This window comes from Pantoea sp. ARC270 (assembly GCF_003236725.1).
Classification (GTDB): Bacteria; Pseudomonadota; Gammaproteobacteria; order Enterobacterales; family Enterobacteriaceae; genus Pantoea; species Pantoea anthophila.
On record NZ_PUGA01000018.1, the window covers coordinates 1 to 57,340 of the forward strand.

Consider the following 57,340-nt stretch of genomic DNA (forward strand, 5'->3'; position numbering starts at 1 on the left):
GGCCGCCTTTTTTGCGTCTTACGCATTACTTCAGCAGGGTAAAGGCAGTGGTGACGTGCTTCACGCCACTGACGCGGCTGGCGATATCGGCCGCCGCCTGCGCTTCCTGTTGCGTCACCAGACCCAGCAGGAACACTTCGCCATTCTCGGTGGTCACCTTCACGTTAGAGGATTTCACCTGATCGCTGCCCAGCAGCTGCGAGCGGATCTTGGTGGTGATCCAGGTGTCTGACGAGGTGGTGCCGAGCGTCACTTTCTGACCAATGCGGATCTCGTTATAGACCTCGGTGGCGCCATCCACGCCCATGGTGATCTGTTTGGCACGATTGGCGATCTCCTGCGACGGCGCCTGACCGGTCAGCAGCACTTTGCCCTGATAGGCGGTGGCGATGACGCGGGCATCGGTTTTGATCTGCTGATCTTTCGCCAGCGCATTGGTGACGCGCAGCTCCAGCGTGCCGTCATCCACCTGCGTGCCGACCGTACGCGGGTCGGTGGCGGTTTTGGTGGCAACCGCTGCGCCACCGGCAACCACGGCGACACAGCCCTGCAGCAGCATGGCGGTTAACAGAATAGCGATAGCGTTCAATGCTTTCATTCGTGCTCCTTCGGTCATTCCTGATGGGGAAAGAGGGTGTTATCGATCAGATCGCATAAGCAGTTAACGGTGAGCATATGCATCTCCTGAATCCGGGCACTGCGGTGTGAGGGAATGCGGATTTCCACATCCTGCGGGCCCAGCAGTCCGGCAAGCTCACCGCCATCATACCCGGTAAGTGCAACGATCGTCATATCGCGTGTTACCGCGGCTTCAACGGCCTTCACAATGTCGCGGGTGTTGCCACGGGTTGAGATGGCCAGCAGCACATCGCCTGCGTGGCCCAGCGCGCGCACCTGCTTGGCATAAATTTCATCGTGCAGGCGATCGTTACCAATCGCGGTCAGCATCACGTTGTCTGCACTTAACGCCAGCGCCGGCAGGCTGGGGCGCTCGGTTTCGAAACGGTTGATCATGCTGGCGGCGAAGTGCTGAGCATTGGCGGATGAGGCGCCGTTGCCGCAGCTCAGGATCTTATTGCCGTTCAGCAGAGATTGCACCAGCGTCATGGCCGCACGGGAGATGGCATCGGGCAGCGCCTCAGCGGCAGCAATCTGGGTCTGAATACTTTCAGTAAAACACGCTTTAATTCTTTCCTGCACACAACCACCTGGTTCTAAACGTCTGCATTAAAGGCATCCGGCAGCCACTCGAGCGCCGTGCCGGTAATGGCGATGATGTCGAAACGGCAATTCACTGTTGCAAAACTGCCGCCGCGTTGCGCCAGCCAGAGAGCGGCAGCGCGCAGCAGCTTCTGCTGTTTGCTGCGGGTGATGCTGGCGAGTGCGCCACCGTAGCGCGCATCGCGGCGGTAACGAACTTCGACAAACACCCAACAGTGCCCGTCACGCATTATCAGGTCAAGTTCACCCCCGCGAAAGTGAACATTGCTGGCGACCCATTTCAGGCCCGCCTGCTCCAGATAGCGCCGGGCATCTTCTTCATACCGGGCGCCAGTCTGACGGCGGGTCAGTTGGCCGGTGCGATTTCGCCCCGACGATACTGGTTCCATGTCAACTTCCTGTTGATCACACAATCCGTGTTGGCGCTGAGCTTACCGGTGTTGCCATCCAGCGTATAACCCGGTGACTGACGCATCTGGTTAAAGTGATTGGCCAGCGTCCAGGCATCCATCCCCATGGCATAGAGGCGCACCAGCGAGTAGTCATTGTTGAATGACTTCGAGGTCTGCTGCATCAGGCCCGGATTGCTGCCGGAGAGCAGAGGAATATCGCTGAACTGCAGGCCATCCATCTCCAGACGGAAATCGGGACCGGCACCCGCCTGCGCGCTGCGCGAGCTGGCATAGAGCGAAATGTTGCTGCGGCTGCCGGTGCGCATGGCGATCATCGGCTTAATCAGCTGCAGCTCATCCTGGGTGGAAACGATATAGACCGCATCAACGCCTCCGCCGCTGCTGGTGCTGACGGCCTCTGGCGTGCTCTGCTGCGGTGCCGGAATGGTCAGGCCGGCAATGGACACACCCTGCTGCTGCTGGGCAGGGGCCGCATTCACCGGCGTGCCTGACAGGCTGATGCCCGCGCCACTGTTGATGCCCTGCTTCAGCTCTGCGGTCGAGCCAAAGCGCTGCTGCATCACGGTACCGCCACCCAGCGTCTGCCACTCCTGCGCGAAAGCATTGGTGACGCGATCGCCCAGACCGCTGCGCGGAACCAGCAACAGCGGCTCGCGTTTGCCCTGATCCCAGATATGGTGCGCGGCATCGCGCGCTTCGTCTTCAGGAGAAAGCGCAAAGTAGCAAATATTCGGATGGTTCTGGATCGTTTCCGGCTCGTTAAGCGCCAGAACATTGAGTGGCGTCTGACTGTTAGCCACTTTCTCCACGTTGCTCTTCAGCAGTGGCCCCACCACGAGGGTGGCGCCATCCTGCTGGGCCTGCTGCATCACCTGCTCAATCGGCTGGCTGCTGGTGTCATAGACCTTAATCTGAGCGTTGCTGGCTGGTTCGGCAGTGGCGGCAGGCTGAGACTGAGGCTGCGCCTGCGGGGTGGCTTCAGCCGCCTGCTGTTGCGGCGCGCTGATCGGGTCGGAAGCCGAGCCGGCGACGGCTGCCGGTTGCGTGCTGGCCGTGCCATCCGTCGCGGCGGGCTGTGCGGCCGCCGGTTGGGCCGCAGGGGCGGAGACGCCATTCTTCGCGTCAGTAAAGCCTTTCTGAATCGCATTCGCGAAGACCTGCGCCTGACCATTCATGGGCAGCAGCAGCGCGATAATGCTGGTTGAGGCTTTGGTGTAGTTCTGCATCTGGCTCAGCTGCGTCGGCAGCGTTTTGGCCGCCGGATTCTGCGGATAGCGGGTCTGCCAGTCTTTGATGCCCGACTTAAGCATCCCGGCATCCTGGGTGTTAGCCCGCCAGACGGCAAGCAGGTCGAGCCAGCCCTGCAGCACGTTTTCATCGGCGTTAATGACCAGGTTGCTGGCCTCCTGCGGCGACATCTGCGTCAGCGCCTGCCAGGTAGCATCGATGTTAGCCTGATGGTCGCTGCCGGTCAGCAGCGGCTCCTGCGCAATGTAGGTGCGCAACAGGGAGAGAGAAGGGCGACCCTGTGCACTGGCGATCTGCAGGCTGTAAAAACGCGCCAGCTGATCCTTCGATAATGCACCGGTTTTCACGTCAGCCAGCAGTGGCTCAGCCTCTTTGATCTTCTGCTGGGCAATCAGCAGCTGCGCTTTCAGCAGCAGCGATTCCTGCTGCTGCGTCTCAGAGAGCTGCTGCGGCAGCTGACTCAGTTGCTGGGTCGCTTCAGGATACTTTCCTTCCTTCAACAGGGCGCGGATTGCGAGTAATTGCCAGTCGGTCTTGCTATCATCGCTGCTTTGCTGCGCCTGCTGCAGATAGTAAGCGGAGCTGGCTGTGGCAGGCCCCTGAATATTGACGGTTGAGGTTTGCGGCCCCTGACCGCTACACGCGGCTAAAATCAGCCCAGCAAGAATGACAGGCAGAAAGCGTCCTGCTTTATGACGAACGACTTTTGAAGGAAGCATACTGTATCCAGTGATGTTTTTTTCAAGATGCTCAATATTAAATCGGCAATTCGGATGAAACAATGAAACAACTCGATCGGGCAGAGATTTCTGCCAGCACGCTCTACATCGTTCCAACCCCGATTGGTAATTTGGGTGATATCACCCAGCGGGCGCTGACGGTGCTTTCGAGCGTCGATCTGGTCGCTGCGGAAGATACACGTCATACCGGGCTGTTGCTACAACATTTCGCCATCAATGCGCGACTCTTCGCACTTCACGATCACAACGAACAGCACAAGGCTGAACTGCTGATTGCGAAGCTGGAGGAGGGTCAAAGCATAGCCTTAGTTTCGGATGCTGGCACGCCGCTGATCAACGATCCGGGCTACCATCTGGTGCGCCGCTGCCGCGAAGCGGGCATCCGGGTGGTGCCGCTGCCAGGCGCCTGTGCCGCCATTGCGGCGTTAAGTGCCGCCGGGCTACCGTCCGATCGTTTCTGTTACGAAGGGTTTCTGCCGGCCAAAACCAAGGGGCGTTGTGACGCTCTGCGTGCGCTGGTGCAGGAGCCGCGTACGCTGATTTTCTATGAGTCCACCCACCGTCTGATCGACAGCCTGCAGGATATGGTGAGTGAGCTGGGCGGGGATCGCTATGTGGTGCTGGCGCGTGAGCTGACCAAAACCTGGGAGTCGATCCACGGTGCGCCGGTGGCCGACCTGCTGGCGTGGGTAAAAGAAGATGAGAATCGCCGCAAAGGCGAGATGGTGCTGATCGTTGAAGGCCACAAGGCCGATGACGAGGACGCGCTTCCGGCGGATGCGCTGCGAACGCTGGCGCTGCTGCAGAAAGAGCTGCCGTTAAAGCGGGCGGCTGCGCTGGCGGCTGAGATCCACGGCGTAAAGAAAAATGCGCTTTATAAGTATGCGCTGGAGCAGCAAGAGGCGTGACAAATGCGGGCGAATGCCCTATTATCCCGCGCCGAAGCTGACCAGACAGTCGCCGCTTTGTCGTCGTCCTCACTTGTGGGGAGACGGGCAGAGGGGAGGAAAGTCCGGGCTCCATAGGGCAGGGTGCCAGGTAACGCCTGGGAGGCGCAAGCCTACGACCAGTGCAACAGAGAGCAAACCGCCGATGGCCCAGAAATGGGATCAGGTAAGGGTGAAAGGGTGCGGTAAGAGCGCACCGCGCGACTGGCAACAGTTCGTGGCACGGTAAACTCCACCCGGAGCAAGGCCAAATAGGGGTTCACAAGGTACGGCCCGTACTGAACCCGGGTAGGCTGCTTGAGCCAGTGAGCGATTGCTGGCCTAGATGAATGACTGTCCACGACAGAACCCGGCTTAACGGTCAGCTTCGACTTCTTACTAAAAAACCCCGCTCCGGCGGGGTTTTTGCTTTCAGGCGACGTGCATTCGGTGATGAATGACTGTCCACGACGCTTTTCATGAAAGGAGCGCGGCTTAACGGTCAGCTTCGACGTCTTACTACAAAACCCCGCTCCGGCGGGGTTTTTGCTTTCTGGCGCTGTCGGTCAGCCCCGGCTAGCGCTCGCCCTCCATACCCGCTTCACCGGACTGACTGAGCGGGGCCTGTTCAGTCAGCGGGCGATAGACCAGCGCGATTTATCGGTTACCCGAGGCTGCGGGCCTGATCTTCAGCAGTGGATTGCAGATTGGGATGCCGGTGGTGACGTTGCTGCTGGCGCTGAACCTGACGCTGGGCTTACTTAACCGCCTGACACCGCAACTCTCTATCTTTGTTATTGGCTTTCCCATCTCCATCACCCTGGGATTGGGGGCGCTGCTGCTGATGATGTATAACCTGCCGACCCTGTTTCAGGATCAGATGAATGAGATCTTCAGCGCGGTGAACAGCATTCTGGTGGGGTTTCGCTGAGGGCGCGGGAAGCCGCCGGGGTGAGACTCAGCCCCGCGCCACGGCGAGGGGCTGATGCCGCTCAATCGCGACCGTGCGGCTCATCCCAGTCAAACGCCGGGCCGAGAGAGATAACGCCGTGCGGGTTGATGGTTTTATGACTGCAGTAGTAGTGATGACGAATATGCGGCAGACTGACCGTCTCCGCGATGCCCGGCATCTGATAGATGTCGCGCAGGAAACCGCTGAGATTCCGGAAATCGCCAATCCGGTGACGATCGCATTTGAAATGCGTGACATAAACCGGATCAAAACGCACCAGCGTGGTCCACAACCGCAGATCCGCTTCGGTCAGCTGATCGCCGGTCAGATAGCGGTGCTGGCCCAGAATCTGCTCCAGGCGCGACAGCGAGTGGAACAGGGCGGTGACGGCCTCGTCATAGGCGCTCTGTGAGGTCGCAAACCCCGCTTTGTAGACGCCGTTGTTCACCGTATCGTAGATCCAGCCGTTCAGCTCATCAATCTTCTCACGCAGGGCAACCGGGTAGTAATCCCCGGCGCGCGCACCCACCGCATCAAACGCACTGTTGAACATGCGAATGATATCGGCAGACTCGTTGCTGACGATGGTGTTCTGCTGCTTGTCCCACAGCACCGGCACTGTGACGCGACCGCTGTAGTGCGGATCGGCGTGCAGATAGAGCTGATAGAGGAAGTCATTCTGATAGAGTTTGTCGCCGGTTGCCTCCGGAAACGTATCGTCAAACGTCCAGCCATTCTCCAGCATCAGTGGATGCACCACCGAGACGTCGATCAGGTTATCCAGTCCCTTCAGCTGACGCATCAGCAGCGTGCGGTGCGCCCAGGGGCAGGCCAGCGAGACATAGAGATGATAGCGGTCGCGTTCGGCGGTAAACCCCGTCTTGCCTGTCGGGCCTGCGCTGCCATCGGCGGTCACCCAGTTACGGAAGGCGGACTCTGAGCGCTTAAAGCGTCCGCCGGTCGATTTGGTGTCGTACCAGGTGTCATGCCAGACACCGTCAATTAACTGTCCCATAATGGCTCCAAAGCAAACAGGGCGGGGAAATGTCCCCGCCCTGCTAAGTATATGTGGCATTACACGTTATGTGAGATTAGTGCGCAATCGCCTGCGGTTTTCTTTTGCTGATCAGGCGATCAATGCTGTATGCGCCCGGACCCACCAGACCCAGCACTAGGAAACCCCCGGCGATAGAGAGATTCTTCATGAACATCAGCTGGTTCACGCCTTCGGCAAAGTTACTGTGAAACAGGAACGCGGTCAGGATGGTGAAGCCGGCAGTGAACAGCGCGGTAAAACGGGTCAGGAAACCAAACAGGATAGCCAGACCGCCGCCAAACTCCAGCAGGATAACCAGCGGCAGCATAAAGCCGGGCACGCCCATCGCTTCCATATATTGCTGGGTGCCTGCATAACCGGTGATTTTGCCCCAGCCCGCGGTAATGAACAGGATTGGCATCAGGATGCGAGCCAGCAACAGACCAGTATCTTCGAATTTTTTCATCATTTACTCCAGCGTTATCAGTAGTGCAGGGCAGGCTGCCCGCAGGGTTTGTGCCCGCTGAAAGCAGTGATGCTTTTCATTGGGTTGATAGCTGGAGATGATAATCGCGGCGTGAAAAGGTTGTAAGCAGGAAAAACTGTCAGTGTTTTTCAGAAAAACTGATGAAGAAAGCCGGTCTTTTCAGGACCGGCTTTTCAGAGAGTTAACGCGGGGGCAGGGCGGACTTAATCATGCGCCAGGTACTCCAGGCACCAAATCCTCGCTTGGCCCAGCGCAGCAGCCGGTTGGGACTGCGAATCGAGTAGACGGCCAGCGCACTGCTGCCAATCGCCAGATAGCGACGTAAGCTCAGGAACGTGAACCAGCCACGATCGTACTGGGCGGTACTTTCCAGCCAGTCGCGCCGCGCCGCGCTTAAATCCAGCCGCTGCTGCTGCACGTGCTTAAGCAGTTCATGGATGCGTTCTTCACGCTCGCGGCGGCTCATCAGCGCTGCTCCTCAAGCAAATTACGGTCAGTCTCCAGCTCTTTACGCGTGTGGCGTAACAGCGTGGACTGACGGGATTTGTGAAGGGTCCAGAGTCCGAAGATAACCGCCAGCAGGAACAGAGTGCCGGTGGTGATCCCGATGGCCATCAGGCGATACTGCGCATCCACTGCCCAGATAATCAGCACCATCAGGCTCATCAGACCAAAGGCCGTGAACAGCATCGTCAGGCCCACCATCAACAGCAGCTGTATCAGGTTGGCTTTCTCATGCTCCAGTTCCACCACTGCCAGACGAACGCGCGTCTCGACCATGCCAACCAGCGTGGTGACAATACGCTGGCCGATGTTAATGACCCCTTTAGCCGGGCCGTGGTTCTGCTGTGAATCAGCCATAATCAGCGACGCGAAATGAGCATGCCCAGTGCGACGCCAATCGCTGCACCGATACCCACACCATGCCAGGGATTTTCACGCACGTAGCCTTCCGCCTTCTGCGCCGCTTCACGGGTTGTCGCCGCAAGGCGTTCGCCTGATTCACCCAGGCGCTCACGTGAGCTGTCCAGCGCCACACGCGCTTTATTACGAAGCTTATCCAGCTCCCCTTTCGATTTTTCAGTGCTGCTGCTCAGCACCTCTTCCAGGGTATCAGCCAGATTTTTCAGTTCAGCACGCAGATGTTCCGATGATGTGTCTTTAGACATAAAATACTCCTTTAACATCAGTAGATTAATTCCGATTAATAGGGCTCCGCCTGTAACTTTTTCAGCTCCCGGCGCGCTTCATCCAGTTTTTGTTGTCGCTTCGCAATCTTCTCCCTGTCGTGGCCCTCATCACGCTCTTCCCTGAGTTCGTGCTCGCGCTCAGCCACTTTCTGCTTCTGCGCGTTAATTCTTTCCAGATGGGCGGCTTCCAGCTTTTTGTCGCTGCAGTCCGCCTGGACTTCGGTCAGCGCCCGCTCAAGGCCGTTGACCCGGCGCAGATTGTTATGCTTCTGCGCCATCTCAATTTCGTGCTTAATGTCCTGCTCTTTCTGCTCGCACAGCGATTCGGCGGCCAGCAGTGAGCCAGACAGCGAAAAGAGGGCGACGCCCAGTAATAGGTGATATTTCATCCGTTTGGGTACCTTCCTTTGCGACCTGATTGTTCAGCAGCGGGATCAGATGTGGATCGCGGATGCTGAGAATCGACTCTCCGTTAAGCATAGACACGCAACGTAAAAAGTTCAAAGAAGACCGGGAGATAGAGAGGCTGTCAGGCCGCCACGCGATGCCGCGACGGCCTGAAAAGCAGGGACGGGGCGTATCAGGCCAGGGAAAGATGCTGAGCGTGATCGTGCTGCGCCACGATAAAGCCCTGTGGCAGCAGGCGGCGTAACACCTTTTGTGCCGCCAGACTCTGTTCTTCGCTGTCAAAGTGAATAATCAGTGCATCGCCCGCCGGGGTAATGCTTTTAATACGGATACCCTGCGCGCTGAGCTGCTGATAGAGATAAAAGCCATCGGGCAGAGTCGCGCCCGCATGGGAAACCCGGATCTGCACCACCGTCTCGTGCTGCATCAGGGCGGGAACCACGCAAAGCGCGATCAGCGCCAGCGCGCCCGCCATCAACCACGGCATCCACCGTTTTGGAATCGCCTGCAACGCTTTCATCACTCGGCTTTCCCGTTCTGATTCGCCTGACGTTTACGCCATAAAACGACCAGCGAACCTACCAGCCCGAAGACCAGCAGCGCCAGCGGCAGCATCATCAGGAAGAACATCATCTCATCTTCATAGCGCCGGAAAATCGGTGTTTTACCCAGAGCAAAGCCGATAACGGTCAGAATCACCACCCAGAGCAGCGCGCTGACCCAGTTGAAAAACTGAAAGCGGGCGTTGCTCAGACCGGACAGGCCGGCGATGGTAGGCAGCAGGGTGCGCACAAAGGCGATAAAGCGGCCAATCAGCAGGGCAGAGAGGCCGTGGCGGTGAAACAGGCTGTGCGCGCGCAGGTGGTACTGGGCGGGCAGATGGGAGAGCCATTTCTGTACCGTGGGGGTATTGCCGAGCCAGCGACCCTGGATATAGCTCACCCAGCAGCCCAGACTGGCCCCGGTGGTTAAAACCAGAATCGTTAAGGGGAAACTCATGGTGCCTTTGGCAATCAGCACGCCGACCAGAATCAGCAGACTGTCACCCGGCAGAAACGCGGCAGGAAGCAGGCCATTTTCCAGAAACAGAATCATGAACAGCACGCCGTAAATGGCCCATACCAGCGTGGGGTCGGAAAGGGTCTCGTAATCCTGTTGCCACAGGGCATGCAGCAACGCTTGCAGAATATCCATCAATCATTCCTGAACATCATTGTTAAACATGTCCCACAGGGACTTAAACGCAGACCGGCATGTCGTTATAAATTTTAGGAGCGCAGCCTGGGCGGGATTTTCCGGATCCTTCCAGAATTGATTGTTAAATCAGCGATTTTATAACCCCCTGTCTCAAAGGGTAATAAAAGGGCGATAACTGTAACAAAAATCACCTGTCTGAGACAGGAAAACTCGCTGACGAACAGGAGTTTTACCTTGTGAAACGGCGTGTAAAAAGGAGCTTTACATGACCTGACACTATTGCAGATTAACTGACCCTCACCGGCGCGTTCAGGCTGTTTAGCGGGCGTGGCTGGAGCCGTCAGGAAGGATGACCGGATTCTCACCGAACATGTATCGGTCGACATTAAATTCAAAATCATCCGCCGTCGCGTTAAACAGCATCTGTTTAGTATTTTCCAGATGTTGCCACATCGCCAGTTTGCTGGCGGCGGGATCTTTACGCATCAGGGCTTTGAGGATCTGATCGTGGTCGTCGCACCAGCTGAGAATGCTGCGCTGGTCGATGTGTTCGTGAAGTTTCAGCCAGTAGGGATTGTGCTGACGATGCAGCCACATTTTTTCAACGATGGCGGCTAACGCGCTGTTCTGCGTGGACTGGGCGATGCGGACATGAAACTGCATATCCCACTCTGAATCGCGGAAGTGATCTTCCTTACGGGCATTCCCCTGAATCGCCATCAGGTCGATGATGTCCTGTCGCGTCACCTGCGTGGCGGCAAACTCCGCCACGTTACTCTCAATCAGCTGACGTGCCTGCAGCAGTTCAAACGGACCGAACGTCGCGAACTCCAGCTGGCTGCTGGTCGGCGCGATGCGATTCTGCTGCTGGCTGGCAATGACGTGGATGCCCGACCCTTTACGGACCTCCACATAGCCTTCCACTTCCAGCATGATGATCGCTTCGCGCACCACGGTGCGGCTCACTTCCATCTCTTCGGCAATCAGACGTTCAGCGGGCAGCTTGTCACCGACCGGGTAGATCCCGGTTTCAATACGGCTTTTCAGCTCGCTGGCCAGCTTCTGGTAGAGTCGACGGGATTCGGTGAGGTCCATGGCACAGTCCTGATAGCAAAACAGATAAGTTGTTATACCACTTCAGGCGGCGGGAGGAAATGGGCTGGCGTATGCCAGCCCGGTGGGTTAGCTGCGAACGGCATTCGCAGGCGGCAGGGCGGCCTCAGCGCTCAGTTCGGCAACCGGTTTGTTTTTCAGTACGGTCCAGATCACCACCGCACCCAGCAGGTCGAACACCGCCAGCGCGGCAAACAGCGGGCTGAAGCCCAGCGTATCAGCCAGTGCGCCGACCACCAGCGCAAACATCGTACTGGCGGTCCAGGCTGCCATGCCGGTCAGGCCATTGGCCGTGGCAACCTCATTGCGGCCAAAAACGTCAGAGGAGAGGGTGATCAGCGCACCGGAAAGCGCCTGATGAGCAAACCCGCCCACACAGAGCAGCGCGATGGCGACATAGGGGCTGGTGAACAGGCCGATGGTGCCAGGCGCAATCATCAGGACCGCGCCCATCGTCACCACCAGCTTGCGGGAGACGATCAGGTTGACGCCAAACCAGCGCTGGAACAGCGGCGGCAGGTAGCCACCCAGAATGCAGCCGAAGTCCGCAAACAGCATCGGCATCCAGGCAAACATCGCAATCTCTTTGAGGTTAAAACCGTAAACCTTGAACATAAACAGCGGGATCCAGGCGTTAAAGGTGCCCCACGCCGGTTCGGCCAGAAAACGTGGCAGAGCAATCCCCCAGAACTGGCGGTTGCGGATAATCTCCAGCGCCGACATTTTGCGGGTGTTGCCGGTCTGATGCTGCGCCTCCTGACCGGAGATAATGTAATGGCGCTCCTCCTCACTCAGTTTCTTCTGCTGTTTCGGGTGTTTATAAAACAGCAGCCAGCACAGCGCCCAGACCATGCTCAGCACGCCGGTGATGATAAAGGCCATCTGCCAGCTGTGCGCCATGATGGCCCAGACCACCAGCGGCGGAGCCAGCATCGCGCCGATGGAGGAGCCGACGTTGAAGTAGCCGACCGCCACCGAACGCTCTTTGGCCGGAAACCATTCGCTGCTCGCCTTCAGGCCCGCCGGGATCATCGCGGCCTCAGCCGCCCCGACGGCACCGCGCGCCAGAGCAAAGCCGCCCCAGCTGCCCGCCATCGCCGTGGCCGCGCAGAAGATCGCCCACAATACGGCAAACACCGCATAGCCAATTTTGGTGCCGAGCAGATCGAGCACATAGCCTGCCACCGGCTGCATCAGTGTGTAGCAGGCCGAATAGGCCGCCACGATATAGGAGTACTGTTGCGTGGTGATATGCAGCTCGGTCTGTAGTGTCGGTGCCGCCACCGCAATCGTGTTGCGGGTCAGATAGCCCAGTACCGTGCCGAGCGTCACCAGCCCAATCATGTACCAGCGTAACCCTTTGATCTTACGCATCCTCTACCTCTTCCAGTTCTGTATGCGGTCATGCCGCTGTTGTTATCTGGAGCGGGACAGCACGTGATACTGCTCGGCTCACGCCCGCAGGTTCTGTGTCAGCAACCCCGTTTTTACCCTGCCATGTGTGGGTCGCCTGCGACCTCACGATGGGGCCAGAGCCTAACTTGTTATACAACTTTAAAAGTTGAGAGCCATCACAAAAACCCTTTCTGCGCTGTGGGATACTGGAAACCTGACAGATGACAGCCATTTAGCGCGCTGTGGGCGACAGAAATGTCCATGACGGCGGTGAGTGGCCGCGGTTTATGTGAGCAGGATCGCAAATAATTCCGTCACGGACCATAATTGGTATGATAACTTTGAGCCATACGTGGTTCAGCTGATGAGGATGTCTCTATGTCGCGTTTTATGACCGAGGATTTTTTACTGGATAGTGAATTCGCCCGTCGTCTCTACCACGACTATGCGAAGGATCAGCCGATTTTCGACTATCACTGCCACTTACCGCCGCAGCAGATTGCCGAAAATTATCGCTTTGCCAACCTTTATGACATCTGGCTGAAGGGCGATCACTATAAGTGGCGGGCGATGCGCGCCAACGGTGTGGCTGAGGCGTTCTGTACCGGGAACGCCAGCGATCGTGAGAAGTTTGATGCGTGGGCACGGACCGTACCGCACACCATCGGTAATCCGCTCTATCACTGGACGCACCTGGAGCTACGTCGTCCTTTCGGCATCACCGATACCCTGCTGTCTGAAAAAACCGCCGACAGCATCTGGCATCGCTGCAACGAGCTGCTGGCGCAGGACGCCTTTACCGCGCGTGGCATCATGCAGCAGATGAAGGTGAAAATGGTCGGCACCACGGACGATCCGCTGGATGACCTGCGCCATCATCGCGCCCTGGCAGAAGATGCCAGCTTCAGCGTGAAGGTGCTGCCGAGCTGGCGGCCGGACAAAGCCTTTAACATTGAAGCCGAAACCTTCCTGCCGTGGATCGGAGCGCTGGAGCAGCTGACCGACATCAGCGTGCAGCGTTTTGATGACCTGCGTCGGGCGCTGCATCAGCGGCTGGATCACTTTGCGGCGCACGGCTGTAAGGTGTCCGATCACGCACTGGATGTAGTCTGTTATGCCGACGCCGATGACGTCACGCTGGATAACATTCTGGCGCGCCGCCGCAGCGGCACCACGCCTACGCCACACGAGACGGCCCAGTTCAAAACCGCAGTGCTGGTCTGGCTGGGCAGCGAATATGCCCGTCGCGGCTGGGTGCAGCAGTATCACATTGGCGCGCTGCGCAACACGAACCCGCGTCAGTATCAGCTGCTGGGGCCGGACGTCGGCTTTGACTCGATCAACGATCAGCCGCTGGCCGAACCGCTGGCACGCCTGCTGGGCGCACAGAACCTCAATAACGCGCTGCCGAAAACCATTCTTTACTGCCTGAACCCGCGCGACAACGAAGTGCTGGCTACGATGGCGGGCAACTTCCAGGGCGAAGGAGAGGCGGGCAAAATGCAGTTCGGCTCCGCCTGGTGGTTCAACGACCAGCTGGATGGCATGCAGCGCCAGCTGACCCAGCTGTCGCAGATCGGACTGCTGAGTCGCTTTGTCGGGATGCTGACCGACAGCCGCAGCTTCCTCTCCTACACACGCCACGAATATTTCCGCCGCCTGCTGTGTCAGATGATCGGTCGCTGGGTAGACCAGGGTGAGGCGCCGGGCGATGAAGCCCTGTTAGGGCAGATGGTGCAGAACATCTGCTTTAACAACGCCCGCGATTACTTCGGCATTGAGCTGGGAGCCTGATGATGCAGAGGCTGAACCGCCGCGACTTTCCGGGCGCGCGCTATCGTGACCGGGTGATCCAGTTTGGCGAAGGCAATTTCCTGCGCGCCTTTATCGACTGGCAGATCGACTGGCTGAACGAGCATCAGGGCACCGATGCCGGGATCGTGGTGGTGCGGCCTCGTAACCGGGACGTCAGCGATACGCTGAATCAGCAGGAGGGACTCTACACCACGCTGATTCGCGGGCTGAACGCGCAGGGTGAGCCGGTCAGCGAAACCCGTCTCATCCGCAGTCTGAACCGTGAGATCCACCCTTATCAGCAGTTCGGCGACTTTATGGCGCTGGCGCAAAATCCTGACCTGCGCATGGTTTTCTCGAACACCACCGAGGCGGGTATCGCCTTTGCGGAGGCGGACCAGCTCACCGACCAGCCCGCCAGCAGCTTCCCGGGAAAACTGACGCAGCTGCTGTGGGCGCGCTACTCCCACTTCAGTGGGGCCAGCGACCGCGGCTGGCTGGTGGTGCCGTGCGAGCTGATTGACCACAACGGCGACACGCTGCGTGAGCAGGTGCTGCGCTACGCCGATCACTGGCATCTGCCGACCGAATTTAAAAGCTGGGTGCATCAGCACTGCGCTTTCTATAACACCCTCGTCGACCGCATCGTCACCGGGTTCCCGGCGGAGAGTGCGCAGCTGCAAAGCGAACTGGGCTATGAAGATCGCTATCTGGTGGCGGGCGAAGTCTACTACCAGTTTGTGATTCAGGGACCGTCGGCGCTGTTCAGTGAACTGAAGCTGGAGGCGCTGTCGCCGCAGGTGCGGCATGTGGACAACATCGCGCCCTATAAAGCGCAGAAGGTGGCGATCCTGAATGGTGCCCATACCGCGATGGTGCCGGTGGCGTTTCTGGCCGGTCTGGAGAGCGTGGGCGAGGCGATGGCCGATCCGGCTATTGCCGGGTTTGTGGCGTCGTTACTGCGCGAGGATGTCATCCCAACACTGGATCTGCCTGCTGCGGAGCTTCATGCCTTTGCCGATGCGGTTCTGCGCCGTTTCCGTAATCCCTTTATTCGCCATGCGCTGCTGTCGATTGCCCTGAACAGCATGACCAAATTCCGCACCCGTCTGCTGACGCCGCTGCTTACCGCACATCAGCAAACCGGGCAGTGGCCGGTGCACATTACCTTTGCGCTGGCGGCGCTGATCGCCTTTTATCGCGGCAGGCTCGCCGGAAAAGCGTGGCCGCTGCAGGATGATCCCCACTGGTTACAGCGCTATGCCGATGCCTGGCAGGCGCAGGAGAGCGGGGCGATGTCGCTGCAGCAGCTGGTGGAGAACGTGCTCAGTGATGCGCAGCACTGGGGCGAAGATTTAACCCGTCAGCCCGGGCTGGCTGAGACGGTTACCCGGCACCTGCAAAACATTACCGTCCACGGCGTTCGTGAGGCGCTGAGTCAACTGAGGTCACGCGATGCAAGACGCAATTAAAATCGATCCCCGCGACAATGTTGCCGTGGCGTTACGTGACTTAGCCGCGGGCGCGACGGTTGAGCTGCCACCACAGCGTGTGGTGCTGCATCAGGCCGTCGGGCGCGGGCATAAATTTGCCCTGCAGCCTGTCGGGCAGAATGAGTTGGTAATCAAATATGGCCTGCCGATTGGCCATGCCACGCAGCCGGTGGCGGCCGGAGAGCTGATCCACTCGCAGAATGCCCGCACCAATCTCAGCGATCTGGACCACTATGCATATCAGCCCGACGTCGTGACGCTGCCGCCGCAGCGTGGCGATCGCGAGGTGCAGATCTACCGGCGCGCCAGTGGCGAGGTCGGCATCCGCAACGAGCTCTGGATCCTGCCCACCGTCGGCTGCGTCAACGGCATTGCGCGTCAGATCCTGCAGCGTTTCCTGCAGGAGACGCAGCAGGCGGAAGATATTGATGGCGCGTTCCTGTTCAGCCACACCTTTGGCTGTTCGCAGCTGGGACAGGATCACGACAACACCCGCACCATGCTGCAAAACATGGTGCGGCATCCCAACGCGGGCGCGGTGCTGGTGATTGGTCTGGGGTGTGAGAACAATCAGGTCGATGTCTTCCGTGACACCCTCGGTGCTTTTGAAAGTGACCGGGTGGAATTTATGGTGTGTCAGCAGCATGACGATGAGGTGGAAGCCGGACTGGAACGTCTACATGCACTCTATCAGAAGATGCGTCACGATCGGCGTGAACCGGGCAGGCTCAGCGAGCTGAAGTTCGGGCTGGAGTGTGGCGGCTCGGACGGCTTCTCCGGCATCACGGCCAACCCGCTGCTGGGACGTTTCTCCGACCAGATGATCGCCAACGGCGGCACCACCGTGCTGACCGAGGTGCCGGAGATGTTTGGCGCGGAGCGGATTCTGATGAGCCGCTGTCGCGACGAGGAGACCTTCCATAAAACGGTCGCGATGATCAACGACTTCAAGCAGTACTTTATCGATCACCAGCAGCCGATCTATGAGAATCCCTCGCCGGGCAACAAGGCGGGTGGCATTACTACGCTGGAGGAGAAGTCGCTGGGGTGCACCCAGAAAGCGGGGCAGAGCCAGGTGGTCGATGTCCTGAAATATGGCGAGCGGTTAACCACACCGGGGCTGAATCTGCTGAGTGCACCGGGCAACGATGCGGTTGCCACCAGCGCCCTGGCGGGTGCCGGATGCCACATGGTGCTGTTCAGTACCGGACGCGGCACGCCCTATGGGGGGTTTGTGCCTACGGTGAAGCTGGCGACGAATACGCCGCTGGCGGAGAAAAAACCGCACTGGATCGACTTTAATGCCGGACGGCTGATTGAGGGGATGAGCATGGAGGCGATGCTGGAAGATTTTGTCGATACCATCGTGGCGATTGCCAGCGGTCAGCCCACCAACAACGAAAAGAACGACTTCCGCGAGCTGGCGATTTTCAAAAGCGGGGTGACGCTCTGAAATCAAAAAGCGATCCTGATCGTTCAGAACGCTCAAAAGCTCAGAGAGCGGATGGCTGAGTCCGAAGAGCAAAGCGTCCCGCGCCAGGGAAGGCGCGGGCCGAGCGAGCAGGGATGCGTAAAGCGACTTTGCGATCGGACTCTGCCATTCGCGAAGGGCAGAGGATTAACCGACGGTGATAACGATCTTAAGCCCGGCTGGTTTCGCGCTCCGCTTCTGCCTGACAGACAGCGGCGGTAAACAGAATATCCGTTGACGAGTTCAGCGCGGTTTCTGCCGAATCCTGCAGGACGCCGATAATAAAGCCGACAGCCACCACCTGCATCGCCAGGTCATTCGGAATACCAAACATGTTGCAGGCCACCGGGATCAGCAGCAGCGAACCGCCCGCCACACCCGATGCGCCACAGGCACAGAGGGAGGCTACCAGACTCAGCAGAATGGCAGTCGGCACATCAATGCTGATCCCCAGCGTATGCACCGCCGCCAGCGTCAGTACGGTAATGGTGATTGACGCGCCCGCCATACTGATGGTCGCGCCCAGCGGAATCGACACCGAATAGGTATCCTCATCCAGCTTCAGACGTTTCGCCAGCGCCATATTCACCGGAATGTTGGCGGCAGAACTGCGGGTAAAGAAGGCGGTGACGCCACTTTCGCGCAGACAGGTGAAGACCAGCGGATAGGGGTTACGGCGGATCTTCCAGAACACCAGCAGCGGGTTCACCACCAGCGCCATCAGCACCATACAACCCAGCAGCAGCGCCAGCAGATGCGCATACTGCCACAGCGCACCAAAGCCGGTGGAGGCCAGAATTGACGCCACCAGACCGAAAATACCGACAGGCGCACAGCGGATGACGCAGCGCACCAGCCAGGTCACGGCTTCGGACGCGTCATTAAGAAAGGCGCGGGTGGTGTCACTGCTGTGACGGAACGCCAGACCCAGACCAATCGCCCACACCAGAATACCGATGTAGTTCGCCTGCATAAGCGCGGTAATCGGATTCGACACCATGCTCATCAGCAGCCCGTGCAGGACTTCCGTGATGCCGGAAGGGGGAACGATTTCGGTACTCCCGACCGCCAGCGTCAGCGTCTGCGGGATCAGATGGCTGAACAGCACCGCGACCACTGCCGCGAAAAAGGTGCTCAGCAGGTAGAGCATGATAATCGGCCGGATATTGGTTTTCTGGCCCTGCTGGTGGTTCGCAATCGAGGCGATGACCAGCACCAGAACCAGTAAGGGGGCCACCGCTTTCAGCGCACTGACAAACAGTTCGCCCAGCAGGCCGACCGCTAACGCGGCATCGTGTGAGATCCAGGCGAGCGCGACACCGGCGACCAGCCCAATCATGATTTGCTTCACCAAGCTACCGGCGAGCAGCGTACCCAGACGTGCGGAGAGAGTTTTCTGCATAATAGTTTCTATATTTTGTCGCGAATGTAGTTTCAGGCGCGATGTTTTGCATCGGCTAAAACGGTTTGCCCGGCGGAGTATAAGGAAAAGATCGGACGAGAAAAGAGAAAGTTCTGCCGCTGTGGAGCGCGTCAGATTTTTATTATGCTGGATAGCGGAAGTGTGACAGAGGGATGAAACGGCGCGGCAGGCTGCCACAAAATAAAACAGGGGCATCCGCTGCCCCCGCAGGTAATTATGGTGCGAGCTTTTTCTGGTCTCTTTTGCGGTTAACCCAGGCATTAATCAGCAGGGTTGATGCCAGAATGACACCGACCACACTCAGCGAGATGCCGACCGGGATATGGTAGAGGTCGACAATCAGCATCTTAAAGCCGATGAACACCAGCACAATCGCCAGGCCATACTTCAGCATCGAGAAGCGCTCTGCCACGTTCGCCAGCAGGAAGTACATGGCACGCAGACCCAGAATGGCAAACAGGTTGGAGGTCAGGACGATGAACGGGTCGGTGGTGACGGCAAAGATCGCCGGAATACTGTCGACCGCAAAGATCACGTCGCTCAGCTCCACCATGATCAGCACCAGCAGCAGCGGTGTCGCAAACAGCACGCCGTTTTTGCGGGTAAAGAACTTCTCGCCGTCGAGATCGTCCGTCATGCGCAGATGCTTACGCAGCCAGCGCACCACCGGCTTGTCGCCTACTGCGCCATCATCCTCTTTCGCCAGCGCCATTTTCACCCCGGTAAACAGCAGGAAGGCACCGAACACATAGAGGATCCAGCTGAACTGGGTCACCAGCCAGCTACCGGCGAAGATCATGATGGTACGCAGCACGATAGCGCCTAATACCCCGTAGATCAGCACGCGACGCTGCAGGTTGGCCGGAATAGAGAAGTAGCTGAAGAGCATCAGCCAGACAAAGACGTTATCCACCGCCAGTGCTTTTTCCAGCACGTAACCGGTCAGGAAGGCGAGTGTCTGGGTGTTAGCCACCTCGCGTCCTGCGCTGCCTTCCAGATACCACCAGAAAGCGGCGCTGAACAGCAGTGAGACGGAAACCCAGATCAGCGACCAGATCGCCGCCTGTTTAAAAGACATGGTCTGCGCGCCGCGGCGTCCCTGCAACAGCAGGTCGATAGCCAGCATGATAAGCACCACAACCGCAAAGCTGCCCCAGAGTAAAGGTGTCCCCACAGTTTGCATATTCGTATCCTGTCTGAAAAATAAAAAAAACGGCTGAAGTCAGAAGACATCAGCCGCTTATTTTTGTGTAAGCAAACCTCGCCTTCCGGCAAGGTCTCACTTACAACACAGAAATCGATTCCGGGTTGCCTGACGACCGGATGCTTGCGCAACGTAGTGACGATCAATCAGATTACAAGTTACTCCCCTTTGCAGAAAGCTACGTTACGGTTTCACCGCCCAGGAAGCAACAGCTCGCAGACATATTTAGAAATATTTACACAACCGTCCGATCGGCCGGGAAGATAACACCGGTCTGCCGACGGATTTCAGTCAGCAGTGCCGCCGTGGTGCGTGAGATCGCAAGCCCGGGATGCGCCACCTGACGCTGCGCCACCAGCCGGGCAAATTCGGCCGCTTCATAACGCATCGTGTTGCTATGCTGTGGCTGACTTAGCACCTGCTTTTCTCCGCCGCGGGGCATAAAGGTCAGCTGCTGACACTCCGATAACTTCTCAATAAGCAGCGATCCGGCTTCTCCCTGAATCTCGCTGGGCAGGCTGGAGTCACTGACTTTCGAGTGCAGAATCGTCACGTCAAAATCGCCGTAGTCGAGCACCACCACCCCATGTCCGTCCACACCACTCTCAAGCAGCGTGGCGCTGGCCTGCACCCGCTGCGGCGCGCCCCACAGTGCCACCGCCGAGGCCAGGCAGTAATAACCGATATCCATGATTGAGCCGTTCGACCAGCGCGGATCAAAGGTGTTGGGGTTTTCACCATTGAGATAGCGCGGGTAGCGCGATGAATACTGACAGTAACTCAGCAGGGCTTTCCGCATCCGCCCCACGGCGGGCAGCGCCGCTTTTAAATGCAGGAAATTGGGCAGGCTGGCCGTTTTGAACGCCTCAAACAGCACCACCTGATGTTCCCGGGCGCAGGCGATCATCTGCTCCGCCTCGGCCAGATTGGAAGCCAGCGGCTTTTCACAGATGACATGCTTGCCGTGCGACATAAACAGCAGTGCCTGCTGGCAGTGCAGGGCGTTAGGGCTGGCAAGATAGACCGCATCGATCGCCGGGCTGGCGGCCAGGGCCTCCAGCGAGGTAAAGGTTGCCTGGCAGGGATAGTCGGCGATAAAGGCGTCCGCCTGCTGCTGACTGCGCGAATAGACCGCACAGAGTTGCATCCCGCCGGTTTCATGCGCGGCATCAATAAACTGGCGTGTTATCCAGTTTGTTCCCACAATGGCAAAACGAATCACGTTTTCTCTCCGGCAGCGGTAAAGCGGCAGAGTAACATCTCTCCGGCGCGGTGCAATGGGGAGGGGCGGGCAGGGATTGATCCTGCGATCCCGATTCCAATACTATGCGGGAGCGATGAATGTCAGGCACCAACCAGGGAGCGCAGGTGAAAGCAAGTAAGCACGCATTAAACTGGACCACACTGCTGATCGCCATTCCGGTCGGATGTGCCGCATCGCTGGTGACGCTGGCTTTTCGCGGCGTGATTGAACTGATCAACCATCTGCTGTTTGCCCGCAGCGGGGAGATCAGCGGGTTACTGCCGCTCTGGCCGTGGATTTTCTGGCCGCTGCTGGTGGGGGCTGGTGGTGTGCTGGCGGGCTTTTTTCTGCGTTATGCGGTCGCCATTGAGCAGCAGCAGACGGTGAAAACTGACTACCTTGAGGTGATCAACGCCCGGCTCGATGCGGTGCCGACCCGAACCTCACTGTTCCGCGCCTTGTCCTCCATCGCCAGTATCGGCAGCGGCGCGTCGATAGGGAAAGAGGGGCCGATGGTGCAGCTTTCGGCGCTGTGCGGCAGCGCGATTGGCCGCCTGCTGCCCGCCTCGCTTAACCTGAAAAACAGTGACGTGGTGGCGATGGCGGCGGCGGCGGGGCTTTCATCGGTCTACCATGCGCCGCTGGCTTCGGCTATCTTCGTCGCCGAAATCGCCTTCGGCATCTCCGCCCTGCAGCGGCTGATCCCGCTGATTATCGCCTCCGCCACGGCGGTGATGACCATGTGGACGCTGGGCTTTCGCAGCGCGCTCTACCCGCTGGCGGAGGCAAACTTTGCCATGGATCTCAGCAGCCTGCTGATGACGGTGCTGATTGGTTTGTGCGCCGGGCTGGCGGGCTGGCTGCTGATTAAGTGCATTGCCCGCAGTAAAGCGCTGTTCAGCCGGGTCGCCTCCCTGCCGCTGCGCCTCGGTGCAGGCGGAGTGGCCGTGGGCTTACTGGCACTGCTCTCGACCGATATCCTCGGCAACGGCTACGAAGTGATAGTGAAGGTGATGGCGGGCCACTATCTGCTGCCGGGTCTGTTGCTGCTGCTGCTGCTGAAAACCGTTGCCACCAGCCTCTCGGTGGGCTCGAATGCGGTCGGCGGGCTGTTTACGCCGTCACTGCTGATCGGCGCGCTGCTCGGCGTGATCCTGGCGACGCTGGGGGCGATGCTGCATCTGCCGCTCGGCAATGTGCTGCTCTATGCCGCTATTGGCATGGCGGCGGTGCTGGCGGCGGTCAGCCAGGCCCCGCTGATGGCGATGCTGATGGTGCTGGAGATGACCCTCAACAGCAGCCTGCTGTTTCCGCTGATGATCGCCACGGTGCTGGCCTCCATGGTGGTCTATCGGCTGCAATCGGCCAGCACCTACCCGGTAGTAAGCCATCACTTTACCCGTTCAGAAGCGAAATATGATTTCGATAACATGCGCATTGCCGAGCTGATTATTCCCGGCGCGGCGTTGCAGCCGGAAGCGTCGGTGGGGCAGGCGCTGGCGGTCAGTTCACTGAAGCGCGAGCGCTACGTCTATGTGATCAACGCCGGGGGGGCTTTCCTCGGCGTGGTCTCGATTCATGAGATTTCACGCCGGGTGCTGGCACAGGAGATCACCCTCGACTCGCCGGTGCAGTGCGTGATGGATCAGGATTTCCCGGTGATCTATCAGAACCAGAGCATGCGTGAAGGGTGGGAAGCCTTTGCCGCCGTCACGCTGGAGCGGTTGCCGGTGCTGAACAACCCCGCTGAGCGCCATTTTGAGGGCGCGCTGACCAAAACCAGTCTGATCCAGAAAGCGCAGGAGTTTCTTTAAGCCGCGTTGCCGCGCATCGCCTGGTCGGTCATCCAGAGCCGCGCATCAAATTCGAGCTGGTGGTAATCCGGCTCCATATGGCAGCAGAGCTGGTAAAACGCCTTATCGTGATCTTTCTCTTTCAGGTGAGCCAGCTCATGCACCACGATCATGCGCAGAAAAGGCTCCGGCGCGAGGCGGAAAAAGGTGGAGATACGGATTTCCGCTTTTGCCCGCAGTTTGCCGCCCTGCACGCGCGAGATAGCGGTATGCAGCCCCAGCGCATGCTTCATCACTTTAATTTTGTTGTCCCACACCACCTTACTGATCGGCGGCGCGTTGCGCATAAAGCGGTTTTTCAGCGCCTGGGTGTAGTCATACAGCGCCTTATCGCTCACGACATCGTGGGTATCGGGATAGCGTTCCTGCAGAAACGCGCCTAAGCGCTGATGGGTAATCAGGGTCTGCACCTGTTCAAGAAGGGGAGCAGGATAACCCTGAAGGTAGATGAGTGAGGACATTAGGGATTCCAGGCGAAAAAGAGTATACTGCGCGCCCTTTTTATCGGGGCGAAAATTAATCAAAGTGTACCACGCCGGAGAATTCATGAGCCAACTTGAACTGAACGATCGCACACTGATCCTGCATCGCTTCCCGCAGATGCGTGACGAAAGTCCATTACAAGCCTGGGATGCGGCTGATGAGTATCTGTTACAGCAGGCGCTGCCAGAGGGGCCGGTGCTGGTATTCAACGACAGTTTTGGTGCCTTAACCTGTGGTCTCAATCCGCGTCCCGTCTGGCACGTCAGCGACTCCTGGCTGAGCCAGCAGGCCGCCCGGCAGAACCTCTCTTTCAACGGGATGGATGACAGCGACGTCCACTTTATTGACAGCCTGGCGGCGCTGCCTGCTTCCCCGGCAGCGGTGCTGATTAAAGTGCCGAAGACGCTGGCGCTGCTGGAGCATCAGCTGCGCGCGATTCGTGAAGTGGTGACCCCGGAGACGGTGATTCTGGCGGCAGCCCGCGCCAAAGAGATCCATAACTCCACCCTGCAGCTGTTTGAACAGATCATCGGCGAGACGAAAACCTCGCTGGCGTGGAAAAAAGCGCGGCTGATCTTCAGTCAGTTCAGCCAGCCTGCCCTGCGCGAAGCCAGTCCCACGCAGGTCTGGCCGCTGGATGGCACCCCTTATCAGATCCACAACTACGCCAACGTTTTCTCACGCAGCTCGCTGGATATCGGCGCACGCCTGTTTGTGCAGCATCTGCCGGAAAATATCGAAGGCGAGATTGTCGATCTGGGCTGCGGTAACGGCGTGGTGGGGCTGATGGCGCTGGCACAGAACCCACAGGCTGAGGTGCATTTTCTGGATGAGTCCTACATGGCGGTCGCCTCCAGCCAGCTTAACGTGGAAGTGAACCGTCCGGAGGATCTGTCACGCTGTCAGTTCCTGGTCAACAACGTGCTGAGCGGCTATCCCTCGGACCGGCTGCACGCGGTGCTGTGCAACCCACCGTTTCACCAGCAGCACGCCGTCACCGATCACCTGGCGTGGCAGATGTTCCGTGATGCCAAACGCTGTCTGCAATATGGCGGCGAATTGCGCATCGTCGGCAACCGCCACCTCGACTATCACCAGAAGCTGAAAAAGCTGTTCGGCAACTGCACGCTGGTCGCCTCTAACCAGAAGTTTGTAGTGCTGCGCGCAGTGAAAATGCGCTAGTCAGACACGCAGCGCCAGCGCGGTCGCCTGTGCGATGGCGCGGCGCGCATCCAGTTCCTGTGCCACATCGGCACCGCCGATCACCGTCACCTTCTGTCCCCGTGCACGCAGCGCCGCTTCCAGTTCGCGCTGCGGCTCCTGTCCGGCGCAGATAATCACATTATCGACCGCCAGCAGCAGGGTTTCACCGTTGCGCCGCAGGTGCAGCCCGCGATCGTCAATCGCCAGATACTCCACGCCGCCCCACATCTCCACGCCGCGCGCCTGCAGACTGGCCCGGTGGATCCAGCCCGTGGTTTTTGCCAGCCCGGCGCCGGGTTTGCCTGTGCGGCGCTGCAGCAGCCAGATCTGCCGTAATGCGGCGGGCGGCTCGGGGGCCACCACACCGCCGCGCTGCGTCAGGCTCTGATCGATACCCCACTCAGCGTAAAAGGCCGCGCGATCCGCGTCATGCGAAGGCTGCGAGAGAAACTCCGCCACATCAAAACCGATGCCACCGGCTCCGATAATCGCCACCCGTTTTCCCACCGGACGCCCATCGCGCAGCACCTCAAGGTAGCTCAGGACGCTGGGGTGCTCGATGCCCGGAATATCCGGCGTGCGTGGCTGAATGCCGGTGGCCAGCACCACCTCATCGGCATCACCCAGCCCATCGGCCGTGACCCGGCAGCCGGTCCTGACCGTCACGCCGGCGGCCGCCAGCTGGTGACGGAAATAGCGCAGGGTTTCACTGAACTCCGCTTTGCCGGGGATCAGCCGGGCAATATTGAACTGGCCGCCGATATCGGCGGCGGCTTCATACAGCGTCACCTGATGTCCGCGCCCGGCCGCCTGCAGGGCAAAGGCCATTCCGGCCGGGCCACCCCCGACCACCGCCAGCCTGCGCGGAGCGCGACTGGGGATCACCGGCATCAGCGACTCGTGGCAGGCGCGCGGATTGACCAGGCAGGAGGTGATCTTTCCGGCGAACACCTGGTCTAGGCAGGCCTGATTACAGGCGATGCAGGTGTTAATGCTGTCCGGTTCGCCGCGCTGCGCTTTGCTGACAAAGGCGGCATCGGCGAGGAAAGGGCGCGCCATCGACACCATATCGGCGCAGCCTGACTGCAGCAGCTCTTCGGCGACGGCGGGGTGGTTGATGCGGTTAGTGGCGATGACCGGCACCGACACGTGAGCACGCAGGCGCTGCGTGACCCAGGCAAAGGCCGCGCGCGGCACGCAGGTGGCGATGGTCGGGATGCGCGCTTCATGCCAGCCGATACCGGTATTGAACAGCGTGACCCCACACTGCTCCAGCTCGCCCGCCAGCAGCAGCGTCTCCTCCAGCGTACTGCCCTCTTTGATCAGATCGAGCATCGACAGCCGGAAGATAATGATAAAACGGTCGCCGGTGGCGGCGCGCACCGCGCGGGTGACCGCCAGGGCAAACTGCATTCGCTGGCGGAAGTCGCCGCCCCAGCGGTCGCTGCGCTGATTGGTGTGCTTCACCAGGAACTGATTAATCAGGTAGCCTTCAGAGCCCATGATCTCGACGCCGTCGTAGCCGGCCTCTCGGGCCAGGCGGGCGCAGCGCGCAAAGTCATCAATAGTCTGTTCAATCGCCGCCTCGCTCATCGCCTGGGGCGTAAACGGATTGATCGGCGCCTGAAGGGCAGAGGGCGCGACCAGATCGGGCTGATAGCTGTAACGGCCAGTGTGCAGGATCTGCAGGGCGATTTTGCCCTGATGCTGATGAACGGCATCGGTAATCTGCCGGTGCCAGTGACACTGCGCCTCCTCTGTCAGCATCGCGCCGTGGGCGGTGGTAACACCCTGCGCATTGGGGGCAATGCCACCGGTGACAATCAGCGCGACGCCTTCGCGCGCGCGCTCGCCATAGAAAGCCGCCAGCCGGGCTGCGCCATCCGGGTGCTCTTCCAGGCCGGTGTGCATGGAGCCCATCAGGAAACGGTTTTTCAGTCGGGTAAAACCTAGGTCCAGCGGCCTGAACAGCGCGGGATAGTCGGAATGAACGGCCATGATCATCACTCACGATAAAGTGGTCGGATGAGTTAACTCTAGCCATTTCTGTGTTAAAAAAAAGTGAAAGAGTGTCAGGGTGTGAGTGAAATCAACATCAGCCGCGACAGGCCGTGCGTCCGCCGTGACCGATTTTCAGGGCGGGCGCGATTATCGCCGCCGGATCCAGGAGTAGCGGGATTGATAGCCGCTGCCCGTATGGGTGTTGAAGCGGTAGCTTGAACCGCTCTCGGCCATGCAGTAGGTGCAGACGCCGACATTATCGATCTGCGCAGCCGGAACGCCCGCATCGACCAGCATCTGCGTCGCCAGCGCCGGCAGATCGAACCAGACACCCTGCTGACGCGCCGTCGCCTGCGGGCGCTGAGCCTCACCATTGACCGGCTGCTGCCTGTGCCAGCGCAGCCCGCGGGCCAGCGCCGGATTCCGGGCGATCTCCGCCAGCTGAGGTTCGGCCAGCTCATAACAGCAGGGGCCGAGTGCCGGGCCGATCGCCACGACCAGATTCTCTGGCTCGCTGCCCTGTTCGCACAGTTTTTCCACGGCGCGGATCAGCACGCCCGCCAGCGTGCCTTTCAGTCCGGCATGCACCGCCGCCACGATGCGCTGCTGAGGATCGGCGATCAGCACCGGCAGGCAGTCAGCGGTATACACCGCCACCGGGCGCGTCCCGCTGCTGATAATGCCATCCGACTCGCAGCTTTTGGATGGCGTGTTTTCGACGTCGAAGACGACCGTGGCACTGTGGCGCTGATGCCCCCAGGCGCCGTCGGCGGGCGGTGGCTCACCGGCGGGCTGAAAGGCATAATCCACCCAGTCCAGCGAGTCGAGCAACGGCGAGCGCGGGATAACGGCCATAGGAATCTCCTGTGATAACAGCATGCATTGGGCTGCCAACAGCTTACGTTAACTGCTACATTTTTGAAGCGTCTCCTCAGCCCTTTCTCACCTTAAGGATGAAATGATGAAAACCTCCGCAAAACTTGCCGCCTCCGGACTGGTTGCCCTGCTGCTGACCGGCTGCGCCTCCTCGTCACATCAGACCGCTCAGCAGCAGCTCGGGCAGCAGTCGGTGCTGGCGGTCAACTGGTTCCAGCAGTCCGGCGAATATCAGGCGCTGACCTGGCAGGCGTTCAACACCGCACGCATGGCGTTCGATCAGGCGCCGTCGCTGACCGGCAAACCGAAAGCTGTGATTGTCGATCTGGACGAAACCATGCTGGATAACAGCGCCTACAGCGCCTGGCAGGCGAAAAACGGTCAGCCGTTCAGCAGCAAGAGCTGGTCAGCCTGGACCCAGGCGCGACAGGCGAAAGCAGTGCCCGGCGCGGTTGAGTTTGCACGCCACGTCACCCAGAACGGCGGCACACTGTTCTATGTGTCGAACCGCGATCAGAAAGATTACGCCGCCACGGTGGCGAATATGCAGCAGCTCGGTTTTCCTGACGTCAGTGAAAAAACGGTGCGCCTGAATACCGACAGCTCCAACAAGCAGGCGCGTTTCGATGCCATCAAAAATGCGGGCTACAACGTGGTGCTCTACGTGGGCGATAACCTCAACGATTTCGGCGGAGCGACCTGGCATCAGGGCAATCAGCAGCGTCGCGATTTTGTGAATCTCAATCATCAGCAGTTTGGCACGCAGTTCATCGTGCTGCCGAACCCGCTTTACGGCGACTGGGAGAGCGGTATGGCGGAGAATTACAATAAGCTGACGCCGGATCAGCAGCTCTCCGTGCGGGAATCGCGCCTGCAAAGCTGGAACGGTAAATAATTCGTCAAGAAAAAGAGCCTGACCCGTTCAGGCTCTGTTAAATTCTGGTCCTGATTTACTTTCCGCTGTCACTATTTTGCTGCGAATCAAATTAATCATCTCTCGCTTTATTCTTATCTCAAAGCAGGCGTATTTAACTGGCTCTCTGCTATTAAGATGGTTGATTGTGCTAATGGTTAATTTTTTAATTAAGAGTAATCCTGGTAAAAGTGGGGCGAACGGGCAGGGTAAGAAAAAGCCATGCGGTTAGTGTTTGTATTAATTTGTCAGCAATAAATTAAGTCTTTTATTTTATATTTTTTAACTAAATGATATATATTATTTTAATCTTCGCTGTTTATGTGCCCTCATTTTTCTCCTGCTGAATTAAATTTACTTTCTTCTGACTTTTGCTGACGTTTAATTGACAAATCACGCCATGTTAAAGCGTTGTGAAATATTGCTCGTGCATTGGCAATGGTTAACGTCTATAACCTTTTTCTGTGACTTGGTTCTTATTTACCTGGCGGCTCTCACGCTATTTGTGAGCCGATACACTTTGTGATCAGCCAGGATGCGACATCCCGGTAGTAGAGAGAAGATGAATGTGACGACACTTAAACCCTTATTAGCGAAAAATCGCAGTTGGGCATTACAGCGCCGCCAGCGTAATCCAGACTATTTCAAAAAATCCCTTCATCAGCAAAAACCGCACTCGCTCTGGATTGGCTGTTCAGACAGCCGTGTTCCGGCTGAAGTGCTGACCGGCTCCCACCCAGGCGAACTCTTTGTGCATCGCAATATCGCCAACATGGTGCTGGAGGAGGATGACAATCTGCTGAGCGTGCTGCAATACGCGCTCTTCTTTCTCAACGTGAAACGCATCGTGCTCAGCGGCCATTACGGCTGCGGCGGGGTAGAAGCCGCACAGAACCTGCCAGGCAGCGTGCTGGAAGGGCAGGACACCGCACTGGGAAGGCGTATTCAGCGGCTGCGTGATGACATTCAGCAGGGGCTGGCCGAGGAAGGGCCAGCAGACGCCACCCCCGATGAACAACGCGATCGGCTGGTTGAAGCCAACGTTAAAGCGCAATTCGCCAGGCTGGTGAAGTCTGAGCCGGTCAGGCAAATCTGGCAATCGGGCCAGGAACTGGAGGTGTTTGGTTGTGTTTATGACCTGCGCTCCGGCCATCTCAAAGAGCTGATTCATCAATCTTCAGAGGAGCCTTCATGATGAATTCTGATACCCTGCGCCGCGACATCCCGGCGGGTCTGGTGGTTTTCCTGGTGGCTTTACCGCTCTGTCTGGGTATCGCTCAGGCCAGCGGGCTGCCGCCGTTTGCCGGTCTGCTGACCGGGGTGATTGGCGGTCTGGTCGTCACCTCGTTAAGTCCCTCGCGCTTTGCCGTCAGCGGTCCGGCGGCGGGTCTGGTCACTATCGTTGTCGCCTCGATGGCGACGCTGGGCAGCTTCTCCGCCTTCCTCACCGCGCTGATTATCGCCGGGGCATTGCAGTGCCTGTTGGGTCTGCTGCGCGCCGGACGGTTTATCTCGCTGGTGCCGGGCAGCGTGATTAAAGGCATGCTGGCGGCGATTGGCCTGCTGCTGATCATGCAGCAGATCCCGGTGGCGCTGGGCGCGGCGGGCGATGCGGAGCTGGTTTCGCTGGTGAATGGGCAGATGACCTTCTCACTGCCGTCGATTGTCGTGGCGGCGGTCGGTTTAGCCATTTTATGCCTCTGGACAACCGCCCCGATCAAACGCATTAAGGCGCTGGCCTGGATCCCCGGGCCGCTGATTGCGGTGCTGGTCGGCTGCGTCGCCACGGTGGCAGGCGGAAGGCTGTTCCCGGAGATGGCGCAGGGGCTGGCACGCATCTCGCTGCCCGCCTTCGACAGCGTCTCTGCGCTGGTGGCTGAGCTGGAAACGCCTGACTGGATGGCCTGGCAGAATCCGCAGGTCTGGGTCGTCGCCGTGACGCTGGCTCTGGTTGCCAGCCTGGAAACCCTGCTGAGTCAGGAAGCGCTGAAAAAGCTGCGTCCGCAGACGCCCGCGCCGTCGCCCAACAAAGAGATGTTCGCTCAGGGCATCGGTAATCTGACCGCCGGTTTTCTGGGCGCGATGCCGATAACGGCGGTGATCGTGCGCAGTTCGGTCAACGTCAGCGCGGGGGCGCAGACAAAGCTCTCCATCTTCATTCACGGTGTGTTGCTGCTGATCTGCGGCATGTGGTTCAGTGAGATGCTGAACGCCATTCCCCTGGCCAGCCTGGCCGCGGTGCTGCTCTACACCGGCTATAAACTGGCGACCCCTAAACTCTTTGTCGAACAGTTCCGGATGGGGGCCCAGCAGTACGTGCCGTTCCTGGCGACCATCGTCGGCATTATTACGCTGGGGATGCTGGTCGGTATCGGCATCGGTATCGCCACGCAGATCCTCTACAGCATCTATAAAAGCCATCGCAACGCGCTGCAGCTTACCCGTTATGACGACCACTACGTTCTGCGCTTTCAGCAGAACCTGACGTTTATGCACAACCCAAAGCTGCAGGGATTGCTGGATGAGATCCCGGAGAACAGCGTGGTGATTATCGATAATGACAATGCGGAATATATCGATCCCGATGTGAAAGCGGTGCTGAAAGATTTTGGCGACAACGCGGACAAGCGCGGCATCCGCCTGAGTCAGTGGCCGGTGGCCGTAAAATAGCCTGAAGCGCAACGGCAGCATCAGCAGAAGAGTAAAAATCGGATATCTCGGATAGCCGATTTTTTTACTGGCGGGGCATAATAAAGCCCCGTTTTCTGCTGTCATCTGCTGTGCTTACCCGGCACTGGGTCATTTTATTGAGTTAGCCCATGAAGTGGGGTTTTATCGCAGGATGACATTGAGGGCATTCAGGATTTAATCATTCTGACACCACGCGCCTGTTCAGGCTGGCGTGGAGAGCCAGCCTCACCGCGATAAGGTCCGGACGCATGCGCACACCGCTGTTTGAAGAGCACAACGCAAAGAAGAACGCAGTTTTGCTGTTTTTAATCACGCTGCTGTTTTGTTTTATCGGCGGACATCTGCGCTTTCCCAAAGAGCTCTCTCTCTTCTGGCCGGTCAATGCGATCGTGACGGGCGTCATCGTCCGCAATCCCTTTCTGCACCGGGGCCGCTACTACCTGGCTATCCTGGCCGCCATGGTGTTCAACGACACCGTTTTTTCGGGCTGGGCGTTCTCAGCGTTAACCCTTAACGTGGCGAATGTGCTGTTTGTGCTGGTGGCGGTGACGCTGCTGGTCAGGCATCTTCAGCACGATTCCGGCAGTGAGCGGATTACCAGTGTGCTGCGAATCTTCCCGGCCTGCCTGCTGGCGGCGTTCACCTGTGCCAGCTGGGGCGCGCTGGCGCAGCAGGCTGATTTTGATACCGGGCTGGCGGTGGCATGGGCTGACTGGTTCAGCGAGCAGTTCTCCACCGGGCTGATGCTGCTGCCGTTTTTGCTGACCCGCGACTGGTCGTCGCTGTCGCCCCGCCAGTTTCTGCACATCCGCAAGCTGCTCCCGGTTATCGCCGTGGCGGGTTCGCTGACAATCGGGGCGATGATGGGTGGCGCGGGCAGCCTGACGTTCCCGGTTCCTGCGCTGATCTGGTGTGCGGTGGTGTTGCCCATGCCGCTGACCAGCCTGGTGATTTTACTGACCGGCATTACCGAAATTATCCTGGTGTCGCACGGCGTGATGAACATTCAGGGCAGCGACGCGATGCTGCCGCTTAACCATCTCACCTCGGCCCGGCTGGGGGTGGCGACCATCTCCATCAGCCCGCTGATCGTGGCCGCGAGTATGGATGCGATCCGACAGCTTAACCAGCGCCTGGCGCTGCGGGCGAATTACGACTTCCTGACCCGGCTGCTGTCGCGCTCCGGTCTCTATGAAAGCCTGCGCAGTGAACCCATCTTCCCTGAACGCAAAGCGGGCGTTATCCTGCTGGATGTCGACTACTTCAAAGCCATTAACGACAATTTTGGTCACGACGCGGGTGACAGCGTGCTGGAAGAGATCGCGCGTCGGATGCAGCGGGTGGTGGGCAAAGCGGGACGCATCTGCCGTTTTGGCGGCGAGGAGTTTGTGGTGGTGCTGTTCGATCAGAACCCGGAGAGACTCTATTTTCTGGCTGAGAATATCCGGCAGACGATGGCGAAAGAGAAGTTCTGGCTGCAGGGGAATACCGTGACGGTGACCGTCAGTCTGGGACTGGCGCATGACAGCGCCGCTGAGGCGACGGAGTGGCCCCCCGTCATCAACCGGCTGATCTCTGCGGCAGATAAAAACCTCTATCTGTCGAAACGCAACGGCCGCAACCAGACCTCACCGGTTAACTACCGCACCTTTACCAGCGACGTGGCCTGACGCCACACCGCCGATGCACTCAGCTGACGCTGCTTTTCAGGTTGCTGGCCTGCTGGTGGCGCTCGATGGCCAGGTCGATCAGGCGGCTGATCAGATCCTGATAGCTGAGTCCGGCCGCCTGCCATAATTTCGGGTACATGCTGATATTGGTGAAGCCGGGCAGGGTATTCACTTCGTTGACAATAATCTCGCCGTCGTCAGTTAAAAACACATCGACGCGCGCCATACCAAAACACTCCAGTGCCGTGAAGGCTTTAATGGCAACCTCACGAATGGCATCGCTGGTTTCCGTGGAGAGGGCGGCGGGCACCACCGTCTGCGCACCGCTTTCCGAGATATATTTGGTGTCGTAGGAGTAGAAGGCGTCATGCACCACCACTTCGCCGCAGGGGCTGGCTTCGGGCGCATCGTTGCCCAGCACCGCGCACTCAATTTCGCGCCCTTTAATGCCCTGCTCGATCAGCACTTTACGGTCAAAGGAGAAGGCGAGCGCCAGCGCGGCGTCAAATTCCTCCGGGCTGTCCACTTTGCTGACGCCGACCGATGAACCCTGATTGGCGGGTTTGATAAACAGCGGCAGGCCAAAGCGGGCAATGACAGCCTCTGCATCCAGCTGGGCGCGCTGCGCCTGGGTGACGCTCAGCCACGGGGCGACCTTCAGACCGGCATCGCGTAACAGGCGTTTGGTGAAATCTTTATCCATGCTGACCGCAGAACCGAGCACGTCGGAGCCGACAAAGGGTAACGAAGCCATCCGCAGCAGGCCCTGCAGAGAGCCATCCTCACCCAGCGTGCCGTGAACGATAGGGAAGATGACATCGATCTGCGACAGCGGATGTGCGTTGTGACGGGTGATAACCTGCTGCTGAGTATGACCGGGTACCAGCGCCACATCGTCAGCCGCGCGATTCAGGGCGATCAGTGACGGATTCTCAGCGTTCAGTAAGAAGTTGGACGCATCGTTAAGACGCCAGTGCCCCTGTTTGTCGATGCCCAGCAGCACCACGTCAAACCGGGTTTTGTCTATCGCCTCAAGGATATTTTTGGCCGACTGCAACGACACTTCATGCTCAGCCGATTTCCCGCCAAACACGATCCCTACCCGCAACTTAGTCATCAATTTTGCCCACTGAAAAATCAAAACCTTAAGATAGCATGGGGTTTGCGCGGGAAAACAGGGTAAGGCGCGAGATAATTTTTCAGCGGCCGTTAACCCTCATCGCTGACGATAAAGCTGCCGTTAAGCTGCCACTGTTTCCGCTCACTCACCCGGGTGGCATCGGCAGCCAGCCAGGTGACTATCGTCACTTTTGCACGCAGCGTGCTGCCGGAGGCGATCTGGCCCTCTTTGCGGAACTGCAAAGGCTGACCGGCGCTGAATGCCATCGCTGCCGCCTCTGTTCCGGCTCGTTCGATCGTGACCGGACGATCGTCGAGCGTCGCATCATGCAGGGTCAGCGTCGCCCGGCCCTGTTCGCCAAACAGGTAGCTGTCGGCGTCTTTCGCGGGCCCGCTGAACATCAGTTTTAGCGGTGTCGGGCGGTCACAGATGACCGTGATCTCTGACTCTCGCGGGTCACCCATCCGCAGTTCGACGGCAGTCAGCGCATTGCCCGGGCGACCGAGCAGCTCGCCCCGTGTCATTTCACCGTAATCAATCCGTGGATCGCTGAGCTGAATTTCGCACGCCGCACGGGCAGGGAGTGCGGCAAAAAGGCCACTGAAAGCCAGCAGCAGAGGCAGAACAGAGAGCTGTTTCATGGGACGCATCTCGCGGAAAGTGAGGCATAAAGGGTGCCGGGCTGGTTATACCAGGGCGTAAGCATATCGATGGCACACTTGCTGCCATTGCGGTCGAGGCTGAATAGCGGCTCGTCCGGCAGGTCGTCGAAAAAGAGCGTGCCATCCTCATTCACAAAGGCGATCAGGTGACCTTTGCCATTTTTGACAGGGGCACCCGGTGCCGGACTTTGCTCTGGCGGGAAGCTCACCAGCGCCCGGCGAACCGTATAGGCGGGCAGAATCACCGGCACTACCGCGCCGCGGTAAGGCGTGATGTCTGCAATACCGCTGATGACCTGGACATTGTCAGGCAGGCTCTGGTTTTCGATCTGTACGGTATTCTTCTGCCACGGTGTCCAGGAGGTGATGGCATGACCCGTGTGGTCGCTCCACACCACGCCGCCAGGGGTGTGGATACTGACGTCAGGCTGGGGGCTGTTGAGGGAAATAATGCCAAAGGTATCGCCTGTTTTGCGGGGCGAAAAGGTCACTCCCTCACTATGCAGGACGGCGCTGCCACGCGCGCCCGCGTTGTAACTGGTGCTGTTTTCATTATGCGAAACGCCGCCGCTCAGCTGACTGTATTTGGTGGTCCAGGTTGCGGAACCCGCAACTGACGCATCCTCACGCTGACTTTTCTCCCCGGAGACGCTCCAGGCAAATTTATCATTCAGGGTGCTGTCAACACCCATGCCGGCGCGTGTTTTTCCCCGGGTGTCATTAACCCAGCTGCGCACGCTGCTGCGGCTGCCGAGCGGAACAGCGAAATTGAGGTATACGTAATGGTCATCAGTGTGGCGCTGATCCTGCGTAAGCCGGTTTTTCTGGATGCCGAGATTGACGTTCACTTTTCCGAAGGTGCGGCCCCAGCTGAACAGGTAGCCCAGACTTTCTGCATTCTGCCAGCTCTGTGACAGGCTGCCGGAAAAGGCGAGTACGCCGAGCTGCGGCTGGCTATAGCTTATCCCCGCGGCGTACTGTGAACGGATCTGTCCATTCTCCTGACGGGCGTCTCCGGCGCGCCATGAACTGCCGGGATCCCTGAAATCACGGCTGCGAAAGCTGGCGGAAGAGGTCAGTGATAATCGGGGCGTCACGCCTGCGCTGATGCTGAGCTGGTGATTGAGGCCCTGCATGTTGCCTCGCTCCCCGGCCGAATCCTGCATCTGCGAGGCGGTCTGGGTCAGGGAAGCGATAAGGCGTTCTGTCAGCCGCAGCGTGGTGCGCCAGGAGGCGGCCTGATAGTGCTCGCTCATCAGCCCGCCTGCCGTCACAGCCATGAAACCATTCTGATAAAGTCCGGCGGAACCGACGAACACCGGGAACGACTCATCGGTCAGGCGCAGACGTCCGGCGGCCAGAGAGAGTCCGGCATTTGCCAGAGAAACCGTGGTCAGAGCCTGAATATAGGGGATCGTCTGCTGCTGACGATGACCCGACTGGTCATGGCTGACGATCTCAAAATCATCGGACTGATTGATCGCCGGGATGTCAGCCAGTGTGTTCATGCCTGCTGTGACCTGATAGGTCTTCAGCAGGATGCCTGCCTGCCAGACCTCGGCAGTACCGGCTTGTGAGAAGAGCAGATTCAGCGACACGCCGCTGTTTCCGCTATTTTCTGCACTGCGTTCTGGCATGAGTTGTGCGCCCAGCAGGTTTATGCCGGAAAACAGGGTGTCGCCCGCGGTGATCTCACCTATCTGCACGACCGACGCCCAGCCGGGAAGGGAGCGCTGGGCATAACTGTAGAGTCGGGTCAGCTGGTGGTGTTCATTCTGGCTGGTATAGCTCTGCCCGCTGCGGAGTACCCAGTTGTTGATATTGCCCCCAATCTCGGAGGTCAGCGTCTGCGAGTGGTGGTTTTGTCCGGCGCGCGTCTGGTACTGATAGCGTCGGCCATCGTAATTCACCACCAGCGCATTTCCCCCGCTGGAGAAGCGCGGATGCGCAGACAGGTCGCCTGCCGGGACCTTCAGCAGCAGGCTACTGCGGTCAACCCGCTGCTCCAGCAGAATCGGGCTGTCGGATGGCAGCTGCAGGCAGCGTGCATCCTCTGCCTGACGAAAACGATCGGGGATGATCCCCAGCTTTTCTGGCAGATCGGCTGGCCAGCAGGGATTACCGGCCTGATCAAACGTCAGGATATGCACCCCTTTGCTTTGACCGTTAACGACAATATTGACGGGCTGTTTCCCCGGCAGAAAGTGCGTGCCTGCATCAAGCAGTTCAGCGGCACTGGCGTCGTAGCCGAGCGCTTTGAGCATCTCTTTGTCATAGCGGTTTGCCGCCTGCACACAGGCTGAACTGACCACAAGGCTGAGTATCAGAAATTGTTTCATGGATAAAGGTGAACGGACTCAGAGCGGCACATTAAAAGGGGCGGTTAAAATTCCATATCGGGTGACGGGGTGCAGAAGCAGGGCTTTCACCTTATTTGCGGAGGCAGCAGGCAGAGCCACATCAAACTTTTCACCCGGAAGAATGTAGGAATTTTTCAGTTCAACCGACCCTTTGCCGGGCAGTAAATTAATCTCTCTGGTGAGCCTGACGATATAAGGTGTCGGATTTTCAATGTGCAGAGAGGCACCTGAAAGATGGAAGGTCAGCCCTGTCCAGGGCGCGGTGTTTACCGGCAGGCTGGCGGGGGAGATAATGACCGGAATATTCTGGCCAATGAGAATGCGGGCGCGATTCTTTTTACCATCATCCTGCGGGATAGAGACAAAATTAATTCGCTGCATCTTCTGGGTATCCAGCCTGACACCCTCTTTTAACACCACCCGGATCTGCTGGTTTTTCCCTCCATCGACACGAACCAGTTGAGGGGTAATAATCAGCCGGTTTTCAGGGTCTTCAGGAATTGTCTGCAGGCTGCTGTGCAGCAGCGCCGTATCCCTGTCTGTGTTCAGTACATTAACCGTCACTTCACGATTCTGGTCATCAAGAAATAAAGCCGGTACTTCAGGCTTCATGCCGGCTGCAAATACGCCGGATACAGACAAGGAAAAGAGAATGGCAACAGAGAGAATTATTTTCATTTTATTTTTACCCTGTATTTAAAACGCGAAGGCCGGACGGCCTTCGCTGACAATCATGAAAAATTACAGATAAACCACAGAGAAAGTGACGTTACCGTCAATAGGCACTTCTTCCCCACTCGGGTAGGCATCCGCTTTCTTCAGAATCATTCTTGACGCAATGGAATAGGAGGCTTTAGTCATGGCTGCCGGGGTGGTGCTATTGGCATCCGCCGCCAGGGTAAAATAGCCGTTTTTAGTCAGCGTTGCGGGTGCTGTAGCCGTCACATGAGTGAGAGACCATGCCGCTTTATCGCTACTGGTCAGCACATTGGTATTCGCTGCACCGTCGGCGGTTGCGTCAGTAATTGCCAGTGCCATCGCCCCCACATGTCCCTGAGCGCTGTCTGTCCCTAAGCCGAATATGTGTGCATCTGATAAGCCTGAAACGGAGGTTTTCATCTCATCAGACATGTTCGCCAGCGTCATGGCACTTGCCGCACGGTTATCTGTGGTCTGAACGGCGATTGCGACAGGCGCTTCACAATCCACATTCAGAGTAACGGTGTTGCCCTGTTTAACATTGCTGTCCTTAAGCAGCGTCGCTGCGGCGATGGTGCCAAGATCAATGCTTGCAGAGCTTAATGCCACACCACAGGCGGCTGGAGTGATTGTACCCGTGATGGAAAGGGTCGCAGATTCTGTAGCGTGACCCGCAAAACTGACGGTAGTCATCGCGGCGACAATTGCAGTGCTTAATAATAATTTTCTCATATTATCTCTCTTATCAGATTTGTTATAAATGAGCAGATCTGAACAGACCGTACGCTCTCTTTGCTGTGCGGGTTAATCAGCGTGCAGAGTGATAAAAGATAAGAGACGTATTATATCCTTATCCCTTAAGCTAATTACGCTGGTTAATCGCCTTCTCCTGATTTTGAATTTTAATTCAGGAAGGTCAGGCTAACATAAATTTTTATTAATGGCCTAGTTAACGAATAAGTAAAATTGTCTTCATTTGAAGGTGAGTGTTTATAGCATGTTTGATGGGTTATAGTTTTTTCTGCTTAACCTTATATTTATAATTGAAAATTAACGGCAGGGAGAAAATGGTAATGACAACCTCCTCTGAAATAGATTTATTTAAAAAAAAGATGTCTAAGCGCGGACAGTTTTGGGGAGCGTAAGCAATCCTGTCTGCTAATGCGCAAGAGGTGGGGTATGCTCTGGGTGAGTGGTGAATGCGCCTGTCAGCGATCGGGGCGTCGGGGATAACGTTAATCGGCATCATGCCATCCCCGCCCTTAAATCAGCATCATTATCAGCGGCGTTTAACGCGCTTGTTTTCGATAGATTCGATCACAACGAATGCCAGCATAAGGGCAGGGATTTTTGGAGTCCGTTATTTCAGCGGTCAATTTCTGCCATTCGCTACGGCAAAACTTAAAGGCTGAGTTTATCCGGGAGGGGTAAGGATTAACGTCAGCATTTATTTGATCGGTGATAACGGGCTATGCTGTTATACCAGCAACTGGGAACCGCTGGTACCGTAGTTGACGCGGAAGTCAGCAGCGTATGCGGCGACAGCATCTTTTCCCCACAAGGCACCCATAATGACGCATGCGACCGGGCCAATGACGCCGCCCAGGACCGCACCGCAGAGCTGAGCAATAGGTCCGAATACAGCACTGCGGCTTGCACTTCCACCGACCGTGACACCCGTTGCCAGACCTTCGATAAGGCCCCAGATAGCCCCTTCAAGCGCCCCTTCAATGGTAGAGACAAATTCACCACCGCTTACGGTTTCAATTTCACACAGAGTTAAATCACGCATATTTCAATTCCTTTTAATGTATTTTCGGTTAGTTAAAGCATTTTTACTGCTGTTATACCCGCGTTATGAAGCTGATGCCTTTTAAAAGCGCGCCACTGCATTACGCTGAGTTCTTTACCTCCAGGCCGACACCTTAAGCGACTAATGCTACATGGACGAAAAGAGGGTCTGTTAAATAATACCATTTACCATCCTGCGGAAATCCTTCCGCCTATGCCTGAACCGGGAAACGTTGCCTGACTGAAAATCGTGGTAAATTAAATAATCTTTAAAACTGCACCCCGGCTCACTGAGTTTTATCGGGCTGGCCTGGCGATGAATAACGGAAAAATCTTCTCTCTGTAATAAGCTGTTTTGCGGGGTGTAACAATATATTTTTTTATACATAAATAAAGTTTTTTCTGATGGCTGGAATCACTTATTTGTCCTCATTTTGCATCATTTGTTTTTTATTTTTACATTTATGAGTGAGTCGATTTATCGTCAGCTGGCTAAAATGGTTCCCTCTTTATTAGAGTAACTGTCTGATATCAGGGTTTTTATTTAGTGTTTGATTTACCTTTTTCTGTGTCAATAATTCATAACCGCTACCATCCGCGGGTAAATCGTAGTATTGAGCATAATAAGTACGCCCTGGGTCTCCTTTTTAAACAGGGCGCAGACAGATTATGGGACCAGCCGTCTTGCCGATCCCCAGTGAATATCACCGGAAAAACTATAAACAGAAGAGCTTTACGTTATCAGTCAGATTTAATCTGATGTTCTGTGAATTCATTGGTGTAATAGAAAAAGCAGCGCGTCATGCATGATGAATTATTACAGATGTGCTGAAATTATCTGGCAGGCCAGCCCCCAGGGCGCGCGGAACGTTCTGTCTGCCACCATCTGCCGAAGATCGCGATTGGTGGCGGCGATCAATCTTACATCCACCGGGATCAGCCTGTTTCCCCCGACACGCTCGAACTCCTGCTCCAGTAAAATATACAGCAGCTTCTCTTTCAGGCTCTTAATCTGCTGACAGGCGAGCGCATTACCTATCGCAATCGCAATACGCTCAGCAATCTGCTGCAACACCCGCAGATTGGCTGCAGTAAAACTGTTGAACTGGCACTGAACCAGTTTCAGCACCCCCAGCGTTTTAGGGTAAAACCCAGTGGCAGGATAGTGAGGGTTTTGCTCTGATCGCGCCAGGTCACGTGAAAAAGCGAATGCTCATGATCTTCTGGCTCCTCGTTCGGGCTAAAATGTGTCAGCAGCATCTCTCCACTTGTCATTACCTGCTGAGCTGCAGAGCCGGCCAGCAGCATGCGCGACTGTTCACGCTGAGCCACCTGAGGCTGAAGATAATGGGTCACATAAACACTGGCCTGCTTACTCTCTTTATCCGCATCACAGAGCACAATGCCTATCGCGTTGATCATCTTCTATTGTTGGGGCTATTTTACAATTTCGACAGTAGACTCAGATTTAGTTAAGAAAATTATAATCTGGTTGAGTAGTGGTATTTATCTACGCCATCAATGAGTGGCTCTTGGCCATCACGGACTGAAAGTGACAATGAAGGTTCAATTTCAGCAAATGAATGGTTAGAAAACAGTGATCAAACAGCAGTGGATTTGAATATTTATGACGGTAAATTCGATGGGGTAATTTCAACTCCAGCTATCATGAATTTCATTCGAGCAACATCACACATTACTGATTACTTCTTATTGGAAGGATACAAAAAAACCTTTAGAAATTCGGGCGTTGGATATGTCTATGAAATTATTATGCGTAAAAAATATTTATTTGCAGTTGTTGACGTAAAGTTAGAAGGGGAAAACCTGGTATTAACTGACAAAACAGAAGGAGGAAGTGAATTTCTTCCTGAAGATATCACCCTTCTGAAAAGGCCGGATGAGGCTACACTCCTCGGATATAGTAAGCACAAAAATTGAACAGTTCAGCAAGGCTCGATAACGAGCAAGGAAGTGATGAGGTTACAGGATGCGGATTCGAAGAGCTGTGTTTAAGTTTCACTGAGTTTGGCGTTCTTGCATGCAATTGTGAAGTTAAAGAAACAATTTGGGGGGACAAAAGGGGGGCATTAATTTGCAGAAACAAAAAAACCACCAGGATATAGGTGGCTTAATTACATGATTTTAAAACTAAAATTTGGTGGCCCCTGCTGGGCTTGAACCAGCGACCAAGCGATTATGAGTCGCCTGCTCTAACCACTGAGCTAAGGGGCCAGCGGAGCGGGGATTATAAAGTATCTCTTCAGGGCGATCCAGCACTCCGCCATCGGTTGCTGAAATAAACAGCAGCGATTTACCTGCTGATTTCTATAACAAAACTGGCGAACGGCGTTAGCGAAATTTTAAAACAGCGTGGAAAATGCGACGCCATGCCTTTAGCGAAACTGGACATCAGGCTGCAGCAGTCGTGTGCTGCCTCTGTCACGTCGATAGCGTAACGCGTTGAGTCCTGAAGGCTGGAATGTACTGAGCGTAATCACTACTATCTTAGCCAGAGATTACGTGGCAGAGAGCACAGGACGTTCTATGGAGAAGCAGAGCAGCAGAGCGCTTACGCCACAGCGTAGCGACAGCAGGGCGGGAAAGGCATGAGTGAACACGCTATCCGCGACATTATCACTCCGGGGCTTGATGTGCTGTTCTGCGGCATTAACCCCGGCCAGTCAACTGCCCATCAGGGCTTTCACTTTGCGCATCCCGGTAACCGGTTCTGGAAAGTCATCCATCAGGCCGGATTCACCCGTGAGCAGCTGAAACCGGAAGAGGAGCAGCGCTTAACCGAAACCGGCTGCGGTATCACCATGCTGGTTGAGCGACCCACGGTGCAGGCGAGCCAGCTTGCCACGGATGAACTACGTGAGGGCGGCAGACGCCTGATGGAAAAGGTGCTGAATTACCAGCCCGCCGCGCTCGCCATCCTGGGTAAGGATGCGTTTCGTCATGCCTTTCAGCAGCGCAAAGTGGAATGGGGTAAGCAGCCCGTCTTTATGGGGAAAACCCAGGTGTGGGTGCTGCCAAATCCCAGCGGCCTTAATCGCGCCTCACTGGAGGAGATGGTCGAAGCCTATCGTCAGCTTTACCGGGAGCTGCATCCGGGGGAGAGCAGGGCGGATAAATAGCAGGCAACAAAAACCCCGGCGAACCGGGGTTTTTGTTGGACTTAATCGTCGAGGAAGCTACGCAGCACTTCCGAGCGGCTCGGATGGCGCAGTTTACGCAGGGCTTTCGCTTCAATCTGACGAATACGCTCACGCGTAACGTCAAACTGTTTGCCCACTTCTTCCAGCGTATGGTCGGTGTTCATATCGATACCGAAACGCATGCGCAGCACTTTCGCTTCACGCGCGGTCAGGCCAGCCAGCACGTCATGGGTGGCAGAACGCAGGCTCTCTGAGGTAGCAGAATCCAGCGGCAGCTCCAGCGTGGTGTCTTCGATAAAATCGCCCAGATGTGAATCTTCATCATCACCAATCGGCGTCTCCATCGAGATCGGCTCTTTAGCGATTTTCAGCACTTTGCGAATTTTATCTTCTGGCATCAGCATGCGTTCAGCCAGCTCTTCCGGCGTCGGCTCGCGACCCATCTCCTGCAGCATCTGGCGCGAAATACGGTTGAGCTTGTTGATGGTCTCAATCATATGCACCGGAATACGGATGGTACGTGCCTGGTCCGCGATAGAGCGGGTAATCGCCTGACGGATCCACCAGGTCGCATAGGTCGAGAACTTGTAACCACGGCGATATTCAAACTTATCGACCGCTTTCATCAGGCCGATGTTACCTTCCTGAATCAGGTCGAGGAACTGCAGACCGCGGTTGGTGTATTTCTTGGCAATCGAAATAACCAGACGCAGGTTCGCTTCCACCATCTCTTTCTTGGCGCGACGCGCTTTGGCTTCACCGATCGACATGCGACGGTTGATATCTTTAACCTGCTCAATGGTCAGGCCGGTCTCTTCTTCGACCTGCGCCAGCTTCTGCAGGGAACGCATAACGTCATCCTGCACTTCCAGCAGCTTTTCAGACCACGGCTTGTTCATCGCCAGCGCCGCTTTGAACCAGCTTTCATTGGTTTCGTTGCCGGTGAACAGCGTGATGAAGTTTTTCTTCGGCATTTTGCACAGCTCGATACAGAGCTTCATGATCAGACGTTCCTGAGTACGGACACGTTCCATCATGGTGCGCATGCTGCCTACCAGGTAATCGAACTGCTTCGGTACCAGGCGGAACTGTTTGAAGACGTCAGAGAGGTTCTGGATTTCAGCAACGGCGGCGGCATGGCTGCGGCCTTTGCTTTTGATCACGCTGCGGGTGGTTTCGTACTGCTTGCGCAGATCGGAGAACTTCTCGCGCGCCAGTTCCGGATCGATGGAGTTATCGTCCTCGGAGTTGTCGTCCTCGTCTTCGTCTTCATCTTCGTCGTCGTTACGATCGGCTTCAGACAGCTCAGAGCCCACGTGCGTAGCCGTTGGGGCCAGATCTTCTTCTGCGTTAGGATCGACGAAACCGGTAATCAGATCGGAAAGGCGTGATTCACCTGCTTCAACTTTGTCGTACTGATCCAGCAGGTAAGTAATCGCTTCAGGGTATTCGGCAACGGAACACTGAACCTGGTTGATACCGTCTTCGATACGCTTCGCGATGTCGATTTCGCCTTCGCGCGTCAGCAGTTCAACGGTACCCATTTCACGCATGTACATGCGAACCGGGTCAGTCGTACGCCCGATTTCAGATTCAACGCTGGATAACACCTGAGCGGCAGCTTCCGCGGCATCTTCGTCAGTATCGGAGCTGTTTTCGTTCAGCATCAGATCGTCGGCATCAGGGGCTTCTTCAACCACCTGAATACCCATGTCGTTAATCATCTGGATGATGTCTTCGATCTGATCGGAGTCGACGATATCTTCCGGCAGATGGTCATTGACCTCAGCATAGGTCAGATAGCCTTGCTCCTTACCACGGGTGACAAGAAGCTTGAGCTGTGACTGCGGGTTTTGCTCCATAAGACGGTATCCACACTTCTGTTAATTAGATTGGTGTCGGTCGGCAGCGAGCCAACAATAGCAGTGAAGGCCTTTAATTCTTGCCGCTGCCTTCGTCGCGGCGTGGGCTTTGCCCATCAGTAATCGGCACTTAAGCCGCGTGTATAAATCGTTGGTAGTACAGGCCTGGCTTAACGCCCACGGCCTTAAAACAGCCACGCCGCCCTCCATCAGAACGGGCAGCGTGCTAAATTATTTTCGGGCAAACGCCTGACTGAGTGTCCAGAGCTCACGGCGCTCGTCGGCGCTCAGTCCCTGGGTGCGTTCACGCGCTATCAGAAACTCCAGACGCTCTTCCAGAGCTGAGTCGTAGACGCTGGCCAGCGAGTCCTGAAACACCGCTTCGGCTTCTTCATCTACTATCATGTGGTTCCAGATCGCCAGCGTTTCAAGCGTCTGACTAAAATTTGTTCCGCGATATAACTCTAGTAGCTGTCCGGTGGTCAATCCAGGATTCTCATTACAGCGACCGACTAATTCAATAAACAGCGGTAAACCCGGCATTTTTGACTCAGACAGCCCGTCAAGCGAAGGCACCATCGACGCCAGCTGCGGGTTCTGTATCAGTAACGCAATCAGCACGCGCATGGTGGTACGCTTAAGCGGCGGGGCAACCGGCGCCGTTCCGCTTGTGGCCAGCTTTGGCATCAGCTTTTCAAGCTGATTGTCATCGAGAATACCCAGTTTATTCCCCAGCTCCTGACGCATATAAATACGTAAGGTCTCACCAGGGATCTGCGTAATCAGCGGTAAAGCCAGCGTGCTCAGGCGCGCTTTACCGTCGCGTGAGCTCAGATCCACCTGCGGCAGCAGGCTATCAAACAGAAACGAAGAGAGCGGCATTGCCTGCTCCATCCTCGCCTCGAAAGCGGCTTTACCCTCTTTGCGGACCAGCGTATCCGGATCTTCGCCATCGGGTAAAAACATAAAGCGTAGCTGACGACCATCATTCATGTAAGGCAATGCGGTCTCAAGCGCACGCCATGCTGCTTCACGTCCGGCCCGGTCGCCGTCGTAACAGCAGATCACGGTGTCGGTACTGCGGAACAGCAACTGAATGTGTTCAGCCGTGGTGGAGGTGCCCAGCGACGCAACGGCATAATCGATGCCATACTGCGCCAGCGCAACCACGTCCATGTATCCCTCGACCACTAACAGGCGGGCGGGTTCAGGATGATTTTTTACTGCTTCATACAGGCCATAGAGCTGGCGGCCTTTATGGAAAATCGGTGTTTCCGGCGAGTTCAGGTATTTCGGCGTTTCGTTACTCAGGACACGTCCGCCAAAACCGATGACGCGGCCACGCTTATCGCGAATCGGAAACATGACGCGGTCGCGAAACCGGTCATAGGTACGGCCTTTGTCATTGCTGACCAGCATGCCCGCTTCCATCAGTGACTCGCGGTCTTCGGATTGCTTGCCAAAACGCTTGAGAACGTTGTCCCAGCCGGCGGGGGCATACCCTATCGCAAAGTGATCGATGATTTCGGCGCTCAGACCGCGACGATCGAGATAGTCGCGGGCTGGCTGCGCGCTGGACTGCTGCAGGCTCTGCTGATAAAAACCGTTCAGGCTCTCCATCAGCTGATACAGGCTCTGGCGCTGATGGCGTTCCATCTGGCTGGGCCCGCTGCCTGCTTCATAAGGCACGTCTAAACCGTGGGCGGTGGCTAACTCTTCGATACTCTCAACAAACTCCAGACGATCAAAGTTCATTAAAAAGTCGATGGCATTGCCGTGTGCGCCACAGCCGAAACAGTGATAAAACTGTTTTTCGCCGTTTACGGTGAAAGAGGGGGTTTTTTCATTGTGGAAAGGACAGCACGCGTGGAAATTCTTACCCTGCTTTTTCAGCTTAACGCGGGCATCGATAAGATCCACGATATCCGTGCGGGCAAGTAAATCGTTGATAAATACGCGTGGAATTCGTCCAGCCATACGCCCCGGTTTTTCAGCTCATAAACGGCAACAAGCCGCGCTTCCTTTCGGAAAGCACGGCCTTTTACTTGACTCTGTCTGCGTGAATCACGCGGTGGAGGCGAACCTCCGGAACGACTTAGTACAGACGAGTGCGGCGTGCGTTTTCGCGAGCCAGTTTCTTGGCGTGACGCTTAACTGCTGACGCTTTAGCGCGCTTACGTTCGGTAGTCGGTTTTTCATAGAACTCACGACGACGAACTTCAGCCAGAACGCCTGCTTTCTCGCAAGAACGTTTGAAGCGACGCAGTGCTACGTCAAATGGCTCGTTTTCACGTACTTTAATTACCGGCATGTAACTCTCACCTCGATAAAATTCGGTTTTGCTGCTGACTGCGGCGCCAGCACATTTCAAAATGGTGCAGCATTTTACTCCAACCCAGGTTGGTTTGTAAAGCACCATGGACAATTTGAAACCAACAGGAGCGTTTGCCTGTGCGGCTGCCGGTTTTTCCAGGGGCGGGAGTATAGCGCACTCTTTAGCCGACAGAAAATGACTTTTTACGCGGGATGGCCGCGCTGCATCTCCCATTGCTGTGATAAACTGCGCGCCGCAAGAATGAGGTGATGCAATGCGAATTCTGGGTATTGAAACGTCGTGCGATGAAACCGGCATCGCAATCTATGATGACGAGGCCGGATTACTGGCTAACCAGCTCTACAGCCAGGTTAAAGTGCACGCAGATTATGGCGGTGTGGTGCCGGAACTGGCCTCACGCGATCACGTGCGTAAAACCGTGCCGCTGATTCAGGCGGCGCTGAAGGAAGCCGGTCTGGCACCACAGCAGATCGACGCGGTGGCCTACACCGCCGGGCCAGGACTGGTCGGTGCGCTGCTGGTCGGGGCGACGATTGGTCGCGCACTGGCGTTTGCCTGGAAAGTGCCGGCGGTGCCGGTCCACCATATGGAAGGTCATCTGCTGGCTCCGATGCTGGAAGAGAATCCACCGGCATTTCCGTTTGTCGCGCTGCTGGTGTCGGGCGGACATACTCAGCTGATCAGCGTCACCGGCATCGGGGAATATCTCCTGCTGGGTGAGTCGATTGATGATGCGGCAGGTGAAGCCTTTGATAAAACGGCGAAGCTGCTAGGTCTCGACTACCCGGGTGGGCCGATGCTCTCCAAAATGGCGCAGCAGGGCACGGCGGGGCGGTTCACCTTCCCGCGTCCGATGACCGATCGTCCGGGGCTGGATTTCAGCTTCTCCGGGCTGAAGACCTTTGCCGCGAACACCATTCGCGCTAATGCGGATGACGATCAGACCCGAGCCGACATCGCCCGCGCCTTCGAGGATGCGGTGGTGGACACGCTGGCGATCAAATGTAAGCGCGCACTGGATGAGACCGGCTTTAAGCGTCTGGTGATTGCGGGCGGCGTCAGCGCCAACCGGACGCTGCGCGAGCAGATGGCGGTCATGATGCAAAAGCGCGGCGGCGAAGTCTTCTACGCCCGTCCTGAGTTCTGCACCGACAATGGTGCGATGATCGCGTATGCGGGCATGGTGCGACTGAAAGGAGGAACGCGCGGGGGGTTAGGCGTCAGCGTGCGGCCGCGCTGGCCGCTGGCGGAACTGCCCGCCATCTGATGTGAAAAAAGCCGGCTTGCCGGCTTTTTTTATGGCTGAGATTTCTTTTTGCGCTTCCAGATCTTGCCTTCCTGTCCCCGCCACAGCCGCTGAATATTATCGTGATGACGCAGCAGGATCAGACAGGAGAGCATGGAAACCGGGAAGGTAAACTGCGGTTTGAACCACCAGACGTAAAACGGCGCGATCAGCGCGCTGACGATAGCGCCCAGTGATGAGTAGCCGCTGAGCAGAACCGTTAACAGCCAGGTGCCGGTGACCAGGCCGGTCAGGTCCCAGCCAATGGGCGCGATGGCACCGAATGCCGTCGCCACCCCTTTTCCGCCGCGAAAGCGAAAGAACACCGGATAGATATGACCCAGGCAGGCGGCAATCGCGGTGAGGCCAAGATACAGCGGGGGAACGTGCATCAGCCAGGCCAGCCAGACCGGCACCATCCCTTTCAGCACATCAAACACTAATACGGTGGCGGCTGCGGCTTTACCGCCCAGGCGCAGCACGTTGGTCGCCCCCGGATTGCCGGAGCCGTGTGTGCGGGGATCGGGCAGGCCAGCGAGTTTACAGACCAGAATGGCACTGGAAATCGAACCGCAAAGATACGCGAAAATAATCATACCAAGCGCGAAAGCACTCATAACACCGTACCGTTCCCTTCAGGGTCGTTTTGATCTCTTCAACCGTGGATAATACGCATAATCCGCCGGAAGTGGTATCCGGCTTAACCAAAAACAGAGAGTCTTATCATGGATATCGTATTTATAGAACAACTCACGGTGTTCACCACCATTGGCGTTTACGACTGGGAACAGGGCATACAGCAGAAGCTGGTGCTCGATGTCGAAATGGCCTGGGATAACCGGCTGGCGGCCAGCAGCGACGATGTGAAGGACTGCCTCAGCTATGCCGATGTCTCCTCGGCCATTCTGACGCACCTGACCGGCAGCCGTTTCGCCCTGGTGGAACGGGTTGCTGAAGAAATTGCGGATCTGTTGATGAACCGTTTCAATTCGCCTGGCGTACGCATAAAGGTCAGCAAACCGGGCGCGGTGGCCCAGGCGGCGCAGGTTGGCGTGCGAATCGATCGCGGGACTATTCCTAAATAAATACGATGTGATTGCCATCACAATGAAACCAAACCAAATTACTGTCTGTCATAGCCTGTACCGATGCGTGACAGCAGGCGAATCGGTTTAGACCTTAAGGTTTACTTCAGGCTAACAGCGGCATGATTTCAGGCGATAGCAGCGCGCTACCGCCTTTTTAATGGTTTTGAAACGGATAGAGGGAACATTTGATGGCAGATATTCATCAGCTTTGGGTAGCTGCAATCCTGGGCGTTGTGGAAGGGCTGACCGAATTTTTACCGGTCTCTTCCACAGGGCACATGATTATAGTGGGTCACCTGCTGGGCTTTGAGGGTGAAAAAGCCGAGACCTTTGAAGTTGTGATCCAGTTAGGATCGATTCTGGCCGTAGTGGTGATGTTCTGGCGCCGTCTGTTCGGGCTGATCGGCATCCACTTTGGCGAAGTGAAACATGAGGGTGTCGGCAGCGGTCGTCTGTCGCTGATCCATATTCTGCTGGGCATGGTGCCGGCAGTCGTTGTGGGTCTGGTGCTGCACGATCAGATTAAAACGCTGTTTAATCCGATCAACGTGATGTACGCGCTGGTGGTCGGGGGTGTGCTGCTGCTGGCCGCCGAGTTCCTGAAGCCAAAACAGCCGAAAGCCGTGGGCGTCGATGATATTACCTATCGTCAGGCGTTTATGATTGGCTGCTTCCAGTGCCTGGCGCTGTGGCCTGGCTTCTCCCGTTCCGGAGCCACTATCTCTGGCGGGATGCTGATGGGCGTGAGCCGTTATGCCGCGTCGGAGTTCTCCTTCATCCTGGCCGTGCCAATGATGATGGGCGCGACCGTGCTGGATATGTACAAGAGCATCGGCTTCCTGACGATGGCCGATTTCCCGATGTTCGCGGTGGGCTTTGTGACGGCATTTATCGTGGCGCTGATTGCGATTAAAGCCTTCCTTGAGCTGATCAAACGCATCTCTTTTGTCTCGTTCGCCATCTACCGCTTTATCGTCGCGGCAGCGGTCTACATGGTCTTCATGTAAACCGCAGGCAGACTGCTAGTCAGTCTGCCCGATCGCCAGACCCTGCGCGACGGCGTCAACCCGTCGTCGCGTTAACTCCTCCCGCACTTCCGCACCTTTAAATCCCGCCTCGATCACGGCTTTAGTGGGAACCGCCTGTGCCAGCGCAAAAGCACGGCGCAGATAGTCACCCTGCGGATAGGCCATACTCTCCAGCCCGGCACGCCCGCGTGCGTCCGCTTCACTGGTCAGCGCCATCTGTTCGACGCGCTGCGGCTTGCGCCACGCATCAATCCGGTCGAACAGCGCCACCAGCGACGCCGCGGATTGCCGCTCAATGGTGTGCACTACGTCGTGAAATTCGGTCACGATCAGGGCCAGATCGCGAATCGCGTTGGGCACCCGCAGCCGCTGACACAGCGCCTCAACCAGCGGCACACCCGCCAGACCATGACCATGATGGCTGGGCCACCGCTCAGGCGGCGTCAGTGCCTTACCGACGTCATGGAACAGCGTGGCGAAGCGCACCTCGATCTCTCCGGAGAGCGCGGCAGCCATCGCCAGCGTCATCAGCGTGTGAATGCCGGTGTCGATCTCCGGGTGCCACTTCGCAGGGGCCGGGATGCCAAACAGATTGTCCAGTTCGGGGAAAAGCACCTTCAGCGCACCGCAGTCGCGCAGTACCTGAAAATAGACCTGCGGATTACGGGTGCTGAGCGCTTTTTCCGTCTCCTTCCACACCCGCTCAGCCGTAAGATTTGCCAGCTCTCCGCTCTCCGCCATCTGCTGCATCAGCTGCCGGGTTTCAGGGGCGATACGAAAGTTGAGGTGAGCAAAACGCGCCGCAAAGCGCGCGACCCGCAAAACCCGCAGCGGGTCTTCACTGAAAGCCGCAGAAACATGGCGCAGCAGGCGCTGAGCGATATCACGCTGGCCGTTGTAGGGATCGACCAGCTCGCCATGCTCATCCTGCGCAATAGCGTTAATCGTCAAATCGCGCCGCTGTAAGTCCTGCTCCAGCGTCACGTCGGGAGCAGACCAGGTCACAAATCCGGTATAGCCTTTCCCGTTTTTCCGCTCGGTTCGTGCCAGCGCATACTCTTCGCGGCTGACAGGATGCAGGAAAACGGGAAAATCGCGACCGACCTGCTGATAGCCCTGCTCCAGCATGGCTTCAGGCGTGGCACCGGTCACCACCCAGTCTTTGTCTGTAACCGGCAGATTCAACAGCGCATCACGCACCGCACCGCCAACAAGAAACGTCTTCACGTAAAACTCCAGAGAAAAAGAAATGATCGGCACGCCGGGCGCATCCCGCGCCTGAAATCAGCGGTGCATCTGGTTTTATTGTTGCACAGATTGCCCGGATTGCAGACATGCCAAAGGGGGGATCGTCTGATCCCCCCTTTAAAACCGGCAGAATGCGGTCAGTTCATCCAGCGATCGCTTTTCTTGCGGCGCGGCAGCATGTGCGGCAGTAACAGACCCAGCAGCAGGCCGACGCCCAGCACGCCGCCGCCATACATAAACCACTGCATGATGATGGTACGCTGCTTGTCATCCAGCTGAACGTTGGCGGCGCTGACTTTCTTCTGCGCGACGATCAGCTCATTTTTCAGCTTCTGATTTTCGTCTTTCAGCCCGTTGATGACACCGTCGCTGCTGGCGACTTTGTTCTGCATCTCGGCGGTGCGCTGGTTCCAGCTGTTGTCGATGTTATCCAGCTTGGCGGTCAGATCTTTGACCTGCTGCTCAAGCTGCGGCACCCGGGTGCGCAGGCTCGGATTTGCGCTGAGCTGCGACAGGGGGATCCAGGTGGTACGGCCTTCCGAATCGCGGATCTGGCCATAATGAGTATCATTGTTGGTCTGTAACAGCTGCACCTCTTCCCCGGCGTTCAGCTTACCGAGCAGGCGGAACTGGTCGCCGGGGCCGCTGCGCACCCAGGTCGAGAGTTCATCAGAGACATAGCGTTTTTCGTCGGCGTGGGCAGGTGCAAGGGTGCTGAGGGCCAGCAAAGTGATTCCAGCGAGTGTGATTTTTTTCATTCGATTTCGTTTGGCTTAATCTGACTAAAAATTTACCGGCACAGTCTGGAGAGGCCCCGCATAAATCTGAATGAGAACTATCCTGGTCTCATGGGAGTGCGAAAAGGTCTGCAAAGCGCAAAGAAAGCAGAGACAGCGCCGCTTCTGTGCATTAATCTTCGCCTCATAACCCCTTGCCCTCAGGCGACAGCGTAACCAGCCTGCTGATAATCGCCTGAAATATGCAGGAAAAACCCTCTTAAGTGCCAGCGGCGTAGTGAATAAAAAATTATGACCATCGAAATCGAACTAAAGTTCATTGCAACTCCACAAGCAGCCGGGAAACTGGCTGAGTACTTCTCCACTTTGCCGCATCAGCATCAGGCGGCCCGTGAACTGACCAACATCTACTTTGAGACCGATGACAACCAGCTGCGACGCTGGGACATGGGCTTACGCATTCGTGGCATCGATAAACAGTATGAGATGACCCTGAAGGCCGCGGGGCAGACGCTGGGCGGACTGCATCAGCGCCCGGAATACAACGTTGAACTCAGCGAACCGGTGCTCGATATTGCGCGCCTGCCCGCCACGATCTGGCCGCAGGGCACCGATGTCGCGGCGCTCCAGTCGCGCTTACAGCCGCTTTTTACCACCCATTTCCAGCGCGAGATCTGGCTGATTACCGCTGGAAACAGCGAAATTGAAGTGGCGTTTGACCAGGGCGAGGTGTCGGCCGGTGAGTTCAGCGAACCGCTGTGCGAGGTCGAGCTTGAGCTGAAGCGTGGCGAACGTCAGGATCTGCTGACCTTTGCACAGCAGCTGGTGGCGCAGGGGGGGCTGCGGATGGGCAGCCTGAGTAAAGCCGCCCGGGGTTATCAGCTGGCGCAGGGAAATCCGCCGCGCCTGATCAAACCGTTCCCGCTGCTCAAAGCGGGGGCGAAAGCCACCGTGGAGCAGGGGATGGTCGCCGCCATGTCGGCGGGCCTCAGCCACTGGCAGTATCATGAAGAGGTCTGGCTGCGGGGCAACGCGGCAGCACAGGATGCGGTGCGCGAAGCGCTGGATCTGCTGCGCCAGGCGTTCAGCCTGTTTGGTGCGCTGGTGCCACGCAAAGCCAGCAGCGCGCTGCGTCAGCAACTGACCACGCTGGAAGAGACGCTGGTGAATGAAGAGCAGGCCGCTGCTGCCTTCTGTCTCTCTTTACTCTCCGTTGAGACCCAGCTGGCTCTGACGCACTGGCTGGCGGAATCTCAGTGGCGTCAGTGGATCGACGCCAAAGGGGAAACCAAGCTACAGGGCTCCTTTAAACGCTTCAGCGACATCATGCTGAGCCGCGTGAATGCCGATCTGAGAGAGACCTTCAGCACGGTGAAACAGCCGAACGAATATCAGGACAAGGCGACCCGTCTGGCGCGTCAGCTGCTGACGGTTCACCTGCTGGCCGGATCCTACGCGCCTGAAACCGTCGCCAGCTGGCTGGAACCCTGGCAGCAGCTGCTGTCAGCCATTCATGAAAAGCAGGAGTCGGGCTTAGCCTGGCTGGCCTCGCAGGCAATGAAACAGTCGCCATTCTGGCTCACCAGCGGCACAGGCCGCTAACCGCTTTCAGGTCACGCCATCAAGGAGGGCGTTATGTTGTCAGCACTTCCCGCATTGTTACGCGATCAGGCCGAAGAGGCCGCCCGCCAGCTTGGGGTGCCGCTGGCCTCGCTCAGCCCGGAGGAGGCTGCCGGGCTGGCTTTCAGTGATTTCGTGCTGGAAAACCTGCAACAACATCCCGACTGGTGGCAGGCGATGCGCGACCAGCCGCCGCAGCCTGATGAGTGGCAACACTATGCCGCATGGCTGAACCAGGCGCTGAGCACGGTTGACAGTGAAGCGAGCCTGATGCGGGAACTGCGGCTGTTTCGTCGTCGTATGCTGGTGCGGGTTGCCTGGATGCAGGCGCTGCAACAGGCCACGACCGTACAGAGCCTGCAGCAGCTCAGCGTGTTAGCGGAAGTGCTGATCAGCCGGGCGCGTGACTGGGTCTGGCAGGCCTGCTGTCATGATTTCGGCACACCCTGCAATGCCGATGGTGAGGCACAGCCGCTGCTGATCCTGGGAATGGGCAAGCTGGGCGGCGGCGAACTCAATTTCTCCTCTGATATTGACCTGATTTTTGCCTGGCCAGAAAACGGCACCACGCGTGGCGGACGGCGTGAACTCGACAACGCGCAGTTCTTTACCCGCATGGGGCAGCGGCTGATCAAAGTGCTCAATCAGCCCACCATGGATGGCTTTGTTTATCGGGTGGATATGCGGCTGCGCCCCTTTGGCGACAGCGGCCCGCTGGTGATGAGCTTTGCCGCGCTCGAAGATTACTACCAGGAGCAGGGGCGCGACTGGGAGCGCTATGCCATGGTCAAGGCGCGGCTGATGGGTGATGACCAGGATCGCTGGAGCCTTGAGCTGCAGCAGATGCTGCGGCCCTTTGTTTACCGGCGCTATATCGACTTCAGCGTGATCCAGTCGCTGCGTAACATGAAAGGGATGATCAGCCGCGAAGTGCGGCGACGCGGACTGAAAAACAACATCAAGCTGGGCGCGGGCGGCATTCGCGAAACCGAATTTATCGTGCAGGTGTTTCAGCTGATTCGGGGCGGACGTGAGCGCTCACTTCAGCTGCGTGCGCTGCTGCCAACGCTGGAGGCGATTAAAACGCTGGCTCTGCTCCCTGCTGAACAGGTCGATGCGCTGCGCGAGGCCTACCTGTTTCTGCGGCGGCTTGAGAATCTGCTGCAGAGCCTGGGCGATGAGCAGACACAGACCCTGCCGGAGGATGCGCTGCATCGCGCCCGGCTGGCATGGGCAATGGATTGTGCCGACTGGGCGACGCTGATGACGCAGCTCGACAGTCAGATGGCGGCCGTGCGCACTATCTTTAACGAGCTGATTGGTGAGGACACCCCAGACATCGACGACCAGCGTGAGCTGGCGGAGTTTCAGGTTCTGTGGCAGGACCAGCTGGAGGACAGCGAGCTGGCTCCGCTGGTGCCGCAGCTCAGCGACGATCAGCGGCTGTCACTGCATCAGACGCTGGAAGCTTTTCGTCAGGACATCAGCCGGCGCACCATCGGCCCGCGTGGCCGTCAGGCGCTGGATCAGCTGATGCCGCGGCTGCTGAGCGAAGTCTGCCTGCGCGAAGACGCGGCGGTCACGCTCAGCCGTGTGACGCCGCTGCTGCTTGGCGTGCTGACCCGCAGCACCTATCTGGAGCTGCTCACCGAATATCATGGCGCGCTGCGTCATCTGATCCGGCTGTGTGCCGCCTCACCGATGGTGGCCAGCCAGCTGGCACGTCACCCCTTGCTGCTGGATGAGCTGCTCGATCCCGCCACGCTCTATCAGCCCACCGCCACCGACGCCTATCGTGACGAACTGCGACAGTATCTGCTGCGTATTCCCACTGAGGATGAAGAGCAGCAGCTGGAAGCGGTGCGGCAGTTTAAACAGGCTCAGCATCTGCGTATTGCCGCCGCCGACATCGCGGGCACGCTGCCGGTGATGAAAGTGAGCGATCACCTGACCTGGCTGGCGGAGGCGATTATCGACTCCGTGGTGCGGCAGGCGTGGACGATGATGGTGCAGCGCTATGGCCGCCCCTCGCACCTGACCAGCGAACATGAGCGCGGCTTTGCCGTGCTGGGCTACGGCAAGCTGGGGGGCTGGGAGCTGGGTTACAGTTCTGACCTCGATCTGGTCTTCCTGCATGACTGCCCGGCAGACGCGGTGACTGACGGCGAGCGCAGCATCGATGGCCGTCAGTTCTATCTGCGTCTTGCTCAGCGCATCATGCATCTGTTCAGTACCCGCACCGCCTCCGGCATTCTCTATGAAGTGGATGCGCGGCTGCGTCCTTCCGGTGCGGCGGGCATGCTGGTCAGTACCTTTGACGCCTTTGACGACTATCAGCGCAACGAAGCCTGGACCTGGGAGCATCAGGCACTGGTCCGGGCACGCGTGGTATTTGGCGAGGCGGCGCTGGGGGAACGGTTCAATGCCATTCGCCGGGCGATCCTCTCGCAGTCGCGCAGCGCGGAAGCCCTGCAGACCGAAGTGCGTGAGATGCGTGAAAAGATGCGCACTCACCTCAGCAACAAGCACAAAGGTCGCTGGGATATTAAAACGGACGCGGGCGGCATCACCGATATTGAATTCATCGCGCAATATCTTGTCTTACGCTACGCCGCTGAGCAGCCTGAACTCACCCGCTGGTCAGATAATGTGCGCATTTTTGAGCTGATGGCGACGTACCACAAAATGGCCGCCGATGAAGCGGAGGCGCTGACGCAGGCTTACGTTACCCTGCGCGACGCCCTGCACCATCGCGCGCTGCAGGAGCTGCCTGGCCACGTGGAGCCAGAGGCCTATGGCGCGGAGCAGCAGACAGTGCTGAGCAGCTGGCAGCGCTGGCTGGTAACGCCTGCGTCTATCCTGGCGTGATGCTGATAGCACAAATCGCAACTGTGCTATCATCCGCGCACTATTTTTAATGCAGTCTGGAGTGTCTGGAATGAAAGTGACTCTGCCCGCGTTCGGTCAAGCCTCAGTGCTGGTCGTCGGCGATGTAATGTTGGACCGCTACTGGTATGGCCCAACCAGCCGTATCTCCCCTGAGGCACCGGTGCCGGTGGTGAAAGTGGACACGGTTGAAGAGCGTCCTGGCGGCGCAGCAAACGTGGCGATGAACATTGCAGCACTCGGTGCCGCGTCACGCCTGATTGGCCTGACCGGCGAAGATGATGCGGCGCGCGTGTTAAGCAGCACGCTGAAAGATGTCAACGTACACTGTGACTTCGTGGCGGTTAAAAGCCATCCGACCATCACCAAACTGCGCGTGCTTTCCCGCAATCAGCAGCTGATCCGCCTCGACTTTGAAGAGGGCTTTGATCAGGTCGATCCGGAGCCGATTCATCAGAAGATGCGCGAATCCCTGGTGGCTGCCGGTGCGCTGGTGCTATCCGATTACGCCAAAGGCGCGCTGGAAAGCGTGCAGACCATGATTACTCTGGCGCGTGACGCCGGTGTGCCGGTTCTCATCGACCCGAAAGGCACCGATTTTGCCCGCTACCGTGGCGCGACGCTGCTGACGCCAAACCTTTCAGAATTTGAAGCCGTGGTCGGCAAATGCAAAAGCGAAGAGGAGATTGTCTCGCGCGGCATGCAGCTGATTGCTGATTTCGATCTCTCTGCGCTGCTGGTGACCCGCTCCGAGAATGGCATGACGCTGCTGCAGCCAGGCAAAGCGCCGCTGCATCTGCCGACTCAGGCGCAG

At 57.4% G+C, this 57,340-nt stretch carries 53 protein-coding genes, 1 tRNA gene and 1 other RNA gene (1 of these 55 cut by a window edge); 20 read left to right on the forward strand and 35 right to left on the reverse strand.

Annotation, left to right across the window (positions count from 1 at the left end; genetic code table 11):
- Positions 1-25: 25 nt before the first annotated feature.
- The 4 genes from dolP to CKF42_RS10185 are packed head-to-tail and all read right to left on the reverse strand — an operon-like array spanning position 26 to position 3,601.
- Positions 26-598 carry a division/outer membrane stress-associated lipid-binding lipoprotein gene (gene dolP, locus CKF42_RS10170; protein ID WP_111208112.1) on the reverse strand — a complete coding sequence of 191 codons (573 nt, stop codon included), beginning with the start codon at positions 596-598 and terminating at the stop codon, positions 26-28.
- Between the two features lie 14 nt (positions 599-612).
- Positions 613-1,200: a DnaA initiator-associating protein DiaA gene (diaA, locus tag CKF42_RS10175; protein ID WP_003855538.1), complete on the reverse strand. Its 588-nt coding sequence runs from the start codon at positions 1,198-1,200 to the stop codon at positions 613-615.
- A 14-nt stretch (positions 1,201-1,214) separates the two neighbouring features.
- Positions 1,215-1,610: a YraN family protein gene (locus tag CKF42_RS10180; protein ID WP_009087381.1), complete on the reverse strand. Its 396-nt coding sequence runs from the start codon at positions 1,608-1,610 to the stop codon at positions 1,215-1,217.
- Complete coding sequence (locus CKF42_RS10185) at positions 1,568-3,601, reverse strand: penicillin-binding protein activator (protein ID WP_058956502.1); 2,034 nt, start codon at positions 3,599-3,601, stop codon at positions 1,568-1,570. Before CKF42_RS10185 ends, CKF42_RS10180 begins: the two co-directional genes overlap by 43 nt.
- Before the next feature lie 62 nt (positions 3,602-3,663).
- On the opposite strand from CKF42_RS10185, the gene rsmI reads away from it, so the two are divergent.
- From rsmI to CKF42_RS10200, 3 genes are all read left to right on the forward strand, one after another.
- The gene (gene rsmI, locus CKF42_RS10190; RefSeq protein ID WP_009087377.1) at positions 3,664-4,530 is read left to right on the forward strand and encodes a 16S rRNA (cytidine(1402)-2'-O)-methyltransferase; all 867 of its coding nucleotides are present in this window, start codon (positions 3,664-3,666) and stop codon (positions 4,528-4,530) included.
- Between the two features lie 33 nt (positions 4,531-4,563).
- Positions 4,564-4,942, forward strand: an RNA gene (gene rnpB / locus CKF42_RS10195) — RNase P RNA component class A.
- Between the two features lie 306 nt (positions 4,943-5,248).
- Positions 5,249-5,479, forward strand: coding sequence for a flagellar biosynthetic protein FliR (locus CKF42_RS10200; RefSeq protein WP_233501036.1), 231 nt, complete (start codon positions 5,249-5,251; stop codon positions 5,477-5,479).
- Between the two features lie 61 nt (positions 5,480-5,540).
- On the opposite strand, the gene CKF42_RS10205 is transcribed toward CKF42_RS10200, so the two are convergent.
- From CKF42_RS10205 to CKF42_RS10250, 10 genes are all read right to left on the reverse strand, one after another.
- Positions 5,541-6,515, reverse strand: coding sequence for a glutathione S-transferase family protein (locus tag CKF42_RS10205; RefSeq protein ID WP_111208113.1), 975 nt, complete (start codon positions 6,513-6,515; stop codon positions 5,541-5,543).
- 76 nt (positions 6,516-6,591) lie between these two features.
- Entirely contained in the window at positions 6,592-7,002 is a 411-nt protein-coding gene (locus CKF42_RS10210) for a DoxX family protein (protein WP_009087370.1), read from the reverse strand.
- A 202-nt stretch (positions 7,003-7,204) separates the two neighbouring features.
- Positions 7,205-7,489, reverse strand: coding sequence for a YqjK-like family protein (locus CKF42_RS10215; protein WP_009087368.1), 285 nt, complete (start codon positions 7,487-7,489; stop codon positions 7,205-7,207).
- Positions 7,489-7,884 (reverse strand): phage holin family protein, encoded by a 396-nt coding sequence (locus tag CKF42_RS10220; RefSeq protein WP_009087366.1) that lies wholly within the window; start codon positions 7,882-7,884, stop codon positions 7,489-7,491. Before CKF42_RS10220 ends, CKF42_RS10215 begins: the two co-directional genes overlap by 1 nt.
- A gap of 2 nt (positions 7,885-7,886) precedes the next feature.
- Positions 7,887-8,192, reverse strand: a complete 306-nt coding sequence (locus CKF42_RS10225; RefSeq protein ID WP_009087364.1) for a YqjD family protein — start codon at positions 8,190-8,192, stop codon at positions 7,887-7,889.
- A gap of 35 nt (positions 8,193-8,227) precedes the next feature.
- Positions 8,228-8,602: a DUF1090 domain-containing protein gene (locus CKF42_RS10230; RefSeq protein WP_009087362.1), complete on the reverse strand. Its 375-nt coding sequence runs from the start codon at positions 8,600-8,602 to the stop codon at positions 8,228-8,230.
- Positions 8,603-8,793: 191 nt separating this feature from the next.
- A complete protein-coding gene (gene mzrA, locus CKF42_RS10235) occupies positions 8,794-9,141 on the reverse strand; it encodes an EnvZ/OmpR regulon moderator MzrA (RefSeq protein ID WP_009087359.1) in 348 nt (115 codons plus the stop codon).
- Complete coding sequence (locus CKF42_RS10240) at positions 9,141-9,815, reverse strand: DedA family protein (protein ID WP_009087358.1); 675 nt, start codon at positions 9,813-9,815, stop codon at positions 9,141-9,143. Before CKF42_RS10240 ends, mzrA begins: the two co-directional genes overlap by 1 nt.
- Before the next feature lie 321 nt (positions 9,816-10,136).
- Complete coding sequence (gene exuR / locus CKF42_RS10245; protein WP_111208114.1) at positions 10,137-10,913, reverse strand: transcriptional regulator ExuR; 777 nt, start codon at positions 10,911-10,913, stop codon at positions 10,137-10,139.
- Between the two features lie 87 nt (positions 10,914-11,000).
- Positions 11,001-12,305 carry an MFS transporter gene (locus tag CKF42_RS10250; protein WP_111208115.1) on the reverse strand — a complete coding sequence of 435 codons (1,305 nt, stop codon included), beginning with the start codon at positions 12,303-12,305 and terminating at the stop codon, positions 11,001-11,003.
- Between the two features lie 399 nt (positions 12,306-12,704).
- Between CKF42_RS10250 and uxaC the strand changes: the two genes are divergently transcribed.
- From uxaC to CKF42_RS10265, 3 genes are read left to right on the forward strand one after another with little or no spacing between them, the layout of a single operon-like run.
- Positions 12,705-14,120, forward strand: coding sequence for a glucuronate isomerase (gene uxaC, locus CKF42_RS10255; protein WP_111208116.1), 1,416 nt, complete (start codon positions 12,705-12,707; stop codon positions 14,118-14,120).
- Between the two features lie 2 nt (positions 14,121-14,122).
- Positions 14,123-15,592: a tagaturonate reductase gene (locus CKF42_RS10260; protein WP_111208138.1), complete on the forward strand. Its 1,470-nt coding sequence runs from the start codon at positions 14,123-14,125 to the stop codon at positions 15,590-15,592.
- On the forward strand, positions 15,576-17,066 hold the full coding sequence (locus tag CKF42_RS10265) for a UxaA family hydrolase (RefSeq protein WP_111208117.1): 1,491 nt from the start codon (positions 15,576-15,578) through the stop codon (positions 17,064-17,066). Before CKF42_RS10260 ends, CKF42_RS10265 begins: the two co-directional genes overlap by 17 nt.
- Before the next feature lie 187 nt (positions 17,067-17,253).
- Here CKF42_RS10265 and sstT read toward each other — a convergent pair whose 3' ends face one another.
- The 3 genes from sstT to CKF42_RS10280 all read right to left on the reverse strand — a co-directional run bounded on the left by sstT (position 17,254) and on the right by CKF42_RS10280 (position 20,933).
- On the reverse strand, positions 17,254-18,486 hold the full coding sequence (gene sstT / locus CKF42_RS10270; protein ID WP_111208118.1) for a serine/threonine transporter SstT: 1,233 nt from the start codon (positions 18,484-18,486) through the stop codon (positions 17,254-17,256).
- A gap of 235 nt (positions 18,487-18,721) precedes the next feature.
- Complete coding sequence (locus tag CKF42_RS10275; protein WP_046102583.1) at positions 18,722-19,690, reverse strand: TerC family protein; 969 nt, start codon at positions 19,688-19,690, stop codon at positions 18,722-18,724.
- 256 nt (positions 19,691-19,946) lie between these two features.
- A complete protein-coding gene (locus CKF42_RS10280; RefSeq protein ID WP_111208119.1) occupies positions 19,947-20,933 on the reverse strand; it encodes a Gfo/Idh/MocA family protein in 987 nt (328 codons plus the stop codon).
- Positions 20,934-21,079: 146 nt separating this feature from the next.
- Here CKF42_RS10280 and CKF42_RS10285 point away from each other — a divergent pair, with 146 nt between their 5' ends.
- A complete protein-coding gene (locus CKF42_RS10285) occupies positions 21,080-22,768 on the forward strand; it encodes a chloride channel protein (protein ID WP_111208139.1) in 1,689 nt (562 codons plus the stop codon).
- On the opposite strand, the gene CKF42_RS10290 is transcribed toward CKF42_RS10285, so the two are convergent.
- Positions 22,765-23,268: a M48 family metallopeptidase gene (locus tag CKF42_RS10290; protein WP_009087337.1), complete on the reverse strand. Its 504-nt coding sequence runs from the start codon at positions 23,266-23,268 to the stop codon at positions 22,765-22,767. The genes CKF42_RS10285 and CKF42_RS10290 overlap by 4 nt on opposite strands.
- Before the next feature lie 85 nt (positions 23,269-23,353).
- Here CKF42_RS10290 and rlmG point away from each other — a divergent pair, with 85 nt between their 5' ends.
- Positions 23,354-24,472, forward strand: a complete 1,119-nt coding sequence (rlmG, locus tag CKF42_RS10295) for a 23S rRNA (guanine(1835)-N(2))-methyltransferase RlmG (protein WP_111208120.1) — start codon at positions 23,354-23,356, stop codon at positions 24,470-24,472.
- On the opposite strand, the gene CKF42_RS10300 is transcribed toward rlmG, so the two are convergent.
- Both CKF42_RS10300 and CKF42_RS10305 read right to left on the reverse strand, forming a co-directional pair.
- Positions 24,473-26,491, reverse strand: coding sequence for an NADPH-dependent 2,4-dienoyl-CoA reductase (locus CKF42_RS10300; RefSeq protein WP_111208140.1), 2,019 nt, complete (start codon positions 26,489-26,491; stop codon positions 24,473-24,475).
- Positions 26,492-26,641: 150 nt separating this feature from the next.
- The gene (locus CKF42_RS10305) at positions 26,642-27,349 is read right to left on the reverse strand and encodes a polyphenol oxidase family protein (RefSeq protein ID WP_111208121.1); all 708 of its coding nucleotides are present in this window, start codon (positions 27,347-27,349) and stop codon (positions 26,642-26,644) included.
- A gap of 106 nt (positions 27,350-27,455) precedes the next feature.
- Here CKF42_RS10305 and CKF42_RS10310 point away from each other — a divergent pair, with 106 nt between their 5' ends.
- The 4 genes from CKF42_RS10310 to CKF42_RS10325 all read left to right on the forward strand — a co-directional run bounded on the left by CKF42_RS10310 (position 27,456) and on the right by CKF42_RS10325 (position 32,644).
- Complete coding sequence (locus CKF42_RS10310) at positions 27,456-28,265, forward strand: 5'-nucleotidase, lipoprotein e(P4) family (RefSeq protein WP_111208122.1); 810 nt, start codon at positions 27,456-27,458, stop codon at positions 28,263-28,265.
- 580 nt (positions 28,266-28,845) lie between these two features.
- Positions 28,846-29,478: a carbonic anhydrase gene (locus CKF42_RS10315; RefSeq protein WP_033736060.1), complete on the forward strand. Its 633-nt coding sequence runs from the start codon at positions 28,846-28,848 to the stop codon at positions 29,476-29,478.
- Entirely contained in the window at positions 29,478-30,953 is a 1,476-nt protein-coding gene (locus CKF42_RS10320; protein WP_009087324.1) for a SulP family inorganic anion transporter, read from the forward strand. Before CKF42_RS10315 ends, CKF42_RS10320 begins: the two co-directional genes overlap by 1 nt.
- Positions 30,954-31,222: 269 nt before the next feature.
- A complete protein-coding gene (locus CKF42_RS10325) occupies positions 31,223-32,644 on the forward strand; it encodes a GGDEF domain-containing protein (RefSeq protein WP_009087321.1) in 1,422 nt (473 codons plus the stop codon).
- Between the two features lie 19 nt (positions 32,645-32,663).
- Here the strand turns inward: CKF42_RS10325 and ddlA are convergent, their stop codons facing one another.
- The 8 genes from ddlA to CKF42_RS21510 form a co-directional block, all read right to left on the reverse strand.
- Positions 32,664-33,761 carry a D-alanine--D-alanine ligase gene (ddlA, locus tag CKF42_RS10330; protein ID WP_111208123.1) on the reverse strand — a complete coding sequence of 366 codons (1,098 nt, stop codon included), beginning with the start codon at positions 33,759-33,761 and terminating at the stop codon, positions 32,664-32,666.
- A 92-nt stretch (positions 33,762-33,853) separates the two neighbouring features.
- Positions 33,854-34,405: a hypothetical protein gene (locus CKF42_RS10335; protein WP_111208124.1), complete on the reverse strand. Its 552-nt coding sequence runs from the start codon at positions 34,403-34,405 to the stop codon at positions 33,854-33,856.
- Positions 34,402-36,765, reverse strand: a complete 2,364-nt coding sequence (locus tag CKF42_RS10340; RefSeq protein WP_111208125.1) for a fimbria/pilus outer membrane usher protein — start codon at positions 36,763-36,765, stop codon at positions 34,402-34,404. The genes CKF42_RS10335 and CKF42_RS10340 overlap by 4 nt, the downstream gene beginning before the upstream one ends.
- Before the next feature lie 18 nt (positions 36,766-36,783).
- Positions 36,784-37,464: a fimbria/pilus chaperone family protein gene (locus CKF42_RS10345; RefSeq protein ID WP_111208126.1), complete on the reverse strand. Its 681-nt coding sequence runs from the start codon at positions 37,462-37,464 to the stop codon at positions 36,784-36,786.
- 63 nt (positions 37,465-37,527) lie between these two features.
- A complete protein-coding gene (locus tag CKF42_RS10350; protein WP_111208127.1) occupies positions 37,528-38,217 on the reverse strand; it encodes a DUF1120 domain-containing protein in 690 nt (229 codons plus the stop codon).
- Between the two features lie 745 nt (positions 38,218-38,962).
- On the reverse strand, positions 38,963-39,277 hold the full coding sequence (locus CKF42_RS10360) for a hypothetical protein (RefSeq protein WP_111208129.1): 315 nt from the start codon (positions 39,275-39,277) through the stop codon (positions 38,963-38,965).
- Between the two features lie 816 nt (positions 39,278-40,093).
- Entirely contained in the window at positions 40,094-40,405 is a 312-nt protein-coding gene (locus CKF42_RS21505; RefSeq protein ID WP_369974599.1) for a sigma 54-interacting transcriptional regulator, read from the reverse strand.
- Entirely contained in the window at positions 40,399-40,698 is a 300-nt protein-coding gene (locus CKF42_RS21510; protein ID WP_167429436.1) for a hypothetical protein, read from the reverse strand. The genes CKF42_RS21505 and CKF42_RS21510 overlap by 7 nt, the downstream gene beginning before the upstream one ends.
- Positions 40,699-40,797: 99 nt before the next feature.
- On the opposite strand from CKF42_RS21510, the gene CKF42_RS10370 reads away from it, so the two are divergent.
- Complete coding sequence (locus CKF42_RS10370) at positions 40,798-41,217, forward strand: hypothetical protein (RefSeq protein ID WP_146239930.1); 420 nt, start codon at positions 40,798-40,800, stop codon at positions 41,215-41,217.
- A 218-nt stretch (positions 41,218-41,435) separates the two neighbouring features.
- Here the strand turns inward: CKF42_RS10370 and CKF42_RS10375 are convergent.
- A tRNA-Ile gene (locus CKF42_RS10375) sits at positions 41,436-41,511 on the reverse strand.
- A 374-nt stretch (positions 41,512-41,885) separates the two neighbouring features.
- Between CKF42_RS10375 and mug the strand changes: the two genes are divergently transcribed.
- Positions 41,886-42,416, forward strand: coding sequence for a G/U mismatch-specific DNA glycosylase (gene mug / locus CKF42_RS10380; RefSeq protein ID WP_111208131.1), 531 nt, complete (start codon positions 41,886-41,888; stop codon positions 42,414-42,416).
- A gap of 41 nt (positions 42,417-42,457) precedes the next feature.
- Here mug and rpoD read toward each other — a convergent pair whose 3' ends face one another.
- The 3 genes from rpoD to rpsU form a co-directional block, all read right to left on the reverse strand.
- Positions 42,458-44,299, reverse strand: coding sequence for an RNA polymerase sigma factor RpoD (rpoD, locus tag CKF42_RS10385; RefSeq protein WP_009087305.1), 1,842 nt, complete (start codon positions 44,297-44,299; stop codon positions 42,458-42,460).
- 231 nt (positions 44,300-44,530) lie between these two features.
- Positions 44,531-46,276: a DNA primase gene (dnaG, locus tag CKF42_RS10390; RefSeq protein ID WP_009087304.1), complete on the reverse strand. Its 1,746-nt coding sequence runs from the start codon at positions 46,274-46,276 to the stop codon at positions 44,531-44,533.
- Between the two features lie 118 nt (positions 46,277-46,394).
- Complete coding sequence (gene rpsU, locus CKF42_RS10395) at positions 46,395-46,610, reverse strand: 30S ribosomal protein S21 (RefSeq protein WP_001144069.1); 216 nt, start codon at positions 46,608-46,610, stop codon at positions 46,395-46,397.
- A 277-nt stretch (positions 46,611-46,887) separates the two neighbouring features.
- On the opposite strand from rpsU, the gene tsaD reads away from it, so the two are divergent.
- A complete protein-coding gene (tsaD, locus tag CKF42_RS10400; protein ID WP_046102564.1) occupies positions 46,888-47,901 on the forward strand; it encodes a tRNA (adenosine(37)-N6)-threonylcarbamoyltransferase complex transferase subunit TsaD in 1,014 nt (337 codons plus the stop codon).
- A 29-nt stretch (positions 47,902-47,930) separates the two neighbouring features.
- On the opposite strand, the gene plsY is transcribed toward tsaD, so the two are convergent.
- On the reverse strand, positions 47,931-48,536 hold the full coding sequence (gene plsY / locus CKF42_RS10405; RefSeq protein ID WP_111208132.1) for a glycerol-3-phosphate 1-O-acyltransferase PlsY: 606 nt from the start codon (positions 48,534-48,536) through the stop codon (positions 47,931-47,933).
- A 108-nt stretch (positions 48,537-48,644) separates the two neighbouring features.
- Between plsY and folB the strand changes: the two genes are divergently transcribed.
- Together folB and bacA are read left to right on the forward strand one after the other, a co-directional pair.
- Complete coding sequence (folB, locus tag CKF42_RS10410) at positions 48,645-49,004, forward strand: bifunctional dihydroneopterin aldolase/7,8-dihydroneopterin epimerase (protein WP_111208133.1); 360 nt, start codon at positions 48,645-48,647, stop codon at positions 49,002-49,004.
- Positions 49,005-49,195: 191 nt separating this feature from the next.
- Complete coding sequence (bacA, locus tag CKF42_RS10415; RefSeq protein ID WP_009087300.1) at positions 49,196-50,014, forward strand: undecaprenyl-diphosphate phosphatase; 819 nt, start codon at positions 49,196-49,198, stop codon at positions 50,012-50,014.
- A gap of 15 nt (positions 50,015-50,029) precedes the next feature.
- On the opposite strand, the gene CKF42_RS10420 is transcribed toward bacA, so the two are convergent.
- Together CKF42_RS10420 and CKF42_RS10425 are read right to left on the reverse strand one after the other, a co-directional pair.
- Positions 50,030-51,262: a multifunctional CCA addition/repair protein gene (locus CKF42_RS10420; RefSeq protein WP_111208141.1), complete on the reverse strand. Its 1,233-nt coding sequence runs from the start codon at positions 51,260-51,262 to the stop codon at positions 50,030-50,032.
- Between the two features lie 158 nt (positions 51,263-51,420).
- The gene (locus CKF42_RS10425) at positions 51,421-52,041 is read right to left on the reverse strand and encodes a TIGR04211 family SH3 domain-containing protein (protein WP_009087298.1); all 621 of its coding nucleotides are present in this window, start codon (positions 52,039-52,041) and stop codon (positions 51,421-51,423) included.
- Positions 52,042-52,311: 270 nt separating this feature from the next.
- On the opposite strand from CKF42_RS10425, the gene CKF42_RS10430 reads away from it, so the two are divergent.
- The 3 genes from CKF42_RS10430 to hldE all read left to right on the forward strand — a co-directional run.
- Positions 52,312-53,622, forward strand: coding sequence for an inorganic triphosphatase (locus tag CKF42_RS10430; protein WP_111208134.1), 1,311 nt, complete (start codon positions 52,312-52,314; stop codon positions 53,620-53,622).
- A 33-nt stretch (positions 53,623-53,655) separates the two neighbouring features.
- A complete protein-coding gene (gene glnE, locus CKF42_RS10435) occupies positions 53,656-56,508 on the forward strand; it encodes a bifunctional [glutamate--ammonia ligase]-adenylyl-L-tyrosine phosphorylase/[glutamate--ammonia-ligase] adenylyltransferase (RefSeq protein WP_111208135.1) in 2,853 nt (950 codons plus the stop codon).
- Between the two features lie 70 nt (positions 56,509-56,578).
- Positions 56,579-57,340: the 5' portion of a bifunctional D-glycero-beta-D-manno-heptose-7-phosphate kinase/D-glycero-beta-D-manno-heptose 1-phosphate adenylyltransferase HldE gene (gene hldE / locus CKF42_RS10440; protein WP_009087295.1), read on the forward strand. Its footprint extends 663 nt past the window's final position; only the first 762 of its 1,425 coding nucleotides appear in the window; the start codon lies at positions 56,579-56,581; its stop codon lies beyond the right edge, outside the window.

Coding starts and splice junctions, on each gene's coding strand:
- CKF42_RS10180 (WP_009087381.1), bottom strand. CDS start 1,610: ATGGAACCAGTATCGTCGGGGCGAAATCGCACCGGCCAACTGACCCGC.
- CKF42_RS10265 (WP_111208117.1), top strand. CDS start 15,576: ATGCAAGACGCAATTAAAATCGATCCCCGCGACAATGTTGCCGTGGCG.
- CKF42_RS10350 (WP_111208127.1), bottom strand. CDS start 38,217: ATGAGAAAATTATTATTAAGCACTGCAATTGTCGCCGCGATGACTACC.
- mzrA (WP_009087359.1), bottom strand. CDS start 9,141: ATGAAAGCGTTGCAGGCGATTCCAAAACGGTGGATGCCGTGGTTGATG.
- CKF42_RS10210 (WP_009087370.1), bottom strand. CDS start 7,002: ATGAAAAAATTCGAAGATACTGGTCTGTTGCTGGCTCGCATCCTGATG.
- bacA (WP_009087300.1), top strand. CDS start 49,196: ATGGCAGATATTCATCAGCTTTGGGTAGCTGCAATCCTGGGCGTTGTG.
- CKF42_RS10290 (WP_009087337.1), bottom strand. CDS start 23,268: ATGTCCTCACTCATCTACCTTCAGGGTTATCCTGCTCCCCTTCTTGAA.
- CKF42_RS10320 (WP_009087324.1), top strand. CDS start 29,478: ATGAATTCTGATACCCTGCGCCGCGACATCCCGGCGGGTCTGGTGGTT.
- CKF42_RS10315 (WP_033736060.1), top strand. CDS start 28,846: ATGAATGTGACGACACTTAAACCCTTATTAGCGAAAAATCGCAGTTGG.
- CKF42_RS10185 (WP_058956502.1), bottom strand. CDS start 3,601: ATGCTTCCTTCAAAAGTCGTTCGTCATAAAGCAGGACGCTTTCTGCCT.
- mug (WP_111208131.1), top strand. CDS start 41,886: ATGAGTGAACACGCTATCCGCGACATTATCACTCCGGGGCTTGATGTG.
- tsaD (WP_046102564.1), top strand. CDS start 46,888: ATGCGAATTCTGGGTATTGAAACGTCGTGCGATGAAACCGGCATCGCA.
- CKF42_RS10345 (WP_111208126.1), bottom strand. CDS start 37,464: ATGAAAATAATTCTCTCTGTTGCCATTCTCTTTTCCTTGTCTGTATCC.
- CKF42_RS10260 (WP_111208138.1), top strand. CDS start 14,123: ATGCAGAGGCTGAACCGCCGCGACTTTCCGGGCGCGCGCTATCGTGAC.
- CKF42_RS10310 (WP_111208122.1), top strand. CDS start 27,456: ATGAAAACCTCCGCAAAACTTGCCGCCTCCGGACTGGTTGCCCTGCTG.
- rsmI (WP_009087377.1), top strand. CDS start 3,664: ATGAAACAACTCGATCGGGCAGAGATTTCTGCCAGCACGCTCTACATC.
- CKF42_RS10370 (WP_146239930.1), top strand. CDS start 40,798: ATGAGTGGCTCTTGGCCATCACGGACTGAAAGTGACAATGAAGGTTCA.
- sstT (WP_111208118.1), bottom strand. CDS start 18,486: ATGCAGAAAACTCTCTCCGCACGTCTGGGTACGCTGCTCGCCGGTAGC.
- CKF42_RS10250 (WP_111208115.1), bottom strand. CDS start 12,305: ATGCGTAAGATCAAAGGGTTACGCTGGTACATGATTGGGCTGGTGACG.
- dolP (WP_111208112.1), bottom strand. CDS start 598: ATGAAAGCATTGAACGCTATCGCTATTCTGTTAACCGCCATGCTGCTG.
- rpsU (WP_001144069.1), bottom strand. CDS start 46,610: ATGCCGGTAATTAAAGTACGTGAAAACGAGCCATTTGACGTAGCACTG.
- rpoD (WP_009087305.1), bottom strand. CDS start 44,299: ATGGAGCAAAACCCGCAGTCACAGCTCAAGCTTCTTGTCACCCGTGGT.
- dnaG (WP_009087304.1), bottom strand. CDS start 46,276: ATGGCTGGACGAATTCCACGCGTATTTATCAACGATTTACTTGCCCGC.
- CKF42_RS10425 (WP_009087298.1), bottom strand. CDS start 52,041: ATGAAAAAAATCACACTCGCTGGAATCACTTTGCTGGCCCTCAGCACC.
- CKF42_RS10240 (WP_009087358.1), bottom strand. CDS start 9,815: ATGGATATTCTGCAAGCGTTGCTGCATGCCCTGTGGCAACAGGATTAC.
- glnE (WP_111208135.1), top strand. CDS start 53,656: ATGTTGTCAGCACTTCCCGCATTGTTACGCGATCAGGCCGAAGAGGCC.
- CKF42_RS10225 (WP_009087364.1), bottom strand. CDS start 8,192: ATGTCTAAAGACACATCATCGGAACATCTGCGTGCTGAACTGAAAAAT.
- CKF42_RS10325 (WP_009087321.1), top strand. CDS start 31,223: ATGCGCACACCGCTGTTTGAAGAGCACAACGCAAAGAAGAACGCAGTT.
- exuR (WP_111208114.1), bottom strand. CDS start 10,913: ATGGACCTCACCGAATCCCGTCGACTCTACCAGAAGCTGGCCAGCGAG.
- plsY (WP_111208132.1), bottom strand. CDS start 48,536: ATGAGTGCTTTCGCGCTTGGTATGATTATTTTCGCGTATCTTTGCGGT.
- CKF42_RS10305 (WP_111208121.1), bottom strand. CDS start 27,349: ATGGCCGTTATCCCGCGCTCGCCGTTGCTCGACTCGCTGGACTGGGTG.
- CKF42_RS10205 (WP_111208113.1), bottom strand. CDS start 6,515: ATGGGACAGTTAATTGACGGTGTCTGGCATGACACCTGGTACGACACC.
- CKF42_RS10275 (WP_046102583.1), bottom strand. CDS start 19,690: ATGCAAACTGTGGGGACACCTTTACTCTGGGGCAGCTTTGCGGTTGTG.
- CKF42_RS10230 (WP_009087362.1), bottom strand. CDS start 8,602: ATGAAATATCACCTATTACTGGGCGTCGCCCTCTTTTCGCTGTCTGGC.
- CKF42_RS10220 (WP_009087366.1), bottom strand. CDS start 7,884: ATGGCTGATTCACAGCAGAACCACGGCCCGGCTAAAGGGGTCATTAAC.
- CKF42_RS21510 (WP_167429436.1), bottom strand. CDS start 40,698: ATGATCAACGCGATAGGCATTGTGCTCTGTGATGCGGATAAAGAGAGT.
- CKF42_RS10335 (WP_111208124.1), bottom strand. CDS start 34,405: ATGAAACAGCTCTCTGTTCTGCCTCTGCTGCTGGCTTTCAGTGGCCTT.
- CKF42_RS10430 (WP_111208134.1), top strand. CDS start 52,312: ATGACCATCGAAATCGAACTAAAGTTCATTGCAACTCCACAAGCAGCC.
- uxaC (WP_111208116.1), top strand. CDS start 12,705: ATGTCGCGTTTTATGACCGAGGATTTTTTACTGGATAGTGAATTCGCC.
- folB (WP_111208133.1), top strand. CDS start 48,645: ATGGATATCGTATTTATAGAACAACTCACGGTGTTCACCACCATTGGC.
- ddlA (WP_111208123.1), bottom strand. CDS start 33,761: ATGACTAAGTTGCGGGTAGGGATCGTGTTTGGCGGGAAATCGGCTGAG.
- CKF42_RS10215 (WP_009087368.1), bottom strand. CDS start 7,489: ATGAGCCGCCGCGAGCGTGAAGAACGCATCCATGAACTGCTTAAGCAC.
- rlmG (WP_111208120.1), top strand. CDS start 23,354: ATGAGCCAACTTGAACTGAACGATCGCACACTGATCCTGCATCGCTTC.
- CKF42_RS10340 (WP_111208125.1), bottom strand. CDS start 36,765: ATGAAACAATTTCTGATACTCAGCCTTGTGGTCAGTTCAGCCTGTGTG.
- CKF42_RS10360 (WP_111208129.1), bottom strand. CDS start 39,277: ATGCGTGATTTAACTCTGTGTGAAATTGAAACCGTAAGCGGTGGTGAA.
- CKF42_RS10300 (WP_111208140.1), bottom strand. CDS start 26,491: ATGGCCGTTCATTCCGACTATCCCGCGCTGTTCAGGCCGCTGGACCTA.